Annotated in this window: 51 protein-coding genes and 2 pseudogenes; 27 read left to right on the forward strand and 26 right to left on the reverse strand. The window is 33.2% G+C overall.

Features of this window, described 5'->3' with window-relative positions; genetic code table 11:
• Positions 1 to 138: 138 nt before the first annotated feature.
• The 4 genes and pseudogenes from NU08_RS22565 to NU08_RS17345 form a co-directional block, all read left to right on the forward strand.
• Positions 139 to 351 (forward strand): annotated as a pseudogene (locus NU08_RS22565) (ATP-binding cassette domain-containing protein); the annotation flags it as partial.
• Positions 352 to 567: 216 nt separating this feature from the next.
• Positions 568 to 1,017, forward strand: a pseudogene (locus NU08_RS22570) (ABC transporter ATP-binding protein); the annotation flags it as partial.
• 14 nt (positions 1,018 to 1,031) lie between these two features.
• Positions 1,032 to 1,796 carry a TIGR02757 family protein gene (locus NU08_RS17340; RefSeq protein WP_129748371.1) on the forward strand — a complete coding sequence of 255 codons (765 nt, stop codon included), beginning with the start codon at positions 1,032 to 1,034 and terminating at the stop codon, positions 1,794 to 1,796.
• Positions 1,797 to 1,976: 180 nt separating this feature from the next.
• Positions 1,977 to 3,326 carry a DEAD/DEAH box helicase gene (locus tag NU08_RS17345; RefSeq protein WP_129748372.1) on the forward strand — a complete coding sequence of 450 codons (1,350 nt, stop codon included), beginning with the start codon at positions 1,977 to 1,979 and terminating at the stop codon, positions 3,324 to 3,326.
• A 107-nt stretch (positions 3,327 to 3,433) separates the two neighbouring features.
• Here NU08_RS17345 and NU08_RS17350 read toward each other — a convergent pair whose 3' ends face one another.
• Positions 3,434 to 4,546 carry a lactonase family protein gene (locus tag NU08_RS17350; RefSeq protein WP_129748373.1) on the reverse strand — a complete coding sequence of 371 codons (1,113 nt, stop codon included), beginning with the start codon at positions 4,544 to 4,546 and terminating at the stop codon, positions 3,434 to 3,436.
• A 247-nt stretch (positions 4,547 to 4,793) separates the two neighbouring features.
• Here NU08_RS17350 and NU08_RS17355 point away from each other — a divergent pair, with 247 nt between their 5' ends.
• From NU08_RS17355 to NU08_RS17375, 5 genes are all read left to right on the forward strand, one after another.
• Positions 4,794 to 6,722, forward strand: a complete 1,929-nt coding sequence (locus NU08_RS17355; protein WP_129748374.1) for a vWA domain-containing protein — start codon at positions 4,794 to 4,796, stop codon at positions 6,720 to 6,722.
• Between the two features lie 69 nt (positions 6,723 to 6,791).
• Positions 6,792 to 8,042: a dihydroorotase gene (locus NU08_RS17360; RefSeq protein ID WP_129748375.1), complete on the forward strand. Its 1,251-nt coding sequence runs from the start codon at positions 6,792 to 6,794 to the stop codon at positions 8,040 to 8,042.
• Between the two features lie 4 nt (positions 8,043 to 8,046).
• Positions 8,047 to 8,373, forward strand: a complete 327-nt coding sequence (locus tag NU08_RS17365) for a hypothetical protein (protein WP_129748376.1) — start codon at positions 8,047 to 8,049, stop codon at positions 8,371 to 8,373.
• Positions 8,374 to 8,481: 108 nt separating this feature from the next.
• A complete protein-coding gene (locus tag NU08_RS17370; protein WP_129748377.1) occupies positions 8,482 to 9,126 on the forward strand; it encodes an alpha/beta hydrolase in 645 nt (214 codons plus the stop codon).
• A 47-nt stretch (positions 9,127 to 9,173) separates the two neighbouring features.
• The gene (locus NU08_RS17375) at positions 9,174 to 9,743 is read left to right on the forward strand and encodes a cysteine hydrolase family protein (protein ID WP_129748378.1); all 570 of its coding nucleotides are present in this window, start codon (positions 9,174 to 9,176) and stop codon (positions 9,741 to 9,743) included.
• 87 nt (positions 9,744 to 9,830) lie between these two features.
• On the opposite strand, the gene NU08_RS17380 is transcribed toward NU08_RS17375, so the two are convergent.
• Genes NU08_RS17380 through NU08_RS17390 form a run of 3 tightly spaced genes read right to left on the reverse strand, consistent with a single transcriptional unit; the run spans position 9,831 to position 11,586 of the window.
• Positions 9,831 to 10,259 (reverse strand): hypothetical protein, encoded by a 429-nt coding sequence (locus tag NU08_RS17380; protein ID WP_242502586.1) that lies wholly within the window; start codon positions 10,257 to 10,259, stop codon positions 9,831 to 9,833.
• A 46-nt stretch (positions 10,260 to 10,305) separates the two neighbouring features.
• Complete coding sequence (locus NU08_RS17385; protein ID WP_129748379.1) at positions 10,306 to 10,809, reverse strand: hypothetical protein; 504 nt, start codon at positions 10,807 to 10,809, stop codon at positions 10,306 to 10,308.
• Between the two features lie 12 nt (positions 10,810 to 10,821).
• Positions 10,822 to 11,586 carry an MBL fold metallo-hydrolase gene (locus NU08_RS17390; protein ID WP_129748380.1) on the reverse strand — a complete coding sequence of 255 codons (765 nt, stop codon included), beginning with the start codon at positions 11,584 to 11,586 and terminating at the stop codon, positions 10,822 to 10,824.
• 89 nt (positions 11,587 to 11,675) lie between these two features.
• Between NU08_RS17390 and NU08_RS17395 the strand changes: the two genes are divergently transcribed.
• The gene (locus tag NU08_RS17395; RefSeq protein ID WP_129748381.1) at positions 11,676 to 13,136 is read left to right on the forward strand and encodes a TonB-dependent receptor; all 1,461 of its coding nucleotides are present in this window, start codon (positions 11,676 to 11,678) and stop codon (positions 13,134 to 13,136) included.
• Between the two features lie 267 nt (positions 13,137 to 13,403).
• On the opposite strand, the gene bcp is transcribed toward NU08_RS17395, so the two are convergent.
• Positions 13,404 to 13,856, reverse strand: a complete 453-nt coding sequence (gene bcp / locus NU08_RS17400; protein WP_129748382.1) for a thioredoxin-dependent thiol peroxidase — start codon at positions 13,854 to 13,856, stop codon at positions 13,404 to 13,406.
• Positions 13,857 to 14,147: 291 nt separating this feature from the next.
• Between bcp and NU08_RS17405 the strand changes: the two genes are divergently transcribed.
• Complete coding sequence (locus tag NU08_RS17405) at positions 14,148 to 14,810, forward strand: endonuclease III domain-containing protein (RefSeq protein WP_119789814.1); 663 nt, start codon at positions 14,148 to 14,150, stop codon at positions 14,808 to 14,810.
• A gap of 64 nt (positions 14,811 to 14,874) precedes the next feature.
• On the opposite strand, the gene NU08_RS17410 is transcribed toward NU08_RS17405, so the two are convergent.
• The gene (locus NU08_RS17410) at positions 14,875 to 15,939 is read right to left on the reverse strand and encodes a tetratricopeptide repeat protein (RefSeq protein WP_129748383.1); all 1,065 of its coding nucleotides are present in this window, start codon (positions 15,937 to 15,939) and stop codon (positions 14,875 to 14,877) included.
• 744 nt (positions 15,940 to 16,683) lie between these two features.
• On the reverse strand, positions 16,684 to 17,268 hold the full coding sequence (locus NU08_RS17415) for an RNA polymerase sigma factor (protein ID WP_129748384.1): 585 nt from the start codon (positions 17,266 to 17,268) through the stop codon (positions 16,684 to 16,686).
• Between the two features lie 516 nt (positions 17,269 to 17,784).
• Between NU08_RS17415 and uvrA the strand changes: the two genes are divergently transcribed.
• Positions 17,785 to 20,580 (forward strand): excinuclease ABC subunit UvrA, encoded by a 2,796-nt coding sequence (gene uvrA / locus NU08_RS17420; RefSeq protein WP_129748385.1) that lies wholly within the window; start codon positions 17,785 to 17,787, stop codon positions 20,578 to 20,580.
• A 90-nt stretch (positions 20,581 to 20,670) separates the two neighbouring features.
• On the opposite strand, the gene NU08_RS17425 is transcribed toward uvrA, so the two are convergent.
• The 6 genes from NU08_RS17425 to NU08_RS17450 form a co-directional block, all read right to left on the reverse strand.
• On the reverse strand, positions 20,671 to 20,919 hold the full coding sequence (locus tag NU08_RS17425) for a hypothetical protein (protein ID WP_242502587.1): 249 nt from the start codon (positions 20,917 to 20,919) through the stop codon (positions 20,671 to 20,673).
• A 280-nt stretch (positions 20,920 to 21,199) separates the two neighbouring features.
• Positions 21,200 to 22,852, reverse strand: a complete 1,653-nt coding sequence (locus tag NU08_RS17430; RefSeq protein WP_129748386.1) for a mechanosensitive ion channel family protein — start codon at positions 22,850 to 22,852, stop codon at positions 21,200 to 21,202.
• Between the two features lie 95 nt (positions 22,853 to 22,947).
• Positions 22,948 to 24,417, reverse strand: a complete 1,470-nt coding sequence (locus NU08_RS17435) for a polysaccharide biosynthesis C-terminal domain-containing protein (RefSeq protein ID WP_129748387.1) — start codon at positions 24,415 to 24,417, stop codon at positions 22,948 to 22,950.
• A 35-nt stretch (positions 24,418 to 24,452) separates the two neighbouring features.
• Positions 24,453 to 25,739 (reverse strand): glycosyltransferase family 4 protein, encoded by a 1,287-nt coding sequence (locus tag NU08_RS17440; RefSeq protein WP_129748388.1) that lies wholly within the window; start codon positions 25,737 to 25,739, stop codon positions 24,453 to 24,455.
• 292 nt (positions 25,740 to 26,031) lie between these two features.
• Positions 26,032 to 28,476 (reverse strand): YfhO family protein, encoded by a 2,445-nt coding sequence (locus NU08_RS17445; RefSeq protein WP_129748389.1) that lies wholly within the window; start codon positions 28,474 to 28,476, stop codon positions 26,032 to 26,034.
• Between the two features lie 49 nt (positions 28,477 to 28,525).
• Positions 28,526 to 28,819 carry a DUF4834 family protein gene (locus NU08_RS17450; RefSeq protein WP_129748390.1) on the reverse strand — a complete coding sequence of 98 codons (294 nt, stop codon included), beginning with the start codon at positions 28,817 to 28,819 and terminating at the stop codon, positions 28,526 to 28,528.
• A 124-nt stretch (positions 28,820 to 28,943) separates the two neighbouring features.
• Between NU08_RS17450 and NU08_RS17455 the strand changes: the two genes are divergently transcribed.
• Together NU08_RS17455 and NU08_RS17460 are read left to right on the forward strand one after the other, a co-directional pair.
• Positions 28,944 to 29,912, forward strand: a complete 969-nt coding sequence (locus tag NU08_RS17455; protein ID WP_129748391.1) for a transporter — start codon at positions 28,944 to 28,946, stop codon at positions 29,910 to 29,912.
• 44 nt (positions 29,913 to 29,956) lie between these two features.
• Entirely contained in the window at positions 29,957 to 31,075 is a 1,119-nt protein-coding gene (locus NU08_RS17460; protein WP_129748392.1) for a GTP cyclohydrolase, read from the forward strand.
• 81 nt (positions 31,076 to 31,156) lie between these two features.
• On the opposite strand, the gene NU08_RS17465 is transcribed toward NU08_RS17460, so the two are convergent.
• Together NU08_RS17465 and NU08_RS17470 are read right to left on the reverse strand one after the other, a co-directional pair.
• The gene (locus NU08_RS17465; protein ID WP_129748393.1) at positions 31,157 to 31,642 is read right to left on the reverse strand and encodes a hypothetical protein; all 486 of its coding nucleotides are present in this window, start codon (positions 31,640 to 31,642) and stop codon (positions 31,157 to 31,159) included.
• A gap of 124 nt (positions 31,643 to 31,766) precedes the next feature.
• On the reverse strand, positions 31,767 to 33,026 hold the full coding sequence (locus NU08_RS17470) for an aminotransferase class I/II-fold pyridoxal phosphate-dependent enzyme (protein WP_129748394.1): 1,260 nt from the start codon (positions 33,024 to 33,026) through the stop codon (positions 31,767 to 31,769).
• 289 nt (positions 33,027 to 33,315) lie between these two features.
• Here NU08_RS17470 and nirK point away from each other — a divergent pair, with 289 nt between their 5' ends.
• The 3 genes from nirK to NU08_RS17485 are packed head-to-tail and all read left to right on the forward strand — an operon-like array spanning position 33,316 to position 36,115.
• Positions 33,316 to 34,704, forward strand: a complete 1,389-nt coding sequence (gene nirK, locus NU08_RS17475; RefSeq protein ID WP_410501069.1) for a copper-containing nitrite reductase — start codon at positions 33,316 to 33,318, stop codon at positions 34,702 to 34,704.
• A gap of 16 nt (positions 34,705 to 34,720) precedes the next feature.
• Complete coding sequence (locus tag NU08_RS17480; RefSeq protein WP_129748396.1) at positions 34,721 to 35,503, forward strand: formylglycine-generating enzyme family protein; 783 nt, start codon at positions 34,721 to 34,723, stop codon at positions 35,501 to 35,503.
• Between the two features lie 15 nt (positions 35,504 to 35,518).
• Positions 35,519 to 36,115, forward strand: a complete 597-nt coding sequence (locus tag NU08_RS17485; protein ID WP_129748397.1) for an SCO family protein — start codon at positions 35,519 to 35,521, stop codon at positions 36,113 to 36,115.
• Between the two features lie 40 nt (positions 36,116 to 36,155).
• Here NU08_RS17485 and NU08_RS17490 read toward each other — a convergent pair whose 3' ends face one another.
• The 5 genes from NU08_RS17490 to NU08_RS17510 all read right to left on the reverse strand — a co-directional run bounded on the left by NU08_RS17490 (position 36,156) and on the right by NU08_RS17510 (position 41,641).
• Complete coding sequence (locus tag NU08_RS17490; protein ID WP_129748398.1) at positions 36,156 to 37,379, reverse strand: hypothetical protein; 1,224 nt, start codon at positions 37,377 to 37,379, stop codon at positions 36,156 to 36,158.
• A 169-nt stretch (positions 37,380 to 37,548) separates the two neighbouring features.
• The gene (ric, locus tag NU08_RS17495; protein ID WP_129748399.1) at positions 37,549 to 38,280 is read right to left on the reverse strand and encodes an iron-sulfur cluster repair di-iron protein; all 732 of its coding nucleotides are present in this window, start codon (positions 38,278 to 38,280) and stop codon (positions 37,549 to 37,551) included.
• Between the two features lie 24 nt (positions 38,281 to 38,304).
• Positions 38,305 to 40,542, reverse strand: coding sequence for a nitric-oxide reductase large subunit (locus tag NU08_RS17500; RefSeq protein ID WP_129748400.1), 2,238 nt, complete (start codon positions 40,540 to 40,542; stop codon positions 38,305 to 38,307).
• Between the two features lie 98 nt (positions 40,543 to 40,640).
• A complete protein-coding gene (gene azu, locus NU08_RS17505; protein ID WP_129748401.1) occupies positions 40,641 to 41,168 on the reverse strand; it encodes an azurin in 528 nt (175 codons plus the stop codon).
• Positions 41,169 to 41,191: 23 nt separating this feature from the next.
• A complete protein-coding gene (locus tag NU08_RS17510; protein ID WP_129748402.1) occupies positions 41,192 to 41,641 on the reverse strand; it encodes an RrF2 family transcriptional regulator in 450 nt (149 codons plus the stop codon).
• Positions 41,642 to 41,841: 200 nt separating this feature from the next.
• Here NU08_RS17510 and NU08_RS17515 point away from each other — a divergent pair, with 200 nt between their 5' ends.
• Both NU08_RS17515 and NU08_RS17520 read left to right on the forward strand, forming a co-directional pair.
• Complete coding sequence (locus tag NU08_RS17515) at positions 41,842 to 42,621, forward strand: NYN domain-containing protein (protein WP_129748403.1); 780 nt, start codon at positions 41,842 to 41,844, stop codon at positions 42,619 to 42,621.
• A 36-nt stretch (positions 42,622 to 42,657) separates the two neighbouring features.
• Positions 42,658 to 44,172 (forward strand): FMN-binding glutamate synthase family protein, encoded by a 1,515-nt coding sequence (locus tag NU08_RS17520; RefSeq protein WP_129748404.1) that lies wholly within the window; start codon positions 42,658 to 42,660, stop codon positions 44,170 to 44,172.
• 266 nt (positions 44,173 to 44,438) lie between these two features.
• Here NU08_RS17520 and NU08_RS17525 read toward each other — a convergent pair whose 3' ends face one another.
• The 3 genes from NU08_RS17525 to NU08_RS17535 form a co-directional block, all read right to left on the reverse strand.
• Positions 44,439 to 44,870: a hypothetical protein gene (locus NU08_RS17525; protein ID WP_129748405.1), complete on the reverse strand. Its 432-nt coding sequence runs from the start codon at positions 44,868 to 44,870 to the stop codon at positions 44,439 to 44,441.
• 260 nt (positions 44,871 to 45,130) lie between these two features.
• Positions 45,131 to 45,538, reverse strand: a complete 408-nt coding sequence (locus NU08_RS17530) for a hypothetical protein (RefSeq protein ID WP_129748406.1) — start codon at positions 45,536 to 45,538, stop codon at positions 45,131 to 45,133.
• Between the two features lie 7 nt (positions 45,539 to 45,545).
• Positions 45,546 to 46,724 (reverse strand): glycoside hydrolase family 88 protein, encoded by a 1,179-nt coding sequence (locus tag NU08_RS17535; protein ID WP_129748407.1) that lies wholly within the window; start codon positions 46,722 to 46,724, stop codon positions 45,546 to 45,548.
• A 294-nt stretch (positions 46,725 to 47,018) separates the two neighbouring features.
• On the opposite strand from NU08_RS17535, the gene NU08_RS17540 reads away from it, so the two are divergent.
• The 4 genes from NU08_RS17540 to NU08_RS17555 all read left to right on the forward strand — a co-directional run bounded on the left by NU08_RS17540 (position 47,019) and on the right by NU08_RS17555 (position 51,105).
• Positions 47,019 to 47,423 (forward strand): DUF2809 domain-containing protein, encoded by a 405-nt coding sequence (locus NU08_RS17540; RefSeq protein ID WP_129748408.1) that lies wholly within the window; start codon positions 47,019 to 47,021, stop codon positions 47,421 to 47,423.
• Positions 47,389 to 47,967 (forward strand): non-canonical purine NTP diphosphatase, encoded by a 579-nt coding sequence (locus tag NU08_RS17545; protein WP_129748409.1) that lies wholly within the window; start codon positions 47,389 to 47,391, stop codon positions 47,965 to 47,967. The genes NU08_RS17540 and NU08_RS17545 overlap by 35 nt, the downstream gene beginning before the upstream one ends.
• A gap of 203 nt (positions 47,968 to 48,170) precedes the next feature.
• Entirely contained in the window at positions 48,171 to 50,087 is a 1,917-nt protein-coding gene (locus tag NU08_RS17550; RefSeq protein WP_129748410.1) for a DEAD/DEAH box helicase, read from the forward strand.
• 241 nt (positions 50,088 to 50,328) lie between these two features.
• Complete coding sequence (locus NU08_RS17555; protein ID WP_129748411.1) at positions 50,329 to 51,105, forward strand: carboxypeptidase-like regulatory domain-containing protein; 777 nt, start codon at positions 50,329 to 50,331, stop codon at positions 51,103 to 51,105.
• Positions 51,106 to 51,220: 115 nt separating this feature from the next.
• Here the strand turns inward: NU08_RS17555 and NU08_RS17560 are convergent, their stop codons facing one another.
• Complete coding sequence (locus tag NU08_RS17560; protein WP_129748412.1) at positions 51,221 to 52,681, reverse strand: aminoacyl-histidine dipeptidase; 1,461 nt, start codon at positions 52,679 to 52,681, stop codon at positions 51,221 to 51,223.
• Positions 52,682 to 52,887: 206 nt separating this feature from the next.
• Here NU08_RS17560 and NU08_RS17565 point away from each other — a divergent pair, with 206 nt between their 5' ends.
• From NU08_RS17565 to NU08_RS17575, 3 genes are all read left to right on the forward strand, one after another.
• Positions 52,888 to 53,949: a DUF3810 domain-containing protein gene (locus tag NU08_RS17565; protein ID WP_129748413.1), complete on the forward strand. Its 1,062-nt coding sequence runs from the start codon at positions 52,888 to 52,890 to the stop codon at positions 53,947 to 53,949.
• Between the two features lie 153 nt (positions 53,950 to 54,102).
• A complete protein-coding gene (locus NU08_RS17570; RefSeq protein ID WP_008462500.1) occupies positions 54,103 to 54,597 on the forward strand; it encodes an RNA polymerase sigma factor in 495 nt (164 codons plus the stop codon).
• An 8-nt stretch (positions 54,598 to 54,605) separates the two neighbouring features.
• A complete protein-coding gene (locus tag NU08_RS17575) occupies positions 54,606 to 55,238 on the forward strand; it encodes a hypothetical protein (RefSeq protein WP_129748414.1) in 633 nt (210 codons plus the stop codon).
• A 253-nt stretch (positions 55,239 to 55,491) separates the two neighbouring features.
• On the opposite strand, the gene NU08_RS17580 is transcribed toward NU08_RS17575, so the two are convergent.
• Positions 55,492 to 56,301 (reverse strand): lysophospholipid acyltransferase family protein, encoded by an 810-nt coding sequence (locus NU08_RS17580; RefSeq protein WP_008462498.1) that lies wholly within the window; start codon positions 56,299 to 56,301, stop codon positions 55,492 to 55,494.
• Positions 56,302 to 56,433: 132 nt separating this feature from the next.
• A complete protein-coding gene (locus tag NU08_RS17585; protein ID WP_129748415.1) occupies positions 56,434 to 57,078 on the reverse strand; it encodes an NUDIX hydrolase in 645 nt (214 codons plus the stop codon).
• A gap of 92 nt (positions 57,079 to 57,170) precedes the next feature.
• Here NU08_RS17585 and NU08_RS17590 point away from each other — a divergent pair, with 92 nt between their 5' ends.
• The gene (locus NU08_RS17590) at positions 57,171 to 57,611 is read left to right on the forward strand and encodes a DUF4268 domain-containing protein (protein WP_129748416.1); all 441 of its coding nucleotides are present in this window, start codon (positions 57,171 to 57,173) and stop codon (positions 57,609 to 57,611) included.
• Positions 57,612 to 57,671 lie beyond the last annotated feature (60 nt).

The raw sequence follows: 57,671 nt of genomic DNA on the forward strand, positions 1-57,671 counted from the left end.
ATTTTAGATTTTAGATTTTAGATTTTAGATTTTAGATTTTCCAAAATCGCTTCGCTCTTTTGGAATTTGGAATTTAAAAAATATTGGAATTTGATTATAATGATAATCTTCGTTTCTTTGTAAAAACAGTTTCATTACATGATACACGCAAAAAACATACATAAATTCTACGACAAACTTGAAGTTCTAAAAGGAGTCGATCTACATATCAAAAAAGGTGAAATTGTTTCTATTGTTGGTGCTTCGGGCGCTGGTAAAACGACATTATTGCAGATTTTAGGGACTTTAGACAAACCAGACCATAATCCAGATTCATCTCTGACTATTAACGGCAAAAACGTTTTAGAGCTTCAAAATATAAAAAACGAAAGTTCGAATCAAGAAAAAGCTTTTAAAATCATTACTTGGTTGGGAGCACTTTATTTTGTTTTATTGGCAGTATTTGTATTGTTTTTTAGAAGTAAAGTAGAAAACGATATATTCGGTTATGGCACATGGGCAGTAATCCTCACACCAACTTTACTATTATTATTTTACTATAATCGCTACTTCAAAAAGAAAAGCAGACAAGACAAAGTTTTATCCGACTTTAGAAACCTAAATCTCGGATTCATTTTTCAATTTCACCAACTTTTGCCTGAATTTACAGCCTTAGAAAACGTTTGTATTCCGGCTCACATTGCAGGCAAAAAAACAGCCGAAACAGAAGAAGAAGCAAAAAAACTCCTTACTTATCTCGGACTTTCACATAGAATCAACCACAAACCTAACGAACTTTCGGGCGGTGAACAGCAGCGTGTTGCCGTTGCAAGAGCTTTAATCAATAAACCCGATGTAATTTTCGCAGATGAGCCTTCAGGAAATCTGGACACACATTCTGCAGAAAACTTACACCAATTATTTTTTCAGCTTCGAGACGAATTTGGGCAGACTTTTGTTATTGTAACTCATAACGAAGAATTAGCCAATATGGCTGATAGAAAATTAGTTATGGTTGACGGACAGATTAGTAATTAAGCATTCGCTTCAAAATGAACCAAAAAGAACTCAAAGAATTTCTAGACGAAAAAGTCATTCAATATAACAATCGGGATTTTATAGAAAGTGATCCCGTACAGATTCCGCATCTTTTTAGCCAAAAAGAAGATATCGAAATCGCTGGTTTTCTTAGCGCATCAATTGCTTGGGGAAACCGTAAAATGATTATCAAGAATTCGCATAAAATGATGGAACTAATGGGCAATACGCCTTACGATTTCGTCATGTCGCATTCTGATGAAGATTTGGCAAGACTGGAAACTTTTGCCCACAGAACCTTCAACGGACACGATTTTGCTGGTTTCATAAAAGGCTTAAAACATATCTACCAAAACCACAACGGACTAGAATCTGTTTTTGCTAAAAATCAAGAAAAAGACAGTTTACAGAAAAGCATCAGTGAATTCAAAAAAATATTTTTCGAAACAGATCATTTAGCAAGAACTCAGAAACACATTTCAGATCCGTTAAACAATTCGGCGGCGAAGAGAATCAACATGTATTTGAGATGGATGGTGCGCCAAGATGCAAAAGGAGTCGATTTAGGAATCTGGAAAAGCATTTCGCCATCTGTTTTATCTTGTCCGTTAGATGTTCATTCTGGAAATGTTGCCCGCAAACTTGGCATTCTTTCGCGAAAGCAAAATGATGCAAAAGCTTTGCTGGAATTAGATACAAAATTAAGAGAAATGGATGCTCAAGATCCTGTAAAATATGATTTTGCTTTGTTTGGATTGGGTGTTTTTGAAGGGTTTTAAATTTTTTAAGATCTAAAAACACATAACTGTCAGGCTGAGCGGAGTCGAAGCCCACTCTCCAATCGTTGCGCTCTTTGACATCTCTCAGAGTGACATTCAAAGCACCAATACGATATCAAAAATTACAAATTCAACAAAAAACCACGAATTTAACGTACATTTGCACAAAATTTAAAGCAAATGAGCACTTTCGAAAAATTTAATCTTCCAAAATCATTACAAAAAGCAGTTGACGAATTAGGATTTGTTACGCCTACTCCTATTCAAGAAAAATCTTTTTCTGTAATCATGTCTGGACGTGATATGATGGGAATTGCACAAACCGGAACCGGTAAAACATTTGCTTATTTATTGCCTCTTTTAAAGCTTTACAAATTTACTCATACCAACACACCAAAGATTGTAATTCTAGTTCCAACACGCGAATTAGTCGTTCAAGTGGTTGAAGAAGTAGAAAAACTGACTAAATATATGTCGGTTAAAACTTTAGGTATTTATGGAGGCGTAAACATCAATACACAGAAAAAAGCCGTTTACGAAGGTGTTGACATTCTAGTCGGAACGCCTGGACGTACAATGGATTTGGCTCTTGATGCTGTAGTTCGTTTTGACGAAACGCAAAAACTGGTTATCGACGAGTTTGACGAAATGCTGAATTTAGGTTTCAGACCACAGCTGACTTCGCTTTTTGCGATGATGAAAACCAAGCGTCAAAATATTCTATTCTCGGCAACGATGACAGACGAGGTTGATGATCTTTTAAATGATTATTTTGATTTCCCTGAAGAAGTGACATTAGCACCATCAGGAACTCCTCTTGAAAAAATTACACAGATTACTTATAATGTTCCAAATTTCAATACAAAAGTAAATCTTTTAAAACACTTGCTAGAAACCGACGAAAGCATGAGTCGTATTCTAGTTTTCGTAAACAACAAAAAGATTTCAGATATGCTTTTCAATCGTATCGATGAGCTTTTTGATGGACAATTTGGTGTTATTCACTCCAACAAATCTCAAAATTACCGTTTGAGTACGATGGCTGAGTTTCAAGAAGGAAATCTTCGCGGTTTAATTACGACCGACGTTATGGCTAGAGGTTTGGACATTTCTAACATTACACACGTAATAAACTTTGAACTTCCAGAAGAGCCAGAATTGTACATGCACAGAATTGGTCGTACAGGACGTGCAGACGCAACGGGAACAGCAATCAGTTTTGTTACTCCTAGAGAAGAAGAATTCAAAATTGCAACTGAACTTTTAATGGATCAGGAACTTGACATAGCTGATTTCCCAGAAGAAGTTGAAATTTCCGAAAAACTTATCGAAGCTGAAAAAGACAAATTGCCAAGAAAGTTTTTATTGAAAAAACCGAAACTGGAAGGTGAAGGTGCTTTTCACGAAAAATCCAAAAAGAACCAAAAAGTCAATCTTGGAGGTCCTTCAAAAACCAAAAAGAAAACACATGGTTCGGTTAATAGAAATATGTTGAAGACGAGAAACGAGAAGAAAAAGAAAAATAAATAATTTAGGGACAAAGGTTCAAAGGAACAAAGTTACAAAGCAAAAGGCTCAAAAGTACAGTTTTAAACCTCTGCACCTTTGAGCCTTTGCTTCTTTGAACCTTAAAAGAACTAAATTTTCGTAAACAAAAGTCCCACTGGCGAACACATCTGGATTCTTCTGCCAGTATCTGTCAATTTTCCTGTTGCGATATCTCTTTTAAAAATAACTATATCATTAGTATATTGATGACCTACTAAAAGGTAATTTCCTGTTGGATCAATTGCAAAATCACGTGGGCCTTTTCCTAATGTACTTTGCTGCTCTACCAATTCTAAACTTCCTGTTTTAGCAATTTTGTAAACTGAAATAGCATTTGCATCTACACGATCAGTAACATATAAAAAGTTTCCGTCTGGCGAAAGTTTAATTGCCGCTGCTCCTGTTCCGCCTTTAAAATCTTTTGGAAGAATGCTTGTCTCAGCAACTACTTTTAAACTTCCTGTTTTATCCCAGCTTAATGTTGTCAAAGTTCCATCTAACTCTTGAACTAAATACACAAATTTCCCATCTTTACTGAAAGTTAAGTGTCTTGGTCCGCTTCCAGGTTTTACATCAACACTTCCTTTTAAAGTCAGAATTTCATTTTTTGAAGTTGGGTTGTATTTGTAAATAAACACTTTATCCAAACCTAAATCATTTGACAAAACAAACTTTTTGTCTGGAGAAAACATAACCATGTGCACATGCGCTTTTTCCTGACGCGCCGCATTTGGCCCTTTTCCTTCATGCTGAATAAGCTGTTGTTTTTCTGTAATGCTTCCATCTGGATTTTTCTTAAAAACAACAATGCTTCCGCCAGAATAATTGGCAGCAATTACATTTTTATCATCATTAATTAAATGGCAAGGATCTGCTCCAAAAGAATCATTTTTATTTAAAAGATTGATTTTGCCCGTTTGCGAATCATATGAAAAAGAACTTACTGTACTTTGTGTTCCATTTTCGTTTACAGCATAAATAAATTTATTATCTGCAGAAACCGATAAATAACTCGGACTAACAACATTTTCCGAAGAACTCTTTAGTTTATAATCGCCTGTAGAAGCATCAAATTCATATACATAGATTCCGTTGCTTTGGCAAGTATTGGTGTAAGTTCCAACCAGTAAGTTAAATTTATTTTGAGCTTTAACCGTGGTTAATGATAAAGCTGAAAATAACACTAGATATATTTTTTTCATAGTTTGTTTTTTTGAATTAGCTAAAATAAGCAATAATATTTGTTCAAAATAAATTCTTTATCACAAAGAATTTACAAAAGTTTCATTTTTTGGTATTTTTTAAAACCCTATAAGTTATATAAGTCTGACTTTCGACTTTACTTATAATCTCTTACATGAACTTATATGGTTTAATAAATTTTTAATTCGTATTTTTGACCAGCATCTTCGCGAAAAACAAAACGTAGTGAAGTAAATCGAAGCCAGAATGCATTTTAAACATCCCGAAATTCTATACTTTCTGTTTTTATTGATCGTTCCAATTTTGGTTCACTTATTTCAATTAAGACGATTTAAAACTTCCTATTTTACCAATGTTCGCTTCTTAAAAGAACTTGCAATTCAGACTCGTAAGAGTTCTAAAATCAAAAAACGTCTTTTATTGGCTACTCGTTTGCTGTTGCTCACCTGCGCCATTATCGCCTTTGCACAGCCTTTTTTTGAAGCTGCCGACAGTAAGAACGCTTCAAACGAGATGTATATTGTGTTGGATAATTCTTTCAGTATGCAGGCAAAAGGCAAAAAAGGAGAATTACTAAAAAGAGCTGTACAGGAATTGCTTGAAAACACTCCAGAAAACACACAATTTTCACTTTTAACCAACACTGAAAATTTCTGGAATACGGATATAAAATCTTCTAGAAGCGCTTTACAAAACTTAAAATACAGCGCATCTCCTTTTGATCTTTCGGCAATTACAGCTAAAATAAAAGCCCATAAATCGGCTCATAAAAAAGATATTGTCATTATTACTGATGCTGTCGGTTTAAAGGAAGCAGCTATTGCAACTATAGATTTCGAAGAAAAACCATACTTTATTGTTCCAGAAGCGGAGCAAAAAAACAATGTTTCGATTGACAGCGTTTATATCAATCAGACTTTAGAAAACTTCTACGAAATTGGCATTGATTTATCGGCTTATGGCGAAGATTTTAAACCAGTTTCAACAGCGCTTTACAATCAAAATAAACTGATCGCCAAAACTATTGTCAATTTTGACACCAAGAAAAAGAAAATCAATTTTACTATTCCGAAAGAGGCTTTTCATGGATATGTAACAATTGAAGACAATGGATTGACTTATGACAACAAATTGTTTTTCAGCATTTCAAAAAATAAAAAAACAAACGTTCTCAGTATTGGTGAACCTGAAAAAAGCAATTTTTTATCCCGAATTTACACTTCTGCAGAATTCAATTACAACAATTATCCAATCGGTTCTTTAGATTATAATAGTTTAGAAAAACAAAATACTATTATTTTAAATGAACTGGTTGATATTCCGCAAGCATTACAAACCACTTTAAAGGCTTTTGTTTCTAAAGGAGGAAATTTAGTTGTGATTCCATCTGAAAAAACTTCTCTTTCGAGTTTAAATGCTTTATTGGGTAATTTTGGAAAAATTCAATTTGGAAATTTGGAAACGAATCCTAAATTGATCACTAAAATTAATTTTGACCATCCGTTATTTTCGGGCGTTTTTGAAAACAAAATAACCAATTTTCAATATCCGAAAGTAAACAGTTCGTTTGCCGTTTCGAGTTCGTATCCAGCTGTTCTTTCGTTTGAAGACCAAACTGCTTTTGTAACAGCCGTTCAAAATCAGGTTTCTGGAATAACGGTTTTTACAGCGCCAATAAATAGTGCAAATTCCAATTTTCAGCAATCGCCTTTAATTGTTCCGTTATTTTATAAAATTGCGCAAAACAATCAGAAAACTGGCGTGAATGCTTTGACAATTGGAAATAATCAGCCTTATTTTGTTGATGTTTTATTGACTAAAGATGCTATTTTGGAAGTAAAAGGAACAGAAGATTCGTTTATTCCTGTTCAGCAGATTTTAAATAATAAAGTCAAATTAACCTTTAATGATTTTCCTGAAACAGCTAGAAATTACAGTGTTTTTGACAAAAAAGAATGGGTAGAAAATATCAGTTTCAATTACAAAAGAACCGAAAGCGATTTAAGCCAAGTAAACACCAATGTGGTTTCTGATTTTAAAACTGCCGATACCATTTCAACTATTTTTAACACACTACAAACTGAGCGAACTGACAGCCAAATTTGGAAATGGTTTGTTATCTTTGCACTGTTATTTTTAGCATTAGAAATGGCAATTATAAAATTTGTGAAATAGAATTTGCGCTTCCTTTAAAGGCATTTTACTTTTTACAAAAATCATTTTACGACAAAAAAATATCTACATATGAAACTCATCATCAAAAGCGCCAAAATTATCGACTCAAAAAGTCCGTTTCACAACCAGACCGTTGATCTTTTAATTGCAGATGGTTTAATAGAAAAAATAGGCGTTTCGCTTCCAAACGATGACGCAGAAGTGGTACGATTTGACAATCTTCATGTTTCTCAAGGCTGGTTTGACAGCAGTGTCTCGCTAGGTGAGCCAGGTTACGAAGACAGAGAAACTATCGCAAACGGATTAAACGTTGCTGCAAAAAGTGGTTTTACTGCAATCGCATTACAGCCAAATTCATTGCCAATAATTGACAATCAATCTCAGGTAAATTTTGTAAAAAATAAAGCAAACGGTTCTGCAACAGAAATTTTTCCAATAGGCGCTTTAACCAAAGCTAGCGAAGGAAAAGACATGGCGGAGCTTTTTGATATGAAAAATTCTGGAGCAATCGCTTTTGGAGACTATAATAAAAGTATTGACAATGCCAACATCCTGAAAATCGCTTTACAATATGTTCAAGATTTTGACGGATTGGTAATCGCTTATTCGCAAGATCCAAACATTAAAGGAAATGGTGTTGCAAACGAAGGAATTGTTTCTACAAGATTAGGCTTAAAAGGAATTCCAAATTTGGCGGAAGAACTTCAAATTTCAAGAAATTTATTTTTATTGGAATATACAGGCGGAAAACTCCATATTCCGACCATTTCTACTGCGAAATCGGTTGAATTAATTAGAGAAGCTAAAGCAAAAGGTTTACACGTAACTTGCAGCGTATCTGTACATCATTTGGTTTTAACGGATGAAAAACTGGACGGATTTGACACTCGTTTTAAAGTTACGCCACCATTAAGAACTGAGGTTGATAGACAAGCTTTACTTAACGGAATTGCTGACGGAACTATCGATATGATTACTTCAGACCACAACCCAATTGATATCGAATTCAAAAAAATGGAATTTGATACTGCCAAAAACGGAACAATTGGTTTAGAAAGTGCTTTTGGAGCTTTACTGACGGTTTTACCAGTAGAAACAATTGTAACGAAATTAACTGCTACAAGAAATGTTTTTGGCCTTGAAGATCATACAATCAAAGAAGGTGCAAAAGCAAATTTAACTTTGTTTACCACAGAAGGAAAATCAACTTTTACGAAAGAAAACATCCTTTCAAAATCTAAAAATTCTGCTTTTTTAGGAACTGAACTTAAAGGTTCTGTTTACGGAATTTTAAATCAAAATCAATTAGTTACAAAATAATAAAATGAATAATTCAATCGAAGAAGGAAAACCAATTGCTATTACCAGTTACATTCTAATCATTGGCGTTTTAATTGCTATGAGCATGAATTCTGAGAACAAAAACAGTTTTGCTTCTTTTCATATCCGTCAATCTTTAGGATTATCTTTAACCTTTATTTCTTTGGGGGCAATCATCAGTAATTTTGATAGTTTCTTTATTACTTTCCCAATGTGGATTTGTATTTCAATTCTATGGACTTTCGGTATTTTCAATGCCATTCAAGGACAAATGAGACCAATTCCATTAGTTGGAAATTTATTCCAAAAATGGTTTAAAAAAATTGGATAGATTTTTAAATTCCAATTAAAAAAAATCCAAATTCCAAAACTGGATGCTCCAAAACTTTGACAAAGTTCAAACTGAATACTAAAAACCTGAACACTGAACACTAAAAAAATGAATCTATCTTTAGAATATAAAATAAGAGAACCAAAAGTAATTTTAGACAAAAATCCGTTATTGCTTTTATTGCACGGATACGGCAGCAACGAAGCCGATTTATTCTCTTTTGCTTCTGAACTTCCAGATAATTATTACATCATTTCTGCGAGAGCACCTTACGATTTACAATATGGTGCTTATGCATGGTATGCTATCAACTTTGATGCAGATCAAAATAAATTCTCAGACAACGAACAAGCAAAAACTTCAAGAGATTTAATTGCAAAGTTTGTTGATGAACTAGTAGCAAATTACCCAATTGATGCCAACAATGTTACTTTAATCGGATTCAGTCAAGGTTCAATTTTAAGTTATGCAACGGCACTTTCTTATCCAGAAAAAATTCAGCGAGTTGTGGCAATGAGTGGTTATTTTAACGAAGAAATCATCAAAGAAGGTTTTCAAAACAATGATTTCAAAAACTTAAAGTTTTTCGCGTCACACGGAACTGTCGATCAAGTTATTCCTATTGAATGGGCAAGAAAAACACCTGCCGCTTTAGAAAAATTAAATATTCCTCTTACTTACAGAGAATACCCTGTTGGACATGGAGTTGCACCTCAGAATTTCTTTGATTTTAAGAATTGGTTGCTTAGTTAATTTCAGTCGCAATTCTCAGTCGCAGTTTACACTAAATCCTTTATAAAATGAGCATTTCAAAACTTGATAATCCCGCTTTAATTTTAATTGATATCCAAAAAGGTTTTCACAATGTTGCCTATTGGGGTGGCGATCGTAATAATGTTACAGCAGAAGAAAAAGCTGGCGAACTTCTGGAAATTTGGAGAAACAAAAAACTGCCTATTTTTCACGTACAGCATTGCTCTTCAAATCCGAATTCAATTTTAAACGAGACAAACCCGGGAAATGAATTTCAAGATGTGGTAAAACCTCTTGAAGGAGAAATCATTATTAAAAAGAATGTCAACAGTGCTTTTATTGGAACTAATTTAAAAGAGCTTATTGATAATGCCGAAATCACTAATCTTGTTATTGTGGGTTTAACTACAGACCACTGTGTTTCTACTACCACAAGAATGGCAGGAAATTTCGGTTACAACATTTATCTGGTTTCTGATGCAACAGCAACTTTCAATAAAAAAGGCATAAACGGAGAAAATTTCTCTGCCGAATTAATACATCAGACTGCTTTAGCAAGTCTAAACAAAGAATTTGCTCAAGTCATAGATTCTGAGTTCATTAAAGAAATTGTTTAGTATTCAGTCGCAATCTCAGTTTTCAGTCTAACTATAAAAAAACTTTTACAAAGTTCTAACTGAAAACTGAGACTGCGACTGTAAACTTTATTCTCCCGTATAAAGAATCTTCCCTGCTTTTTTCAGAACATATCCTTTCCACGGAATCAACTGCCAATCGCCGTTAACCCAAGAATCACCTTCTGATTTTCTTTCTAGAATTATCGATTCTTTTTGAGTATCTAGGAAGAGTTCTGCTTTATTTCCGTCAAAAATCACATACGAAACTGTAGAATACGTTTTTCCATCTTCAGCGTGGTTTAGTCTTGTGCTGTTTTCAAAAACTCTGATGCATTCTGTTTTCAAAACTGACCAAGTATAGCCTGCTGAAGCTTTACATCCATGAGAATCGGAATCTCCTCCAACGACAGCTTCCTTTTTAGTTTCTTTTGGAGTTGTGCTTGTATTTTCTTGAGAAACTTTTTTTGAACAAGAAAATGTACTTGCAATAATCAAAAACAAAAACATCTTTTTCATAATCCTATATTTATTTAAAGGTCAAAAAAAATAGGATTATAAAATCCTATTTTTGATATAACCAAGTTTGATTTACTTCAAAGGTAATATTATCGTCGTTATCAACAAAGTATTTTAACAAGACTTCTCCCCATAATTCACCATTGCTGTAATCTGCAATAATCCAACGGTGGTTCAAGATTTTTACTTTATTAATGATAAATTTGTTTGGGCCAATTTGATCTTGTCCTGTGTAAGGATTCCCTTTTGGATTTGCATTGAAATCTAATAATTTTTCAGTTACAACTGGAATCAGTTTTTCGTATAAAATCACTTTTCCGCCAGAAGCACTGTTATCAAAGTAATTTTGCGCATTTTCATTATGTTCTAAAGAAAAATAATCAGCTTCTGCCAATTTATTTTTCATCAAACTAATGCTATCTCTTAGTTTCTTAGTTGTTTTATCATATCGCTCTTGTCCAAATTTTACTTCTCCACTATAAAATGAATACGTAAAAACATTCATCAAAATGGCAAGAATAAAAAGATAAAGCATTAAAGATTTTTTCATTGTGTGGTATAATTAAATTGTAATTTCTAAATTGTCGTAAGCCAAGAAAACATTTTCAGGAAGCTGTTTCTGTACTTCTTCATGAAAACCCAAAACGTGGCTAATATGCGTTAAATAAGCTCTTTCAGGTTTAACTAGATCAATAAAATCGAGAGCTTCTTTAAGATTAAAATGAGTATCATGAGGTTCAACACGCAAAGCATTAACCACTAGAACTTTTATTCCTTTCAGTTTCTCAACTTCAGCTTGTTCAATTGTTTTTACATCGGTCAAGTAAGCAAAATCTTCGATTCTGTACCCAAAAACTTGTAAATCGCCGTGCATAGCGTTTATTGGAATTGCCATTTTATCTCCAACAGCAAAAGGCGCATTATTCTGCACTTCGATTGTTTTTACGCTTGGAGCTCCTGGATATTTATTTACAGTTTCAAAAACATAATCAAAACGACGTCTTAAATTATCTAAAACGCGTTTATGTCCGTAAATCGGAATTTCTCCTTGTCTGAAATTAAACGGACGAATATCGTCTAAGCCAGCAGTGTGATCAGAATGTTCGTGGGTAAAAAGAATTGCGTCAAGTTTTCGGCATCCGCATGAAAGCATTTGCTGTCTGAAATCAGGACCGCAATCTATCACATACGAATGCTCGCCCCATGTTATCCAAATGGATACACGAAGCCTTTTATCCTTAGCATCAGTGCTTTTACAAACTGGATGATCGATTCCGATAATTGGAATGCCTTGAGAAGTGCCTGTACCTAAAAAATAAACCTTCAATTGAACTTAATTTTTTTACAAAAATAGATTATTTCTCTTTCATTAGACTGCTAATTTACTAACTTTGTAACAAATCTATTTAAAACAAAATGGGTACAGAAATAAAACTCAAAGGTGACAAGGTCATCGAACAGATTCCTTCTATAAAAGACAAAGCATTACGCATTAATTTAAACGAGAATATTTACGGAACGTTTGCTGAAATTGGCGCTGGACAAGAAACAGTTAGGCATTTTTTCAGATCCGGAGGTTCTTCAGGAACTATTGCAAAAGCGATGTCTGCCTACGATAAAGATTTTAGTGACGCCGTTTATGGCGCTGAAACTGATGGAAGATATGTTACCGAAGAGCGTTTAAAAAAAATGCTTACCCATGAAAGTCAGATCATTGAAGAGCGTTTAAGCAGAGAAAAACACCCAACAAAACTTTTCTTTAGTTACGCCAACACTGTAGCGACGATAGATTTTGCTAAACAATTTAAAGGTCACGGATGGGTTGGAATTCGATACCAAATCGAACCAGACGAAGCTTACAACGAAATCATCCTTCATATTCGTTTTAAAGAGACCGATGCAAGATTACAGCAAGAAACACTTGGAATTTTAGGAGTTAACTTAATTTACGGTGCTTTTTACAAATACAACGATCCAAAACGATTACTTCGTTACTTATACGATCACTTAGACAAAGATCAATTAGAGATCGACACCATTAACTTTTCTGGACCGCGTTTTGCCGATGTTGACAATCGTTTGATGAGTTTGCAATTGGTCAAAAACGGAATGACAGATGCCGTAATGTTTAATCCAGAAGGAAAAAACATTCTACCGGCAGCTATCTTATACAAGAAAAACCTTTTAGCTTTAAGAGGAAGTTTCCGTCCTGTTACGAAAGTAAATATGGATATGTATGAGAAATCATTAAAAATGTTCCTTGAAGAGAATAAGGTTGAAAAAAACAATACGCTTGTTATTTTTGAAATCACACTTTCGAATTTACGTTCTGATGGCGAAATTGACGAACGCGACTTTATGGACAGAGCTGAATTGCTTTGTTCGCTTGGACAAACGGTTATGATTTCGAATTTCCAAGAATATTATAAAGTGGTAGAATACTTCGCCAATTATACCAAAGCCCGTATGGGATTGGCAATGGGTGTAAACAACCTTGTCGATATTTTTGACGAGAAATATTATCGCCACTTAAGCGGAGGAATCTTAGAAGCTTTTGGAAAATTATTCTACCGAGACATGAAGGTATTCTTATACCCAATGTTGGACGAAGATGGTACTTTAATGAACTCGAATAACTTAAAAGTTCATCCTAGAATGAAAGAATTGTACAAATTCTTCAAATTCAATGGAAAAGTGGTTGATATTGAAGATTACGATCCAAACATCTTGGATGTTTTCTCTAGAGAAGTTTTAAAAATGATCAACCAAGGCAAAAAAGGTTGGGAACCAATGCTTCCGTCCGGTATCGCAGAATTAATAAAAGAACATCATCTTTTTGGATATCACCCACAGAAAGAATTAGAACAAAATACATAATAAAAAAAGTCCCTAATAAAGGGACTTTTTTTGTTTCAAGTTTTCTTTGTTTCAGGTTTCAGGTTATAGTTGGAGCGGATATTTTTTTACCGCAAAGCACGCTAAGTTTTCTTCTACCAGTTTACGCTAAAAATACAAAATTCGCAAAGCTTAGTCTATTTAAAGCTTTGCGAGCTTTGCGTATACCATAGCGTGCTTTGCGGTTAAAATATGAGTTCCAACAGGCAACTTGAAACTTGAAACCTGAAACTTGAACCAAAAAAGCCACTATTTCAAAATCTGAGATGCGTGTTCTTTTGTTTTTACTTTTTCGATTACTTCTTCGATAATTCCTTTTTCGTTGATTACAAAAGTTGTTCTATGAATTCCGTCATATTCTTTTCCCATAAATTTCTTTGGCCCCCAAACTCCAAAAGCATTGATAACCGATTTGTTTTCATCTGCGATTAACGGGAAAGGCAATTCGTATTTTTCTTTGAATTTAACTTGCGCTTTTGCACTGTCTGCACTTACACCCAAAAGCTCATAATTATTGGCTTGAAAACGGTGAAAATTATCTCTTAAATCACAAGCCTCTGCTGTGCATCCTGGCGTACTTGCTTTTGGATAAAAGAAAACTACTAGTTTTTTTCCAGCATAATCTGCTAGTTTATGTGTTTTTTCGTCTTGATCTATTCCCGAAAAGTTTGGCGCTTTATCTCCTGCCTTTAATGTTGTCATATATTTTATTTTAGATTGTTGATTTTAGATATTAGATTAAAAAACAAAGATAACTGATAACTATTTACCGAGCTAATAACTAATAACTCATAATTCATAACTTATTTGCCCCAGATTGAAGTGAAAACCCCGGAATTATGATAGCTTACATTTTTTGTATTTAAAAAGCGACCGAAGGAAGCTCTTTTAAATACTTAAAAATGTTGCTAGCATAATGAGGAGTTGAAACGGAAAGCTGGATTAGGCACATCATTAAAATTATATTATTTTTACAGCATTAAAAACACGGAAATGAATAAAGAAGCTCGCGTACAATTTGTTATCGACACCTTAAAAGAACTTTACCCTACTATACCTGTTCCGCTTGACCATAAAGATCCTTATACGCTTTTGATTGCAGTTTTGCTATCTGCTCAATGCACTGATGTTCGAGTGAACCAGATTACGCCTCTTTTGTTCGCAAAAGCCGATAATCCGTATGATATGGTTAAAATGTCGGTGGAGGAAATTAAGGAAATTATTCGTCCGTGCGGTTTATCTCCAATGAAATCAAAAGGGATTCATGGTTTATCTGAAATTTTGATTGAAAAACATAATGGTGAAGTTCCGCAAAGTTTTGAAGCCCTAGAAGCTTTACCTGCAGTTGGACATAAAACAGCGAGTGTGGTAATGTCGCAAGCCTTTGGCGTTCCTGCTTTTCCTGTAGATACACACATTCACAGATTAATGTACCGATGGAATTTATCTAATGGAAAAAATGTTGCGCAGACCGAAAAAGATGCGAAGAGATTATTTCCGAGAGAATTATGGAACGACTTGCATTTGCAGATTATTTGGTACGGCCGAGAATATTCTCCTGCGCGCGGATGGAATTTAGAGAAAGATATCATCACGAGAACTGTCGGAAAGAAATCTCTCATTGAAGAATTGCAAAAAACAGCATCAAAAAAATAAAGGCGCAAAGATAAAAATCTCTGCACCTTTGTTACTTTTCAACTTTGTACCTTTTAACAGGAAACTACATTCCCGCTTTCAAAGCATTATATTCTGCTGTCATATCAAGCGATCTGTAAACGCCTAGCAGCGTTTTTGTTGCATCTTGATTTTTTGGTTCAAGCGTAAGCACTTTTTTCAGATATGGAATTGCACTTCTTGTGATGTCGTCTTTTCTGGCATTCAGCTTATCGTACTTCTGCATCTCAGCTGGCGAAGTTCCCAGTGATGAAATTTCATCCGCTAAATCTTTCTTTATTTGCAATTTCAAATAAGCCAAATTGATATAAGCATCTACATAATTTGGATCTAATTCTAAAACATAATTATAAATGGATTCCGCTTTGGAATAATCCTTTTTCTCAAGATATGCATAAGCCAAATTGTTGTTCACTTCTATTTTTTTAGAAGGCACTGATTCTGTTCTTGGCTTTTCATAAAGACCTTGCTGTATAGCCGATTCTCGAGCTTTTGGCGAAATGAAAACATCTTCTTCTTTTGTTTTCTTATTTGTAGCGTAATACAAAACACCTTTTCCTGAATAATTAATCTTTTTTAGAAGTTCATAATAAGTTACAGCGGCATTGTAATCTTTTGCATTAATAGAGGAAGAGGCCGCATTGTACAAGTTTAAAGTATCTTTCTTGTCGAATAAATATACCTTATAACTTTTCTCGGCACTTTCTTTATATTTTCCAGCATTAAAATCTGCCATAGCTCCATTTACAAGACTGGCTTTCATGTCTTTTAAAGCCATATTAGCTTTAACGGTCCATTTAAATTTTCCTGATTCGTTCTCGTACAAAAATACATCTTGATATGATTGCGATGCCAATGTAAAATTATTTGCTGCATCTATATTTTTTACAGCCAAATCTTTTAAAACGTTCCCTTTTAAGAAGTAGTAATCAGATTTGTCTTCATCAGATGCGTTAAGAATAAGATATTCTGTCTTAGTTAAAATCGCTAAAGCTTCCTGGCTATTTCCTTTATCAAATAAAGACTGTGCTTCCTTAATTTTGTCTTTTTGGGCAAATGCGCCAATACTTATCATCAATAAGCATGACAACACTTTAATGTTCTCTTTCATTTTGCGGTTAAGTTTTGGTGATTAAATGATTTTCTTAGTTTGTTTTGAGGTACAGTAAGAAGAGATAATTAAACTGGATTGAAAATTACCTTTATTACTATTTTATGAGAAACATTTGCTGGTCCAAATTGTCACTCAATAATCAAATGGGCATCAAACTTAACAAAATAAAGCAGGGTAGTTTTTCTTCATAAACAATCTGTTTTGGGGTTAAATATTTAATTCTTAATATATTGTTTTTCTAATTTTTAACTTAAACTGAATTTTCAATGCGAATAATCCTTTACAAAAGCATTTATACCGAATAAAAAATTAGTTTTTTAACTAAAATAGAATTAAAAATCAAACAAACACATAAAATCCAATCAAAATATTAAATTTTAACAAATTAGAGAGAAAAATGCTGTAAAACCTTATACTTTTTTTACACAAAAAAATTTAAAACAAAAAACTCACTACTTGTATATAGAATATACAAACAGTGAGCTCTTAAACCAAAACGACCATTTGGTTTGTTTTTTATAAACATCCGACAGGAGCAGTGGGCTGTTTAATTAGCTATAATCTCAAAATTTTTATCGTCGATCTTAACAACAGTCAAGGCTTTCGAGTAATTCAATAAAAAAGAAACGACTTCTTTTTTAGGTTTAAGATTTTTAGAAGCTAGTGCTTTTTTTGAGTAAATTTTCCCCATACTATCAAAATGTTTTATACTAGTATAACGGGCTAATTATCAAAATAGTATTAGTTGGTTAAAATAATTTGATGTTTATCTATTATTTTTCTCAAATTCATCAGCGCATAACGCATTCTACCTAATGCTGTATTAATACTTACGCCAGTAACTTCTGAGATTTCTTTAAAACTCATGTCCTGATACATACGCATTACCAATACTTCTTTTTGATCTTCTGGAAGCTCTTGAATTAGTTTTTTCAAATCAAGCTCTACCTGATCTACAATCATTTTGCCTTCAATTGTAAGCGCATCATCTGACATAATAGAGAAGATAGAAAATTCTTCTGTTTCTCTGTACATCGGCATTTTTTTGGTTTTTCTGAAATGATCAACGATTAAGTTATGAGAAATACGCATAACCCAAGGCAAAAATTTACCTTCTTCGTTGTACGAATTGCTTTTTAAAGTTTTGATTACTTTAATGAATGTGTCTTGAAAAATATCATTTGAAATATCTCTATCAGCAATCTTAGAATATATAAAACCATATATCTTAGATTCGTGCCTCTTTATTAATGTTGCCAGTGCAGCTTCGCTACCGTCAACATAATTTTTTACTAATAGAGCGTCTGGAGTATGCAGATCAGCCATAATAACTACTTTTTTTAGTTTTATTTTAAAATTTGGAGTATTTTCTAAAAAGTAGTTTTCTTATATAGGCGTGTCTTTTTTTGAGTTATGTTAATATTGTGACCAAATTTAACAAATTTTAATTTTAAAAAGCAAATAAAATCATTAATTATTATTAGTAAAACTTTTATTAATGTACAATAAACATAATATTTACGCAAAAAGAGCTAAAAATCCGTAAAATAAAAGCTCTCAAAAAGTGTTAAAAAACAAACGTAAATACCTTACAATTAACAAGATAAAATATATTTATCACATAAAATCTAAATTTAAATTACAATTTTTCTTGAAATAAAACGACAATTCATCGATATTTTTCTAAAAAAGACTTTAAACTGCATGTTTTCACACTCTAAAAATAGATTTTTTCAGCCGAAAGAAGTCATTCGAATTATGATAAAATAGTTAAGATTTGGAACTAAATCCTTAACTAAATCCAATTCAAAATTGATTACTTTTGTAAAAATTGACTTTTTTATGCAAATTGACCTTTCTAAAATAGATCCAAAATCAAATATTATAATTAAAGGAGCGCAGGTACATAATTTAAAAAATGTAGATGTTGTTATTCCGAGAAATAAACTGGTTGTCATTACAGGTCTTTCAGGATCAGGGAAATCGAGTTTAGCTTTCGACACTTTATATGCCGAAGGACAAAGACGATACGTAGAGAGTTTATCTTCTTATGCTCGTCAGTTTTTAGGTCGTTTAGATAAACCTAAAGTAGAATACATTAAAGGTATTGCTCCTGCAATTGCTATAGAGCAAAAAGTAAATACGACCAATGCCCGTTCGACTGTTGGAACTTCTACTGAAATTTACGATTATATCAAACTTTTGTTTGCCAGAATTGGACGAACGTACTCTCCTATTTCTGGACAGGAAGTTAAAAAAAATACAGTTACAGATGTTATTTCTGATGTCAAAAGCCTTCCTCTAGACAGCAGATGGCTTCTCCTTGCTCCTATTCACTTAGAAGAAGGAAGACAGCTTGAAGATAAACTAAAAGTACTTTTGCAGCAAGGTTTTGCCCGTATTTTGGTTGATAACGAAATGATTCGTTTAGATGAATTTTCTGCCTCAGATTTACATCAATTCGATAATAAAGATATTTTATTGATTATTGATCGTATTGTTGTAAAGGAAGAAGAAGAATTTTACAATCGTCTGGCCGATGCTGTGCAAACTGCTTTTTTTGAAGGAAAAGGAATCTGTTTTCTTCAGGAATTAAATGGCGAAAAGAGGTTTTCTTATTCCAACAATTTTGAGCTTGACGGAATAACTTTTCTTGAGCCAAATGTTCATTTATTCAGTTTCAACAATCCGTATGGGGCTTGTCCTGTTTGTGAAGGTTACGGAAACATCATTGGAATTGATACTGATCTAGTTGTTCCAAATACTTCATTATCAGTTTACGAAAGTGCTATTTATCCGTGGCGTGGTGAAAGCATGAGCTGGTATAAAGATGAATTGGTAAAACATGCTTATAAATTTGATTTCCCAATTCATAAACCATATTTTCAATTAACAGAAGAACAAAAAGATTTAATTTGGACGGGAAATCAATATTTCCAAGGTCTGAATGATTTCTTTAGAGAATTAGAAGAAAAAAATTATAAGATTCAAAATCGTGTAATGCTGTCTCGTTATCGTGGTAAAACGAAATGTCACGCTTGTAAAGGCAAACGCTTGCGCGAAGAAGCCTCTTATGTAAAAATCAACGGAAAAACAGTTTCTGATCTGGTTGATTTACCAATCAAACATTTGGTTACTTTCTTCAAGAACATTGAATTAAACCAATACGAACAGCAAATTGCAAAACGATTAATGATTGAAATTAATAATCGTTTGTCTTTTTTATCTGAAGTTGGCTTAGATTACCTTACTCTAAATAGAAATTCTGCAACTCTTTCTGGAGGAGAATCTCAGCGAATTAACTTAGCTACTTCTCTTGGAAGCAGCTTGGTTGGCTCAATGTATATTCTCGACGAACCAAGTATTGGTCTGCATCCTAAAGATTCTGAAAGGTTAATTAAAGTATTGCTTTCTCTTCGTGATCTTGGCAATACGGTAATTGTGGTTGAGCATGATGAAGATATCATGAAAGCTGCCGATATGATTATTGACATTGGCCCAGAAGCTGGAACTTTTGGAGGAAAACTGGTTGCTCAGGGAACTTATGATGAAATTTTGAAATCAGATTCTCTGACAGCTAAATATTTAAATGGCGATTTAGAAATTACTGTTCCGAAGAAAAGAAGAAAATACAAAAATCATATTGATATAATCGGCGCACGCGAAAACAACTTAAAAAATATTAATGTTACTTTTCCTTTAGATGTTCTAACGGTTGTTACAGGTGTTTCTGGAAGCGGAAAAAGTACTTTAATTAAGAAAATTTTGTTTCCTGCTGTTCAGAAAAAACTAGAAAGCGCTGCCGAAAAAGCAGGACAATTTTCTGAGATTTCAGGATCATTTTCTCAAATTAAGCATATTGAATATGTAGACCAAAATCCGATTGGAAGAAGCTCTAGATCAAACCCTGTAACGTACATTAAAGCGTATGACGATATTCGTGATTTGTATGCCAAAGAAAAATTATCAAAAATAAGAGGTTATCAGGCCAAACATTTCTCTTTTAATGTTGACGGAGGTCGATGCGAAACTTGTAAAGGAGAAGGCTCTATAAATGTCGAAATGGTTTTCATGGCCGATGTTTCACTGCCTTGTGAAACTTGTGGAGGAAAACGATTTAAAAAAGAAATTTTAGAAGTTACTTTTGACAATCAAAATATCAATGATATTCTTACCATGACGATTGACGATGCAATTGCTTTTTTCGAAAAAAACAAGCAGTCTAAAATCACTCAAAAATTACAGCCATTACAAGATGTTGGTTTAGGATATGTTCAATTAGGGCAATCTTCTTCTACTCTTTCCGGTGGAGAAGCACAGCGTATTAAATTGGCTTCTTTTCTCGTAAAAGGCGCTACAAAAGACAAAGCTTTGTTTGTTTTTGACGAACCTACAACGGGTCTTCACTTTCATGATATTAAAAAACTTTTGGCTTCGTTTGATGCTTTAATAGAAAAAGGACATTCTATAATTGTAATCGAACATAATCTAGATTTAATTAAATGTGCCGATTGGATACTTGATTTAGGTCCTGAAGGTGGAGAAAATGGCGGTCATTTATTGGCATCTGGAACTCCAGAAGATATTGTTAAAGTAAAAGAATCTGTAACGGGAGTTTATTTAAAAGACAAATTATAAGCAATTGCCTCATTTTTTAATAACAAAGCCATAAATACAATTGATTAACTGTATTTATGGCTTTATATTTATTTTTCTTTTTTAAATGTTCTAAGCCACCAAACATCTTTCCTCAAATGGAAGACCGTCTTCGTCAATAGCTACTAAAATCTTTTTCTGTTTTGAAGCCTCAAAAGTTAGATATAGCCAAGCAAATGACCATAAACCTAGAGTTAAACAAAAAATCAAAAAATTTAAACTGTGGTTAACCACTTTTCCTCCTTTAGATAAAACTGCAAAAAGCAATTCATCGTTTCTTTCTTCTAAAGTAAATCCATTATGAACTTTGTTTGATATCATATTAGAAAATACTTGCATGCTTTGTTCATGGCTGAGATGATTGTACTTCATAATTACTAATCTACAATTAATTCTGGTTACACTTTTATTCGTAATTTCCTGCAAAAATAGTTAATTCTAAAAAATAAAAAAACACCTACATTTAATCGTTTTGTTAGAAAAAAAACTGCTATTTGAGCAAACAAATGCTAAACATTCATGATAAAGTTAATTTTTATTCAATTAATTACAAAGTATTCAAGTGTTAAAGTTTTAAATTTAATCACTCGTTATCAATTATTTAACCTTTGTTCTTAATATTAAAAACAGGAGATTCATAATCTTCTTTTAAGTAATTTGGCGGAATCGTTGTGGTGTTTCCATCTCGTAAAGCGCTGTAATGAGGCGACATGATCTCGATACCAGCAACATTAAAAGAATCTTGAATATTCTGATGCAGCGAGGAATAAATTCGTGGCTGTTTTGTCGGTTCTTTTGTATAAACATTGATTTGATACGAAACATAAAAATCGTCTAAACTGGTTTGAAGCACAAATGGTTTAGGCTCTTTTTCTGTCATATCTGTTTTTAAAGCTGCATCAATCAAAGCTGCGTGAATATCTTTCCAAGGAACATCATATCCAATTGTCACCGTAGTATGAATTAATAATCCGCTTGTAGAATGTTTTGTATTTGCAGAATAATTGGTAGAAGTACTTGATAATACTGTCGCATTTGGAATCGTAATGTCTTCGAACTTCGGAGTTCTAATTCTAGTTACCAAACCTGTTTTTTCGATGACTTCACCGCTAACATCTCCAATTTTTATATAATCGCCAATTTTAAACGGACGCATATACGTAATGACCAATCCAGCAACCATATTAGCAATAGCATTGGAAGATCCCAATGAAAACAGAACCCCGACAAACACTGAAACTCCTTTAAAAATAGGTGAATCCGAACCAGGCAGATATGGAAAAATAACCACTAGCATGAAGGCGTACATCAATAATCTTATTACATTGAATGTTGGCAGCGCCCAATCGCTGTAGAATCCGTCAATTTTTATATTTTCTGATTTTATTTCATCAAAGAAAAACTTAATTACTTTGAGTGAATATTTAAAAATGATAACAATTACAATGATAGTAAACAAGCTCGGCAAAAACCCAACAAATCCCATTAAAGCAGATTTAGCTGGCGTTAAAATCCATCTAAGCAACATTGTAGTGTAATCTTTAGTAGCCGGAAAGATGCTGAATAAAACTGGAAGCGATAAGTAAACTATTAAAACCAGCGTTATTATTTTTATGAAACCAAAAAAGCGAAGAAACAAAACCAATTGTTTTTCTGGAGATAATATTTTAATCGTATTGTAATTAAATCCTTTAAAGTATCTCGCTTTATTCTTGACAATGTAATTTTTAATGAGATTGAAAATCTTACCGACTAAAAATAAAACAAAACCGATTATAACAACTAATAAAGCGGTATAACCAATTCGTTTTGGCAATTGCGAGTAATTTTCATTCTGATATAGTATCGCGCTTTTAATTTTAGATAAATTACGATTAGCAATTGCGCTTACAGAACTATTTTCCGCCTTTGCATCAGCATCCAAAACAGACATGATAACAAAATCGTTTTGGTAAACAATATCCATTGAAACATCTGAAGGCACAATTTTAATAGAATCTTTTTCAAAAAAAGATTCATTATAAAGCCTTTTAATTTTATTGGCAATGTATTCTGCTCGTTCTTTTGCAGAAAAAGACCCCACATTGTGGTAAACTAAAAAAAGTGTGTCTTTAAAAGGAGCTACTGGATAACCTTTTATTTCTACATTTTTCTGTTCTTTATCAGAAGTCTTCAGATTCTTAGTCTGGGCGTTTACTGAAAAAGCAAATAAAACAAAAAATAAAGCTAATAACCTAAGTACTTTTATCCTCATATTCAATTAGAAATAAATTAGTTATCCTTTCTAGCAAATATAAAAACAAAAAAGCTACGATTTTAAATTATTTACATTTTTCCTACGACTCAGAATTAAATTTTAATCCCTATCTTTTTAAAAATAGAATCTATAACATTATTAATATCTGGAGATATCTTGAACTTATAATTCAGATACAGATATACAATAGTTACTAATATCGATTTCAGAGCAATGCTGATTAATTGAAAAAATGGAAATTCCCAGAAATAAAACAGTAAAAACAATGCAAATGTTAGAAGCATTGAATGGATCGTCTGTTTGGTAAAAGGATACAAATCGAGCTTCTTAACTACAAAAAGTAATTTTGCCAAACTGTATAACGTAATAGACAAAAGTGTTGCAAATGCTGAACCCATAATTCCAAAATCAGGAATAAACAGCATGTTTAAAATCACAGTTAAAACCACCAGCATCAATCCTAAATATAATACCATTCGGTAATATTTGGTATTAAAAATAATGGCATTGTTATTTCCTAAAATCAAGTCAAAATATTTAGAAAGCCCAATCATAAATACAACCGCAATTCCGCCACTGTATTCCTTTGGAACTAACTCATATAATTGTCTAATATTCACAAAAATACACAACATTACAAATCCGCCTACAATCTGCAAGTTAATAGACGTTTTCTTGTACAGCTGATTCAATTCATCATGTTTATTTTCGTGCATTAATTTGGCGGTAATTGGATACACGATTTGATGCATGGCACGGCTTGGAACCGAAATAACCAAAGCAATATAAGTCGCCACAGAATAATAAGCAATATTCTCAATCTTCATGTACTGATTCAGCATTAGTTTATCGCCATCCAGAAGCAAATTGGCAACACTTCCTGAAAGAATAATATAAAAAGTATATTCCATTACTGCTTTTACATTCTCAGGTATTGTAATCTGAAAATTTGGCTTTTTGATATAGAATGCATAAAACATCGTAATCAGAAATGCAAAAAAATAGATTCCTGCTGTTATGTACACAAATCCAACAAGTGAAATCCAATTGAAATACAGTCCAATTAAAGCAAATGTAGAAAGCAGTCTTAAACCAACTTCTTTGATAAAATTTCCGAAAACGGAATGCATATGCACTCGCGCCCATGCGTAAAAAATTTCAAAATAAGCCATACAGATTCCGATAAACGGAATAAGAAGCATAAATTCACGAACAACTGGGTTTTCTTTGGAAACAAAATCGGTTATATCGTCATAGAAGAAGATTCCGATAAGTCCTAACGGAATACACATTAAAATTGGAAACAGCGCTGTAAAGGACAAAAACTGCTCTCTTTCTTCCTCTGTTTTGTACTGCGAATAAAATTTTACGAGCGTATTTTGCATTCCGATTGCAAACAGAGGCATAATTACATTTGCAGCAGAAGTAATGTAATTGGTTAATGCGTAATAAGTTGCCCCAAGAAAAACGGGATAAAGATATAATGTATTAATGGCTCCGATACCAAAACCAATGTATGTAATTATAGTGTTTTTAAAAGACTGATTTAAGACAATACCCATTTTTTGAGTTTAGATTGTATGTGATTTTTAAATGATTATCCTTTAATCAGCTGTGCTAATTGTTTGGTTAGATTTTTTCTTGAATATTGCTGTAAACCAATCCCATGCGACTGCAATTTCCCTTCCAAAAACTGATTAAAAAAGTCCAAAATTACACTTTTTAATTTCGCTTTTTCAGAATAATCAAAAAATACTCCTGTATTGGTCTGTGTAACAATATCGGCAAAGTCAGAACCTTGAGGTCCAATGGCAATTATCGGACGGTTTGAGACCATATATTCGAATAATTTCCCTGGAATAATGCTTTTCGTATCTTCAGAATTAATCTCTATTAAAAGCAATACTTGAGATTTTCTTTGGTGCGCTACAGCTTCTTTATGAGAAACGTAACCCACTAAATTTAAATAGTCATTTAATTGATGTTCTTGAATAGCATCTAGAACTTCTTGACTTACAGCTCCAATTAATTTTATTTCTAAATGGGTTTTAAATTCTGGAACTTCTTGCAGCAATTCAACCAAAACTTCCCATAAAAACGGCGGATTTCTATCAGATAAAAAAGAACCAATATGAGCTAAAGTAAATTTAGTATCTAAAGTCTGTTTTTCGACAGTTTCAACATCATAACCATTTGTAATTACTGTAATTGGCTTATTGGTAATCGCCTCAAATTCAGTTTTAGTGGTTTTGCTGGTTACAATGATTTCGTCTGCTGAATTAAGAACTTTATGCTCTAAATTTTTATGTTTTTTTTCTGCGTAAGAAGACAAACGGAGTGCTTTATGATATCCGATCGTTGTCCAAGGATCACGGAAATCGGCAAACCATTTTACTTTTAATTTCTGCTGTAGTTCTAAACCAATTAAATGCAAACTGTGCGGCGGTCCAGAAGTTACAATTGTATCGATATTATTGTCTTGAATGTATTTTTCTAAATAAGAAACGGATGGTTTTACCCAAAATACACGAGCGTCTGGAATAAAAAGATTTCCACGCACCCAAAGGAATGTCTTATCCAAAAAGGTTTGTTTTTTCTTTTGCGGAAAAATTCCAGAACTGATTTTCTTGGTTTTATTTTTCGAAAAAACAGAAGCCAATTGATAAGGCTCCCAAATTTTATTCTTTAAAACAATTACTTTATCTGATATTTCGCTTACCAAACCTTCATCTACAATTGGATAAGTCGGATTTTCCGGAACGTAAACTATTGGCTGAACATCAAATTCAGGAAGATATTTTACAAATTTCAGCCAACGTTGTACCCCTGGCCCACCCGCAGGCGGAAAGTAATAGGTAATTATTAAAAGTTTTTTTTGTTCCAAGGAAAATGAGTTTAAAAGTGCAAAGGTAAATTTTATTTTAATGCTAATTTCCTATATATTTTATACATAATATAAAGTAAAAACACAGCATTTAGAACAATCCAAAAATTATAAAATCCCCAAACAATTTTGTGTTCCATTTTCATGCTTGAAAAACTAAAATAATCTCCTTGAGTCTCAGAATAAGAATCATCATAGCCCATCATGAAAGTACCACAAAAAATGAAAACGAATAAATCAAAAATAGCCAAGAAAACTATTGTAATAATTTTTGAGAATTTTATTTAAGAATTTAATCTTTCAGTTCACTTTTTGAATTATTTTTTCTGCTTTCAAAATAAATTCCTGCCCCTAAAAGCAACAACATTCCAATTGAACTTATTAAAGTAATTGTCCCTCCAGTTTTAATAATCTGAGGTTCAAATTTAAATTCAATAGTGTGTTTTCCAGCAGGAATTTCCATGGCTCTTAAGACATAATCAACTGGGAAATGATCTGTTAGTTTACCGTCAATATAAGCGTTCCAACCATTTTTGTAATACATTTCAGAAAAAACAGCTAAACCATCTCCTTTATTTTCTGACTTGTATTTGATATAATTTGGCTTATACGTAACCACCTTAATTGTACCTGTTGTATCAAATGCTTTCTTCAATCTTGCATTTTGGAACTTGCTTTCATGTTCGTGAACATTGAAAACCGCTACTTTTTTAGTATCCAAAGTGTTCAAAGCTTTCATTACATCGTCTGGTTTGTTTACCAGTTTTACAGATTCTACAAACCAAGCATTTCCATTAGCGTCAGGATTGACTGCAGGAATTTGATTTCCGTCTTTATCCACTTGAATAACATACTTAACATTCAACATATTAAGCACTTCAAGATTATTCTTAGCAATTTGATAATCGTATAATTGTTGCATTCTTCTTGGTCTTACCGCACTGTATCCTCCAATTGTTTTATGGAAATAAGAAGACCTTCCTTGCAATTGTCCTTGAAGATCAAATACACGGTAAATCGAAGTATCTTTTAAAATCTGAGCATCTGCCTGTGTTTCTTGGAAAGGTGCCGCAATCTGAACTGGACTGACAAAATCTTTAGCAGAAACATATTTTTTATCCACAAAAAACAAATCAAAAATCATTACGATTCCAATTACAATTAAAGTTGTAGTTTGAGAAAATTTGTTTTTGATAAACATCCATAGCACAACAAAAGTAATTACAATTAAGAATCCTGATCGTAATATATCAGCATAATACATGGTAATTCTGTCTTCTTTTAAAGCATCTACAAAACCTGGCCCGTAGCTTTCTAAGAAATATTGATCGCTTGTTCCTGTAAAATGGAAGAAGCTTTTCGCAATTAGTAAAATAACAAGTATTCCTAAACCAAAAACTCCTGTTTGCACTAATGTTTTCTGCTGTAATTTTGGCTCATCTTTAGCTTTAAAAAATGATTGCAATCCCATAACAGCTAAAACAGGAAAACATAATTCTAGAATAACCTGAATTGAAGATACAGCTCTAAACTTATCGTAAAGCGGAACATATTCAATAAAAAAGTTTGTCAATAATGAGAAGTTTTTTCCCCAAGAAAGCACTAAAGTGAAAAGCGCTCCAGTAAGAAAAACATATTTGATTTTTCTGTCGTCTATAAATAAAGCTAAAACTGCCAAAAAGAAAACTACAGCTCCAATATAAGCAGGCGCAGAAACTATTGGCTGATCTCCCCAATAAGTAGGCATTCCCGAAACAAAATCTTGAGCTTGAGAAGCTGGAACTCCCTGTTCAACCATAAATGCATACATACGGCTGTCTGTACCCACATTTTCATGGCTCGAACCTCCAAAAATTCTAGGAGCAATTAAATTTAAACTCTCTGCAATACCATAACTATATTCTGTAATATAGTCTGTAGTCATAGATGCAGTGGTTTCATTTTTAGATCCATCCGGATTAAAAGTCAACTCGCTTTTATCTCTAATACTATATTTAGCATATTCATTTGTTGCCATTAAATTACCAGCATTCGCTCCCAATGCAAAAATTCCAGCAACCAATAAAACTCCACAAGAAATTAGAAGTCCTTTAAAATCTTTTTCTTTGATATAATTAAAAGCATAGTAGCCTGAAAGTATCAATAAGAAAATCAATAAATAATAGGTCATCTGGAAGTGATTGGCACTAATTTCTAATGCCACCGCAAACATGGTGAGCAGACCTCCCTTAATATATTTCTTCTGAAAGACGAGTATAAATCCAGCAATTACCAAAGGCATATAAGCAATGGCGTGTGCTTTTGCATTATGTCCAACACCTAAAATAATGATCATATAGGTTGAAAAACCAAACGCAATTGAGCCAATAAAGGCTTTCAATGGATCTGTTTTTAAAACCAATAATAAACCGTAGAAACCAAGAAAATATAAGAATAAGTAATCTGCAGGACGCGGAAGAAAACGCAAAACGTCATCCACTTTACCAATAAAATCATTCGGATAATTTGCTCCAAGCTGATACGTTGGCATACCTCCAAAAGCAGAGTTTGTCCAATAAGGCTCAGCATTTTCCATAGCTCTAAAGTCATTTTGCTCTTTTGCCATTCCGGTGTATTGAGCAATATCAGACTGAAAAATCTGTTTTCCTTGAAGAACTGGATAAAAATAAATTAATGAAACAAGAATAAAGCCCAGAATAACTAGGGCATGCGGATAGAACTTATTTACTATTTTCAATTTTGGCTGGTTTGGGTTAAAATGAATCCTAAATTTTCAGGACACAAATCTAATCTATTTCTTCGTAATCAACATACTCCCCCACTTTTTTGGTTTCGCGCGGGTTTTTAGCATTGGCAGTATTAATAATTATTTCATCTTTATTAGTATTGGTGTTCTGCCAAGTATTACTTTGATTGTATTGTTGATATTGCTGCTGCTGTCTCTGAAAATTTTCGCTGGCGTTTTCTACTGCTTTTTTAACCAAGACTGGCAAAAAGATTCTAGCCAAAAATTTCATGATATAATAAAAGGCGATTAGCCCAATAATGAATCTTAAACCTGAAAATGATGCTTCTTGCATAACTCTATAATTTTTTTCCAAAATTAATAAATCCGTTGTTTAAAAATAAAATATGAATCTTAAATAAATAATAAAATATGTACATTTGAAATGCGTTATTATTTTTTAATCCAAAAAAAATTATATGTTCCAAATTAAAAACTTACTTGCCCCGGTACTTTTTTTTATTCCACAACTATTTTTTGCGCAATATACCGACGTTATTAATTCCAACCGCCCTGGCGAAACGATGTCAGCCTACGCTGTCGGAAAATCTGTAATTCAAGCCGAATTTGGCGTTTATGGCATTAAAGAAAAACACGACTTATTAGATTATGATGCCAGCGGATTTGGCACAGATTTAACTATTAGATTTGGTGCTTTTCTAGAACAATTAGAATTTATTGCTGATTTACAATATCAAGCAGAAAATTTTGATACTCCGTACACTAGCTACAAAAAGAACAATTTTAGACAAACAGTTTTAGGAGCTAAATATCTTATTTACGATCCGTATAAAAATTACAAAAGAGAAGTAAACATTTACAGTTACAAAGCCAATCGAAATTTTCAATGGCGAGAGCTGATTCCTGCAGTTTCGGTTTTTGCTGGAGCTAATTTTGTTGGTGCTGACAATCCTTATTATTTTTCTGCAGATGGAGCCATTTCTCCTAAGGTTTCGATTATTACCCAAAACCTTCTTGGAGGCGGATCTTGGGTTTTTGTCACAAATATTATTGCAGATTATATCGGTACAGACTATCCAAGTTACGGATATATATTAACTTTGACGCACGGATTTAATGACCGTTGGTCAGGTTTTCTTGAAAATCAAGGATATAAGAGCGACTTTTACAGCGATTCAATTCTTCGTACAGGTGCCGCTTACCTCCTTTCTTCTAACTTGCAGGTTGATGCTTCTATAAGCACTAACTTTAAGAATACGCCTTCTATTTTATATGGAGGAGTTGGAGTATCATGGCGTTATGATGGATGGTACAAAGAAAAACAAATAGAAGACAAAGCTGCAGCAAGAGCAAAAAAGAATCCAGACAATGAGAAACCAATAGATTATCAGGAAAGAGAAAGAAAACGTAAAGCAAAATACGAATAAACATAAATAACTAGATCCTTTTTAAGGACTCTTAATACCATCTAATGATTACAATTAAAGAAGCCAAAAGCAAGAAAGAATTAACCGAATATATCAAATTTCCTTTTTCATTGTATAAAGACAATCCATATTGGGTACCACCAATTATTTCAGATGAATTGGAATCTTTTGACAAAACAAAAAATCCTGCGTTTGATAATGCCGAAGCTTACTTTTATTTAGCATACAGAGACAATAAAATTGTTGGCCGCATAACTGCTATTATCAATTGGTCTGAAGTCAACAATCAGCATAAAAGAAAAGTGCGTTTCGGTTGGTTTGATGTAATTGATGATATTGAAGTTACGAAAGCACTGCTTGAAAAAGTGTATGAATTAGGAAGAAAACACAACTTAGAGCATGCTGAAGGACCAATGGGATTCTCAAACTTAGATAAAGTTGGAGTTCTTACTGAAGGTTTTGATCAGGTTGGAACCATGATTACTTGGTACAATCATGAATATTATGTTAGACATTTTGAAGAGTTGGGCTTCCAAGTTGAAAAACAATATATTGAAAGTATATTTCCTTTTTCTAATGTTAAACCAGAATTCTTCCAGAAAGCACAAGAGTTAATCAAGAAACGTTACGGACTAAAAGCACTTAATTTTACCAAAACAAAAGACATTATGCCTCACGTAGACAAAATGTTCGATTTGTTTAATGAATCTTATGAAAAACTAGCTTCGTTTGTAGCCATTTCTGATGTGCAAAAAGAATATTTTAAAAAGAAATACATCAGCTTCATTAATCCAGAATACATCAAATTTGTGGTTGATAAAGATGATAATCTGGTAGCTTTTAGTATTGTAATGCCAAGTTTTGTGGAAGCTTTGCAAAAAATAAGAGGTAAATTATTTCCATTTGGTTTTCTGCAATTATTAAAGGCTAAAAAACACAGTAAAGATGTTGTTTTTTACCTCATCGGAGTTCATCCTGAATATCAGAATAAAGGTGTAACCGCTATTATTTTTGACGAATATTACAAAACGTTTTCTGCCAAAGGAATTCAAACTTGCATTAGAACTCCAGAATTATTAGAAAATAATGCTATTCATTTACTTTGGAAAAATTTTGATCCCATTATTCACTGTCAGAGAAAAACTTATTTGAAGAATCTTTAAGTATTTTTCGATACAGTTATCACCATAAAAAAATCCATTCGCCCCCAAACGAATGGATTTTTCACTTTATAAAGCACATCATTACTCTACTTTACAATCTACTTTTGTTAAAGTATTTTTTGCATCAAATTTCAGTTTTCTTTTATCTTTAAAAGAAACTTTATTATTTGCATCTACAACATCGCCATATCCTTCAATAAAAGTTCCGTCTTTTTGCAGAAAAGCAACTTCCCTAACAGATGAAACGCCTTCAGAGTTAAACGTATAATCAGCAATTAAAGTATCGCCTTTCATGTTTCCTATTAAGGTTCCTTCATTTTTATCTTTTCCAACCAAATTATAGCTTAGTTTTCCGTTTACTTCTTGATGAGAATTAACATTAAAACTCATTTCGATAACACTTCCATTAGATCTCCAAACATAACATTGATCTCCAGCTGGCTCAACAATTTCTGCCTCTTTTGGCGGATTTGGCGTAATTTGCACTGGCTCAGTTGTAGTAGTTTCTTTTTTACAGGAAGTGAAAACTATTAGAATGATAGCTGTTATGGTAATAACTTTTTTCATACTTGTCTTTTTTTTATTTTGTTGATTATGAAATAAAATTACCTCAAATAAAAAAAAATCCATTCTTAAAAAGAATGGATTTTTTACATAATTCCCATGTGGGAAAGTTTATTTTTTCAAGTCCTTACGAAACGTCAACTGTAGTACGTTCAGCAATTTCTTTATAAATTCCATTAGTCAGTTTCTCGCGGATTGCTTCAAAAGCTGTTAACGTTTCGTTGATATCTTCTAATGTATGAGAAGCCGTTGGAATCATTCTTAATAAGATAATTCCTTTTGGAATAACTGGATAAACAACAATAGAAAGGAAAATGCCGTAATTTTCTCTTAAATCGTTCACCATTACCATCGCTTCAGGGATACTTCCTTCTAAGTAAACTGGTGTGATACAAGTATTTGTATCTCCAATATTAAATCCTTTTTCTTTAAGACCGTTTTGCAATGCATTTACGTTTTCCCAAAGTTTATCTTTAATTGCAGAAGATTTACGCAATAATTCTAAACGTTTCAAAGAACCAATTGTTTGAATCATTGGCAATGCTTTCGCAAACATTTGAGAACGTAAGTTGTATTTCAAATAATCGATAACCGTTTTATCAGCCGCTACGAAAGCTCCAATATTAGCCATGGATTTTGCAAAAGTAGAGAAGTAAACATCAATCTGATCTTGAACTCCCTGCTCTTCACCTGCTCCAGCACCAGTTTTACCTAAAGTACCAAAACCGTGAGCATCATCTACTAATAATCTAAAATTGTATTTTTTCTTTAATTCAGCAATTTCTTTTAATTTTCCTTGCTGTCCACGCATTCCAAAAACACCTTCAGTAATAAATAAAATACCTCCACCCGTTTCTTCAGCCATTTTAGTAGCACGTTGCAAGTTTTTCTCCATACTTTCCAAATCATTGTGTTTGTATGTGAAACGTTTACCCATGTGCAAACGAACACCATCAATGATACAAGCATGTGAATCAACATCATAAACAATAATGTCATTTTTAGTAACCAAAGCATCAATGATAGAAACCATTCCTTGGTAACCAAAATTCAATAAATAAGCAGATTCTTTCATTACGAAATCAGCCAATTCATTTTCTAATTGTTCGTGATACGTTGTGTGTCCAGACATCATACGAGCTCCCATTGGATATGCTGCACCAAACTGAATTGCTGCATCTGTATCTGCTTTACGAACTTCTGGATGATTTGCTAAACCTAAATAATCATTTAAACTCCAGTTTAAAATATTTTTTCCGTGAAATTGCATTCTAGGACCCAACTCTCCTTCTAACTTTGGGAAAACATAATAACCTTCTGCTTGAGAAGCCCACTTTCCTAAAGGTCCTTTATTGTCCTGAATTCTTTCGAATAAATCTTTTACCATAATATATGTAGTAATTTTTTTTACTTAATCAGCGAGCAAAAATAATCATTATTAATTTAAAATGAAGAGCCTCAATTATTTTTATTTAAAAATAATCATCTGATTTTATTCTGTAAGTTTTACCTTAAACAATTATTCAGAATTAGCAGCAAACATGATTTTTATCATAATAAAAGACAAAATAGTCCTTTAATTTTGATCCATATTTAAACGAAAACAAAACCAAGTAATTATGGAAAGAAATAACAAAATTTGGATTAAAATGAACGTGCTGATATGTTCATTTTTTATGATTCTTCTTTTAGGCAGTTGCAAAAAAGATGAAGCTAAAAATTACGCAGATATTATGACTGAGGGCGAAATGGAAGCCGAGCTTACTTCTCCTCCTCATGTACCAAAACCTGTTGGCGGCAGAACAGCTATGAAACTTAAATTAAACATGGAAATTAAGGAACAAGAAGGTACAATGACTGATGGTGTAAAATATACTTATTGGACATTTGGAGGTTCTGTTCCGGGAAGTTTTATTAGAACGCGAGTTGGCGATGAAGTTGAATTTCATCTAAAAAACCATCCTGACAACAAATTACCGCATAATATTGATTTACATGCCGTAACTGGTCCAGGTGGTGGAGCAACTTCATCTCTTGTAGCTCCTGGACATGAAAAAGTTTTCAGTTTTAAAGTTGTAAATCCTGGATTGTATGTATATCACTGTGCAACAGCTCCCGTGGGTATGCATATTGCAAATGGTATGTACGGATTGATTCTGGTTGAACCTGAAGGCGGACTTCCTCCTGTTGATAAAGAATACTACGTAATGCAAGGTGATTTTTACACTCAAGGTGAATATGGAGCAAAAGGCCTTCAGCCGTTTGACATGAATAAAGCGGTAAAAGAAACACCTGATTATGTTGTATTTAATGGAAAAGTGGGTTCGTTAACAAACGGAAATGAATTGACCGCAAAAGTAGGCGAAACAGTTCGTTTATTTGTTGGAAACGGTGGACCAAACTTAGTTTCTTCTTTTCACGTTATTGGAGAAATATTTGATAATGTTCATGTTGAAGGCGGAAGTGCAGTAAACAAAAATGTTCAAACGACTTTAATTCCAGCTGGTGGCGCTGCGATTGTAGATTTTAAAGTTGAAACTCCCGGAACTTTCATTTTAGTTGATCACTCTATTTTCAGAGCTTTTAATAAAGGTGCATTGGGAATGCTAAAAGTAGAAGGAAAAGAAAACAAAAACATTTATTCTGGAACAATTCAAGAAGGCATTTATTTACCTGAAGGAGGAACAATTCAGAAAATGCCAGGAACCTCAACTGTGAAAACTGAAACTCCAAAACGAACTATTGCCGAAAAAGTTAAAATTGGTAAAGAAATCTTCGGAACAACTTGTTTCGCTTGCCACCAATCTGAAGGACAAGGAATTCCAAACACTTTTCCTCCTTTGGCAAAATCAGATTATCTCAATGCCGATTCTAAACGTGCTATTAAAACAATACTTCATGGTTTAACTGGAGAAGTAACAGTAAACGGTAAAAAATACAACAACGTAATGCCTGCTCAGAATTTATCTGATGATGAAATAGCAAATGTGCTGACTTACATTTACAGCAGCTGGGGCAATAACAAAACAGAAATTACGCCAGAAATGGTAAAAGCGCTAAGATAACAGCAAAACCAATGGCATGAAAAAATACATTTTCATTCTTTTAATTGTCTTTTTCTCTGTGTTTACCAGTGTCATGAAAGCACAGGAAACGGGAATGGCTTTCATTAAAGAGGGATCTTTCGTCCCTCTTTATGGAGCCGTTTCTAAAAAACCTGTCGAAGTAAAATCGTTTTATATAGACATTTACCCTGTCACAAATCGTGAATTTTTAGATTTCGTCAAAAAGAATCCTTCTTACCAAAAATCAAAAATTAAAGGACTTTTCGCCGATAAAAGCTATCTCTCTTATTGGAAAAACGATTTTGATTTTGGAAATGCAAAACCAAATTCTCCTGTGACAAATGTTTCTTGGTTTGCCGCAAAAAAATACTGCGAATGCGAAGGAAAACGTTTAGCTACTATGGATGAATGGGAATATGTAGCAATGGCTGACACTAAAAGAGTTGACGCAAGAACCAAAAAAGAATTCAACGAATATATTTTGTCTTGGTATGAGAAATCGAGAACGTATGAAAATGAAATTGGAAAAACCTTCAAAAATTATTGGGGCGTTTACGACATGCACGGTTTGGTTTGGGAATGGACTTCTGATTTTAATAGCATCTTTTTATCGGGAGAATCCAGAAAAGACAAAAGCACCGACAAAAATCTCTTCTGCGGAAGCGGATCTGTAAACGCATCCGATTTAATGGATTATGCCGCTTTTATGCGTTACGCATTTCGTGGAAGCCTGAAAGCGCAATATTCAACACGAAATCTTGGATTTAGATGCGCCAGTACTACAAAACCGAAAATCTAATTTAAATTAGTTGAAATGAAAAAAACAGCAATTGCTTTTCTTCTTCTCTTCTCATTTTACAGTTGTAAAGAAGCAGATAAAAAAGAAGTTAAAGCAGAAATAAAAAAAGAAATCAGCGATTTATCAATTTACAATCTTCCTTCCAAATGGACAACGCAAGATGGAAAAGACATCGAATTAAAATCGCTTAGAGGAAATGTTCTCGTAATGGTAATGATTTACACCAGCTGCAAATCGGCTTGTCCGAGATTAGTTGCTGATATGCGTGATATTGAATCGAAACTAGATAAAAACACCAAACAACATGTCAAATTGATTTTAGTTAGTATAGATCCAAATACAGATACTCCTGAAAGATTAAAATCATTCGCAATTGAAAATAAAATGAATCAAGATCCTTGGATTTTCCTTCGTTCAACAGAAGAAAATACTAGAGAATTTGCAGCAGTTTTAGCGGTAAATTATAAAAAAATCTCTCCGATAGATTTTTCGCATTCGAACATTATTAGTGTTTTTAATCCAGAAGGAGAATTGGTTTTTCAGCAAGAAGGCTTAGGCGTAAATAATGATAAAACAATTGAAACAATAAATATGGAAGCAAGGAAAATATAGATATTTTAAGTAGGTTAATTAGTAAGAAACAAGAGCAGGTTCAACGCGAAATCGGCTCTTGTTTTTTATTTACTAGTGATGTCATTATTAAAACCAATCCCAAAACCAAAAGGATGCTAAAAATCAAAATGCTTTGAAAATATCCTGGAATACTTCCTTCTCCTAATAAGAAAAACCATCCTTGAAGAAACAACAAAACTTCTGTCAAAATATATCCTGAAATAAAACACTTCATTCCTATTTTCAATATTGAAGAATTGGCAGAAAGCATTTTATTCTGCAACAATATTCCAAACAAAAATCCTGTTATGATTCCCAAAGTCGTTAAATGAATAAATCCGATTACAAAATTTCGAATTTGATGTGAAACTTCTGCTAGATTAGGAAAAATTGTCAGCAATTGAATGCCGACTTTTAAAAATAAAGAACACAAAGCCAAACCGTAAACAGCTTTTGTAGTTTTATCTAAAGCATTTCTAAAATGATTGATTTGCGGCTGAAGCATTTTATAAAAATAAATAAAAGCTCCTAATTGAATCAAAACTCCTAAAACATTGATATAACTCAAAATTTGATTTTCCATATACCAACGTACAGGAAAAGCTAACGTTAATAGTGTAGAAATGATTATCAAAAAGTAAAACTTCTTAAATTTTGCCTCATCAATTTTACTTTGAAATTGTTTTAAAAACAAAGCTAAAATTGCCAATATAAACCAGCCATTAAACTGAAAATGAAGAAAAAACTGAATCGCAATCTGATAAAAAGCACTTTGTTTTCCTAACGTGCTAACAGCTGGTCCAAGACACCAAACTCCGAAGGTAGATAAAACCATAAACAAAATCGAAACCAACAAAAGTCTTTGTGACGGCGATTTACCTTTGGCGCAATCTTTCCAAACCAAACGACAAAAAACATAACTTAATAAAATATGCAGAGTGGAAAAAATAATTGAAAACAAAGCATAACCTTGAATTGGAAACGCAATCATCATTCCGATTACTGAAAATTCTGTAAGCCAAAATAAACGGTTGTAAATTGGTTTCTGACTTTTTTCTTTTGGAATAAAAAAATGAACGACCAAAACATAAACGATCAAATAAACCCAGCCCAACATCGCCACATGCGAATGCGCATGAAGTAGAAAACTATAGTTTAGAAAATCTATAGGAAAAAGATACATAAAACGCATTAATAATCCGAAAACACAGGCAATCAGAAAATTAAAGAAACAGCAAAGTATCCAAGCTTTTTGAGAATTCATATTGCAACTTTTAAAACCTATAAAATTATTAAACCATATAAGTAATATAAGAAATTATAAGTCTGTTTTAAATGAACTTATATTACTTATATGGTTTAAAATAAAAACACCGATAATTATCATGTTTAGATATTCTATCGGTGCTTTTTCCACTATTAAAATTAACCTTTTACTCTACTTCAACAAAGTCTTTTTCTAAAATCACAGCTTTTGGAAATAAAATATTGTTTTCCAAATGAATGTGTTTGTGCAAATCTGCTTCAAACTCTTTCAGCATGGCAAAAGTTACTCTGTAAGTCGTACAAGCATCTGCTGGCGGAGTATAATTATCTGTCAACGCGGCGATTTCTCTAAAGCGTTCGCCTTCATTATCGTGTTCGTGCATCATCATTGCAATTGGGTTTGAAACGGTTCCGAATGATGGCTGATGTAAAATTCCGTCTGATTCTTTCGTTTTCACCATTCGTTTTACAAAAGGAAACAATACCAATTCTTCTTTTTTCATGTGTTGAGATAATTCTCCTGCACAGCCAATAAACAATTCGTTTATTTTAAACAATTCAGGATGATTTGCTCCATGAACTTTGCATAATTTATCTAAAAACGGAAGCAAAACATTCGTTTTTTCTTCTACATAGCGGTGATGTGTTTTCTCAATATAGTCTGCCAATAAATCTAAAGGCCATGAATTAAAATCAATACTTCCATTATTTTCTGATTGTACGACCTGCAGCACATTCTCTAATAAAGCATCTGCATCAATATTTTGTTTTTCGCATACTTCGGTAACTGTTCTATTTCCTTTACAGCAAAAATCTATTCTATATTTTGAAAAAACTGCGGCTGTTCTAAAATCTTCAGCTACAAATGATCCTATAGTTTTGTTTTTCAAATTTTCCATGATAATCAATTTTAAATTTTGCGTTTAACTTTTTTTGTTTTTTAATGTCAGTTCAAATACAAACCAAGCCATTGTTATGAACCCGATTCCGAAGATTGAATCTCCAATGGCACGAAGCCATTTTAAAGTAATCATTGTTGGCTGTTGCATTAATTCTGATGAACGAGCATACCACATTCCGTGATTAATACTTTCAATTGCCTGCCAAACTCCGATTGGAAGAAGGCTTAATATTGCCATTAAGAATAATCCAATATTTAATGACCAAAAAGTAATTTTAAGCAGTTTGCTGTTCCAACTTACATTTCGGTACAAACTTCTTAGTACAAACAATACCAAACCAATCCCCAGCATTCCGTAAACTCCAAATAAAGCCGTATGTCCGTGTAAAGGCGTTGTATTTAAACCTTGTACATAATACAATGCAATTGGCGGATTAATAATGAATCCGAAGATTCCGGCTCCGAGGAAATTCCAAAAGGCTACAGAAATCATAAAATAAATTGGCCATTTATAATCTGCGATCCATTGTGTCGATTTTGAGATTTTATAGTTTTGATACGCTTCAAATCCGATTAAAGTTAAAGGCACAACTTCTAATGCACTAAACGTTGCTCCTAAAGCCATAATTGCCGTTGGTGTTCCTGAAAAATACAAGTGGTGAAATGTTCCTAAAATACCTCCAGACATGAAAATAATAGTTGCAAAAAGTACATTTAAAGTCGCTGTTTTCGTTTTTAATAATCCCAAGCGAACAAATAAAAACGCAATCACAACTGTTGCAAATACTTCAAAAAATCCTTCAACCCAAAGGTGCACTACCCACCATCTCCAATATTCGGCGATGGCTAAATTGGTTTGTCTTCCCCACATTAATCCCGCTCCGTAAAACATGGCAATTGCAGTACAAGAAACTAAGAACAAAATGATTAGGTTTTTCTCTTCTGTTTTTTTCTTTAAAACTGGAAGTAACGGACGAACCATTAAAGCCAGCCATAAAAACAGTCCAACTAAAAGGAAAATCTGCCAGAAACGGCCTAAATCAACATATTCGTAACCTTGATGACCAAACCAAAAGTTTTGAACTAAATTCAGTTTCTGCATTACACCAAACCATTGTCCAGCCATTGAACCTAAAACAATAATCAGCAAAGCAATAAACAAGAAATTAATTCCAAAACATTGAAATTTAGGATCTTTACCCGAAACTGCTGGAGCGATATACAATCCTGTTGCTAGCCAAGCCGTTGCAATCCAAAAAATTGCTAACTGCGTGTGCCATGTACGTGTTACGGCATAAGGCAGAATTTTATCAATCGGGATTCCATACAAACCATTTCCTTCCACTCCGTAGTGTGCCGTGATGATTCCGAAGACCATTTGTAAAACCATAAGCAAACTCACAATCCAGAAATATTTGGTTACCAATCCCATAGATTTGGTTTTTCCTTGCTTAATAAGCGGATCTTCTTTTGGCAATGGAAATTCTTCTTCTTCACTCGATTTTGCATGATAAAAAACTAAGATTCCAACGCTTAAAATCAATAAAATTATACTTACGCCAGACCAAGCTAAAAGTTCGGTTGTGGCAGTATTTCCAACCAATTCATCTGACGGCCAGTTGTGTGTGTATGAAATGGTATTATCAGGACGATTGGTAACTGTTGCCCATGTTGCCCAGAAGAAAAAGGCATTCATTTTATGCATTCTCTCTACATCTGTAATAGAATTTTTCGGAATTGCATATTCTTCTCTCAGTTTATCGAATTTTGGATCATTCGTAAAAAGACCTTTATAATATTCACTTAGATTTTCAATCGCTGCTAAACGGTTTTCTGAAATAGTAAGCACACCTGTTTCAGCATCGTAGCGATTTGTTCTTAAATCTTTCTGCAAACGAACTTTTAGAGCCGATTGTTTTTCGGCATCTAATTCCTCATACTTTTTATTAAAATCCTTTTGAGCATAAATATTCAATATAAAAATGGCTTCTCTGTGTAGCCAATCTGCGGTCCAATCTGGGGCCACATAGGCTCCGTGTCCCCAGATAGATCCCACTTCCTGACCTCCTATACTTTGCCAGATATTTTGTCCGTCTCTAATTTCGCTTTCGCTAAAAACAACTTTTCCAGAATCTGAAATAATCTCTTTCGGAACTGGCGGTGCCTGCTGATAAATTTCATATCCATAATAACCAAGCACGGCAAATGAAATACTCATTACCAATGCAAATACTATCCATAATTTTTTTTCTCTTTTCATTTCTTTGGGGGAAATTTTATAAATAAAAGACAATTTTATCTTTTATTGGTTTTAAAAAAAACTCCAAACCTCTTTTAAGCATTTGGAGTCTTAGCTATTTACTCAACAATTAATACACCTTTCATCATAGCCACGTGGCCAGGGAAAGAACAAATAAACGGATAAGATCCTTTTTTATCTATTGTAAACTCGATTGTATCTTCTTCTCCACCACCAATTAATTTAGTGTGGGCAATAATTGAAGCTTTTTCAGATTCTGGAATATAATCTGTTGCTTTGGCATCATTAGCTTTTAAAGCAAAAGCCGCTTGATCTGTTCCTTGTTGTAAAATCACTAAATTGTGTCCCATTGCTTCTTTCGGAATTTTTCCAACGTGTTTCAAAGTCAATTTGATTGGTTTTCCAGCAACAGCTTTTAATTCATTTACATTAAATTGCATTTGATCATTTCCTTCAATAACTAATACATTTTCCTCAGCAGCTGGCGTTACTGGAGCAGCTTCTCCTTCTGTAGATGGCTCAGTTGTTTCTGTTTGATCGGCAGGAACTGTTTCTTTTTTTCCGCAAGAAGTAACTGCTAAAAATCCCATAAGGATTAGTATCGAAATTTTGGTTTTTGTGTTCATTTTTAAGATAATTTATTAAAATATTATTCGTTTATGTTTAATGTTTTTAAGAAAAAATCGCCTGATTTTACATCTGTAGCCAATTGCTCTAAAGTCGTTTTGGTTAGCATTTCTAAAAGAAGTCCGCGTATTTTTTTAAACTCATGATGAACTGGACACGGATGCTCTTCTGAACATTCTTTTAATCCGATTCCACATCCGCTATAAATTTTATTTCCGTCGATGGCATCTACAATCTGAATTAACTTTATGTTTTTTACCGCTTCATTAGAAACTTCAAAACCACCTCCAACTCCTTTTGCAGAATGTATGATTCCGCTTTTAGTTAAAATCTGCATGATCTTGGCCGTAAATGGCTCGGGAGAATCTATTTCTTTCGCAACATCTTTTATTCCAACTCTTATTCCTTTAGAAGATTTTGTTGCAATAAATATTGAAGCTCTAATTCCGTATTCACACGCTTTTGAAAACATACATCCTTAATTAATTCTAGACAAAGATAGAAAGGTTTTAAATAAAAGACAAATTTATCTTTAATTATTTTTACAAAGACCAAATATTATTTATAATGAAACTAATTAGTGCCAATGATTACACATATTCATCACTCAATTCTTATAAAAACCAATTTTAATTTTAACTTTGAGAGTATTAAATTTTAAATATTTAACAAATGCCTTTAAGCAATTCAAAAGATTTAAAACTGGCAGTTCTTATTGATGCAGACAATGTGCCATATAGCAATGTAAAAGGCATGATGGAAGAAATTGCAAAATTAGGAACACCAACGACGAAAAGGATTTATGCCGATTGGACAAAGCCAAATGCAAATGGCTGGAAAGCTGTTTTATTAGAGCATGCCATTACTCCTATTCAGCAATACAGTTATACGGTTGGAAAAAATTCCTCAGATTCTGCTCTTATTATTGATGCAATGGATTTGCTTTATTCGGGCAAATTAGACGGCTTCTGTATTGTTTCCAGCGATAGTGATTTTACAAGACTTGCCGTAAGACTTCGTGAATCAGGAATGAAAGTAATTGGAATCGGAGAAAAGAAAACACCAAACTCCTTCATTGTAGCCTGCGACCGATTTATTTATATTGAAGTTTTGGATGGCGCAACGCAAAAGAAAAAGCCAAAAGCTGTAGCCGCAGATACCAAAAAACCGGTTGAAAAACCTGCTGAAAAAGCACTTCATAAAATTGATAAACAAACCATTGAACTTATCGAATCTACGATTGAAGATATTGAAGATGATGATGGCTGGGCATTTCTTGGGGATGTTGGAAATCTAATCGTGAAGAAAAAACCTGAATTTGACCCTCGAAATTATGGTTATTCAAAACTGACTCCAATGCTAAAATCACTTACCGATATTTTGGAAATTGACGAAAGAGAGTCGGACAAAAAAGGAATCAAACACGTTTATGTACGTTTAAGATTCAACTAATTACCGCATTTATTACCTATTTAATTTTTTAAAAACATGAGAAAAAAATTCTTTATTTACGGATTCTTATTGTTTCTAATTGTTCTCGCAATTTATTATTACACCGGTCGAGGCTATCTACTCGTTTTTATTATCCCTTTTTTACTAATTGTGGGAGTTTACAATGCATCTCAAGAAAAACATGCTATTTTAAGAAACTTTCCTGTTTTAGGATATTTCAGATATTTATTTGAAATGATTGCACCTGAGATTCAGCAGTATTTTATCGAAAGATCTACAGATGGAAAGCCTTTTTCTAGAAACCAACGTTCATTGGTATACCAAAGAGCCAAAAATATCGACTCGAGCACTCCATTCGGAACGCAATTAAATTTAAATACAGAAAATTATGAAGGAATAAAACATTCTATTTTTCCAGCAAAAGTAAACGAAGAATTGCCTCGTGTATTGGTTGGCGGAAAAGATTGCAAACAGCCTTATTCTGCTTCTTTATTTAATGTTTCTGCAATGAGTTTTGGTTCATTGAGCGAACACGCAGTTCGCGCTATTAATATTGGAGCAAAAAAAGGGAATTTCTACCAAAACACAGGAGAAGGTGGATTAACTGAATTTCATCTTGAAGGTGGCGGCGATATAACTTGGCAAATTGGAACTGGATATTTTGGGTGCCGTGATGCAGAAGGGAATTTCAGCCCAGAAAATTTCAAAGAAAAAGCCAATCTTCCAAATGTGAAAATGATTGAAATCAAGCTTTCTCAAGGAGCAAAACCAGGTCATGGTGGTGTTCTTCCTGCGAAAAAAAATACAGAGCAGATTGCTAAAATTAGAGGCGTTGTACCACATACAATGATTCTTTCTCCTCCTGGACATCATGCTTTTTCTGATGCTAAGGGATTAGTCCATTTTATTAAACAATTACGTGATTTATCTAACGGAAAACCAATCGGATTTAAATTGTGTATTGGAAATACTGCTGAATTTGAAGCCATCTGTCAGGAAATGATTAATGAAGATATCTATCCAGATTTCATTACCGTTGATGGTGCTGAAGGAGGAACTGGCGCTGCTCCGCTTGAATTTGCAGATGGAGTTGGAATGCCTTTTGAACCGGCATTAATTTTTGTCAATAAAACTTTGGTGCGTTTAGGTATTCGTGATAAAATGCGAATCATTGGAAGCGGAAAAATTATTTCTGGTTATTCTATTTTACATGCAATTGCATTGGGTGCGGATATGTGTAACAGCGCCCGTGGATTTATGTTTTCTCTTGGATGCATTCAAGCTTTACGTTGTCATAATAACGAATGCCCAACTGGAGTTGCAACTCAGAATAAAATGCTGATGAAAGGTTTGGTTGTTACCGATAAATCTGAAAGAGTTTACCATTTTCATAAAAATACGCTTCATGCTGCAAACGAACTTTTGGCTGCGGCTGGAAAAACCTCATTTGCAGATGTTGACATCAATATCTTTATGCGTGGTGATGAATTTACGAACTTATCGGAACTTTATTTTCCAGACAACTTGAAAAACGTTACTCAGTTCTCATAAATAGAAAAGCCTCTTCAAAATTGAAGAGGCTTTTTGTTTATTTGAAATAAGGCAATCAAACAACCGAAATTCATTCCGTAGGAATGTCTCATTGGTAGAATTAAATTTGAATTGTTGTTATGCGTACGTTCCGTAGGAACGTTTGATTAACAATACATATATTCAACATAAAAAACAGGTGTCCCTACAGGACACTATGCAAAACAATACCATTTTTTTTCTACCAATGAGATATTCCTAACGGAATATTAAGAATTTGTTTATGTTTATAATTTTGCAGTTTCTTTACCTGCATTTGCAGTTCCTTCTAAAACCGCTAATTCTTCTTGATCCACCAATTCCTGTGCCAAAATAGCATTATTATAAGCCAAGAAATACACATCAAACTTTACACCTTCAGCAATAAGAGAAGGAGAAATCTGATCGTTCTTGATCATCTCTTTTAATAAGTCTGGAAAAGATTCTTTGTAGGCTAGTTTATTCGCATCGTTTTCTTCTAAATTAGTTTCAATTCTGATTTCGATTTTATTGTCATTAAGAAAAGCTTTTGCTGATGTACTCGTAATTCCACTTCCTTTTATAGAAGATGAATTATTATAATTACTTACATGTTCTTGAATTTTCTGCTTGGTATTTTTACAGCTTACTAAAAATAATGCAAATGCAAACACAAATGCGATTTGGGTAATTTTTTTCATAAATTTTTGGTTTAATAGTTATTTTTTAACTCAAACATAATTAATTTATAACACAAAACCAACTCTCGATTACAAAAAACAAACCTCCAATTCTTTGTAAACAAACTGATTAGACTCCTTAAACCCATGCAATTTGTAAGAATAAAAATATTTCTTTTAAACTTAACTTTTAGCCTTAAACACAAAAAAGTCTCTTTAAATAAATTTTAAAGAGACTTTTAATATGTAAGAATCAAAATGATATGTTTTGTGCAAAAATATTATTTCAGAAAATCTTTAAGTGATTCACCTGTTAAGGTTTCTTTGTCTAAAACCGTGTTGTCGTCTGCTAGAAAATAAACGTCAAACTTCACTCCTTCCTCAATCAATTGTCTCGGAATTTCGTCCTTATCGATCATTACTTTTATCAATTTTGGAAAAGAAATAACAGATGCCGATTTATTAGCTTCATTTTGCTCTAAATCAGTCTCAAATCGCAATTCTATTTTATCATCGTTAATATAACCTCTTGCTGTGGTAAGCGTTACATTATCGGCTCTAAAACTCGGGGCAATAGTTTTATTATAGGTAACAACATACTCTTGAAGTTTCTGCTTGGTATTTTTACAGCTTACAAGCATCAATACCATCATTATTGCAAAGGCAATCTGGTTTATTTTCTTTAGCATAATTTTTTTATTTTAATTTTTGAAGTCTTAATAATGCCTCAAGATAGTAATAATCTGCGTAATTTATAGAACAATCTATCTCACTATTTGCAGGTTTATGACCTGTTGAATGCAATAAAAATGCTGAATTTACATCGTGACTCTGATAGTTGTCAGAAAGTGAAACAATCATCTTTTTAGCTTTTGCCAAATATTCCGCTTTCAAATTCTTGTCTTTTGTGTACGAACTTAATTCTAAAAGTGCAGAAGAAACAATAGCAGCCGCCGAAGCATCTCGAGGTTCATTAGGAATATTTGGCGCATTAAAATCCCAATACGGAACTAGATCTTCTGTGGTTAATTTATCCAAATAAACACGCGCTAATTTATGGGCGAAATCTAAAAACTTAACATCTTTTGTTTCTCTATACGTCATTGTGAAACCATAAATAGCCCAAGCCTGACCGCGCGCCCACATACTATCATCGCTATATCCTTGAGCGGTTCTTCCTTTTATCTTTTTTCCTGTTTCGTAATCGTAAATAATAACGTGATACGAAGTATTATCTGGTCTAAAATGATTTGCCATCGTGGTTTCGGCATGTTTTACAGCAATATCATAAAGTTTCTTATTTCCGCCATTTTTTGAAGCCCAAAACAAAAGCTCCAAATTCATCATATTATCAATAATGGTATTATGTCCTCCCATTTTGTTGTGAGGCCAAGATTGGATTGTTCCCACTTTCGGATTAAAAAGTGTCGCCAATGTATCTGCAGTTCTTAAAATAATCTGTTTGTATTCCGGATTTTTAGTCAACCTGTATCCGTTTCCGAAACTATTAAAAACCTGAAAACCTAAATCATGATCGCCTGCTTTGCTGGTAGAAAGTGGCGTTAAAAAGCGACTGAATTTATCAGCTTCTTTTTCCCATTTTTTATCTTTAGTCGCTTCATACAAAAACCACAATTCTCCAGGCCAGAACCCGCTTGTCCAATCTTTATAGCCAACAAATTTCCATTCATTGCTTCCATTTGGAACTGTTCTGGGAGAAGTTCCGTCATTCGGAATCACTTTTAAAGTTTTAGAAGCTTGTTCTGCGCAATAATCCAATTGCTTTTTAATATTAAACGAATTGTCTTTTTGAGAATAGCCTTGATTTCCTAATAGAAATAAAGCTGCAATCAGGGTAAAAAATTTTGCCTTCATGTGGTTATTTTGATAGATAATTAATTAACTCATAAATGTATAAAATAAAGTAACGTTATTCAGGTTTTGTATTTTTTGTTACCTAAAAATGGATTATTGATACACTATTTTAAGACATAAGATTTAGTTTGTCATTCCGAGGAACGAGGAATCACACGAGAAATTCCGCAAAGTAATTCGCCAATCTTTGTCGATCTGCGAGTGCGATTCCTCGTTCCTCGGAATGACAAACGAGGCTTAATTTCTTTTAAAAATTTAGCCTAAATTTGCTTTAACCAAAAACCCATTCTCAACTTGAACAAAACAAGAATTAACTATTTCCTAATCTTCCTAAGCATAATTGTTTTCGGAATACTTTCAAGAAAAATTCCTTTTATTCCTTTATGGATTGGCGATTTTCTTTACGCTGTAATGATTTACTTTTTAGTTAGAATTTTCTTTCCGTCAAAAAAGTTTTGGTTTGTAATACTACTTTCTCTTTTTATTTGTTATTGTATTGAGTCTTTACAACTTTATCAAAGCAGATGGATTATAGATCTTAGAAAAACCCTTTTTGGCAGATATGTTTTAGGTCAAGGATTTTTATGGTCGGATATTCTTGCTTATACGTTTGGAATTTCACTTACCTTTATTATTGAAAAATCATTTTTAAAATACTATAACAATGAATCTCGTTTTCGCATCAAACAACAAAAATAAAATTGCAGAAATTCAAAGTATGCTTCCAGAAAGCATTAAAATATTAAGTTTAGAAGATATTAATTGTTTTGAAGACATTCCTGAAACAGCTGACACCATAGAAGGAAATGCCATTTTAAAAGCCGATTATGTAACTCAAAAATATGGTTACGATTGTTTTGCAGATGATACAGGTCTAGAAGTAAATGCTTTAAATGGCGAACCTGGAGTTTATTCTGCACGTTATGCGGGCGAGCAAAAAAATGCAGATGATAACATGAACAAGCTTTTGGAGGCTTTAAAAAATAAGGAAAATCGCAGCGCCCAGTTCAAGACCGTTATTACTTTAAACTTAAAAGGAAAACAATTTTTGTTTACCGGAATTGCAAAAGGAGAAATTACACAAACAAAAACAGGAACAAATGGTTTTGGCTACGATCCTATTTTTAAACCAGAAAATTTTAATGAAACCTTTGCCGAACTGCCTTTAGCAACTAAAAACACTATAGGTCACCGCGGAAAAGCCGTTAAGCAACTCATTGATTTTCTGAGCACCACAAAATAATTGTTTAAAATACAACATTTTAGAGGCTAAATTTTACATTTCACGACGTGTTTTTTGGCGATTTTCTGCATTTCTTGCAAAAAATTATTTTAATCAAATTGTAACTTTTTGATAATCAATTCTTAACAAATACATAATTCTTAAAACTGCATTAGTTTATCTGAATAATTAACAGTAATTTTGCACCCTATTTTAAAACACATATGAATAAATTTGAACAATTAGGATTGAATGAATCGTTACTGAAGGCGATTTTAGATCTAGGATTTGAAAATCCGTCAGAGGTACAGGAAAAGGCGATTCCCCTATTATTGGAAAAAGACACGGATATGGTTGCGTTGGCTCAAACAGGGACAGGGAAAACGGCAGCTTTCGGTTTTCCGCTAATTCAAAAAATTGATGCCGACAACAGAAATACACAAGCATTAGTTTTATCGCCAACACGCGAGTTATGTTTACAGATTACTAACGAACTTAAAAACTACTCAAAATACGAAAAAGGTATTAATGTGGTAGCAGTTTACGGAGGAGCTAGTATAACAGAACAAGCAAGAGAAATAAAGAGAGGTGCACAAATCATTGTGGCGACTCCAGGAAGAATGCAAGACATGATTAACAGAGGTTTAGTAAACATTAAAAACATAGATTACTGTGTTTTGGATGAGGCTGACGAAATGTTAAACATGGGATTCTATGATGATATCGTATCTATTTTATCAGATACTCCAGACGAAAAAAGCACATGGTTGTTCTCTGCAACTATGCCGCAAGAGGTTGCTAGAATTGCAAAACAATTCATGAGCGATCCATTAGAAATTACTGTAGGAACTAAAAACTCAGGTTCATCTACAGTTTCTCACGAATTTTATTTAGTTAATGCTCGTGATCGTTACGAAGCATTAAAACGTTTAGCTGATGCTAATCCAGACATTTTCTCTGTAGTTTTCTGTCGTACAAAAAGAGACACGCAAGCTATTGCAGAGAAGTTAATTGAAGATGGTTATAGCGCCGCTGCGTTACACGGAGATTTATCTCAAGCGCAACGTGATGGTGTAATGAAATCGTTCCGTGGAAGACAAATTCAGATGCTTGTAGCTACTGACGTTGCTGCACGTGGTATTGATGTTGACAATGTAACTCACGTTGTAAACTACCAATTGCCTGACGAGATTGAAACTTACAACCACCGTTCTGGACGTACAGGTAGAGCTGGAAAATTAGGTACTTCTATTGTAATTGTTACAAAAAGCGAGTTACGTAAAATTTCTTCTATCGAAAGAATCATCAAACAAAAGTTTGTTGAAAAAACTATTCCATCTGGAATTGAAATCTGCGAAATTCAATTGCTGCACTTAGCAAACAAAATTAAAGATACTGAGGTTGATCACGAAATTGACAACTATTTGCCAGCAATCAACAATGTTCTTGAAGATTTATCTAAAGAAGAGTTGATCAAGAAAATGGTTTCAGTAGAATTCAACCGTTTCATCACTTACTACAAAAAGAATAGAGATATCTCTGTTTCTGGTGGTGAAAGACGCGAAAGAGGTGATTCTGAACCAAGAGAATTCAGTAATAATGGAGCAGTTCGTTATTTCGTAAATATTGGTTCTAGAGACAATTTCGATTGGATGTCATTAAAAGATTACTTGAAAGAAACATTAGACTTAGGTCGTGATGATATCTTTAAAGTAGATGTAAAAGAAGGTTTCTCTTTCTTTAACACTGATCCACAGCATACAGACAAAGTAATGGATGTTTTAAACAACGTTCAATTAGAAGGTCGTCGTATCAATGTTGAGATTTCTAAAAATGATGGTGGAGGAAGACGCGATCATAACAACCGTGGCGGAAGACGTGATTCTGGAAGAAGAGAAGGAAACTTCGCTCCAAGACGTGAAGGCGGTTTTAGAAGTGACAGAAGTTCTTCTAGAGACGGAGGTTCACGCGAAGGCGGATCTCGTGATGGAGGCTTCAGAGGCGACAGAAACTCATCTTCAAGAAGAGAAGGCGGTTTCAGAAGCTCTGCTCCAAGAAGTGAGGGTGGTTCAGAAAGAGCTCCAAGACGTTCTGAAAACTTTGGAGATAGCTCAAGACCAAGAAGATCAAGAAGAGATTAATTTTTCAATTTCTTAAAATACAAAATCCCGAATTCCAAACATACATGGAATTTGGGATTTTTTTATTCCCAGAATTTAACTCACTATATGACTTTTGTAATCCAATATAACCTCCTCTGCCTTTTTTTATTTAACATTAAAAAGGCAATACTGCAGCCTTTGTTAATTTTCTTATAATTAAATTCTAAGACTGCGAGATATTTAATCCCTATTTACTACTTTTAGAGCTTTAAATCAGGATATGAAATATTTCGCAATTTTCTTTTTTACACTTCTCGCTAACATTGGTTTTGCACAAGATACGCAGCAGCCAACAGTTCCACAAAGAGTTTCAGGTTATGTTATTAATGACGACAGCAAACAACCGCTTGCTGGCGTAAACATCATTAACACCAATAAAGTACGTGGTGCAAAATCTGACGAAAAAGGGTATTTTGAAATTGACGTGCAAGTCAATGATACGCTTCACTTTTCTATTCTAGGATTTCAATCATTGAGAATCAGAGTTACAAACGACTGGATCAAGAATAAAGTAACTAGAATTCAGCTGACAGAAAAAGCAATTGCTCTAGAAGAGGTGGTTATTGCTCCATTTTCTTTGACAGGATATCTTGAAATCGATTCAAAATTAATTCCAACAAAAGAAAACTATCGTTATAGCATTTCTGGACTTACGCAAGGTTATGAAGCTGGAGAATATGCTCCAAATGCTTTTGGAAAAGTTCTAGGATCGATTTTTAATCCCGCCGATATGCTCTATAATTTCTTCGGAAAAAATGGTAAAGAGCTCAAGAAACTTAAAGAGATGAAAAAAGACGATACCGTACGAACGCTCTTGGAGTCCAAATATGATCGTGAAACGGTCGCTGTACTATTAGGAGTGAGCAAGGATGAAATCCCTGAAATCATGCACCGCTGCAACTATTCTGATTCTTTCATACAAACCGCAAATGATCTTCAGATTATGGATGCAATTAGCGCTTGTTACGAACAGTATAAAGTTTTGAAAAGAAATTAATATTTTACTATAAAAAAATCCCCAATTTTTCAATTGGGGATTTTTTTTGTCTAAGTTTTCAGTCTCAGTTTCCAGTTCTTACCAAACTGAATACTGAGACTGCGACCGAAAACTATTATTTAACGGGAATATTAGAAAGGATTTCCAATACAAATTTCCAATATTTCTGTGCAGAAGAAATACTTGCTCTTTCATCTGGAGAGTGTGCTCCGTGAATTGTCGGTCCAAAAGAAATCATATCCATATCAGGATAATTTGTTCCTAAAATTCCGCATTCTAAACCTGCGTGACAAGCTACTACTTTTGGCTGTTCACCATTTTGTTTTTCGTAAATCTCTTTTAAAACTTCTAAGATTTCAGAGTTTACATTTGGAGTCCAACCTGGATAAGAACCAGTAAGTTCTACCTCGCATCCCACCAATTCGAACGCAGAACGTAACGAATTTGCCAAATCAAATTTTGAAGATTCAACAGAAGAACGTGTTAAACAACCTACTAAGATTTCTCCATCTTTAATAACAACACGAGCAATATTATTTGAAGTTTCAACTAAGTCAGCCATATCAGCACTCATTTTATAAACTCCATTCTGAGCCGCATAAATCGCTCTGATAATTCCTTCTTGAACTCCTAAATCCATCACTTTTTCAGGCAAATCACCTTTTACGATTTCAATAGATAAGTTTGGTTCGGTTGTTTTATATTCAGCTTTAATATCAGAAATAATTTCCTGCATATCGTAAACGTAAGCTTCATCAAACATTTGAGAAATAATTACTTTCGCAACACTTTCTCTTGGAATTGCATTTCTAAGACTTCCTCCGTTAATTTCAGCAATCTGCAAACCAAAGTTTTCAAATGCGTCAAATAATAGACGATTCATGATTTTATTTGCATTTCCTAAACCTTTATGAATATCCATTCCTGAATGTCCACCATTCAAACCTTTTACTGTAATGGTATACCCAACAGAACCTTCTGGAACTTCTTCTTCGTGGTAGGTTCTCGTTGCTGTTACGTCAATTCCACCAGCACATCCGATATCAATTTCATCATCTTCTTCTGTATCTAAGTTCAATAAAATCTTCCCTTGAAGAATCCCACCTTTTAAGTTTAACGCGCCAGTCATTCCTGTTTCTTCGTCAACAGTAAACAAAGCTTCAATTGCAGGATGCGGAATATCTTTGCTTTCTAGAATAGCCATGATAGTCGCCACTCCTAACCCATTATCAGCTCCAAGTGTTGTACCGCGTGCGCGAACCCAGTCACCGTCAACATACATATCGATTCCTTGTGTATCGAAATCAAAAACTGTATCTGCATTTTTTTGGTGCACCATATCCAAATGCCCTTGCATTACAATTGGCTTGCGGTTTTCCATTCCTGGAGTTGCTGGTTTTCTGATGATTACGTTTCTAATTTCATCTTCGAAAGTTTCTAAACCTAAGCTTTTTCCAAAGTTTTTCATAAACTCAATGACACGCTCTTCTTTCTTCGATGGACGAGGAACTGCGTTTAAATCTGCGAATTTATTCCAAAGTGCTTTTGGTTCCAGATTTCTTACTTCTTGACTCATATATTTTGTTTGATGTTTAACAATTAAGAGCTTCAAAGTTACAAAGTTTAATTGCTTTTTTTGTCACGAATTGCACGAATTAGCACAAATTAAAACGTCTTTAAAATTAGACAAATCAATAATTACCGAAAATTCGTAGAATTCATGATGAACTTTTTTCAATCATTCAATATTGTATTTATATTTACGTATCTAAAAATTACGCTGTGAGATCAAAATACGTTTTACCTTTATTTCTTTTAGTTCAAATTATTTTTTATAAAATCCTTGTTTACTTTCCAGATTTTGTTGAAGGCTTTTACAGCAAAAATTTATTCGTTAGAATTTCTCATTTTTCCAGAACGCTTTTAGGCAAAGTTCCATTTTCTGTTGGAGACATTATTTATGCTCTTTTATTAATTTCTATAATTAGCTGGTTTTGGAAAATCAGAAAAACTTGGAGAACAGATTGGAAAGATCACCTTTTAACAATGTTGGGTAAGATTTCTGTTTTTTACTTTTTCTTTCACCTTCTTTGGGCTTTCAATTATTACAGAAAACCTCTTTTTGAGAAAATGGAAATCAAGAGAGAATATACAGACGCTGATCTTTTGGCTTTTACTAAAAGATTAATTGCAAAGACAAATGAGGTCCAATTTCAAATCACGAAAAATAAAAGCTCTAAAATTGTATTTCCGTATTCACAGAAAGAGTCATTTAATATGATTTTAGACGGTTACGACAATTTAGCAAAAGAACACCCTTATTTTGAATACAAAACATTAAGCGTAAAAAAATCATTATTCAGCGTTCCTTTAACTTACATGGGGTTTGGCGGTTATTTAAACCCATTTACAAACGAAGCGCAAATTAACGACTTATTGCCAATGTACACTTTTCCACTAACTACAGCTCACGAAATGGCACATCAGATTGGTTTTGCAAGTGAAAGCGAATGCAATTTTATTGGTCTTTTGGCTTCTGTAAAAAATGGCAATTTATATTATCAGTATGCAGGGTATAGTTTTGCATTACGCTATTGTCTCGGAATCTGGAAGTTTAAAAATGAGAAAGTTTTTGAAGTATTAAAAAAACAAGTTAATACTGGAATTTTAAAAAACTATCAAGAAGATCAGGATTTCTGGAAAAAATATGACACATTTATAGACGAAGGTTTTCATTTTCTCTGGGATAATTTTTTAAAAACAAACAATCAGAAAGACGGAATGAAAAGCTATAGCAAGTTCATCGATTTAACGATTAATTATTATAAAACAAGAGAACTATAAAGTTTGCCACGAATTACACAAATTAACACAAATTTTAAAAAACTCAACTTTAATCTATTCTGTTTGAAAAGTAATTCGGGAAACTTGTGAAATTCGTGGCAAAAAATGAAACATCAACTGTAACAAAAATGATTTCATAACTACTAATACATTATGAGCGAAAATCTAGAACAGTCATTTGTTGCGCAGCTGCAGGCAAATCAGAATATAATCCACAAGATTTGTAGATTATATACTGCTGGAGAAGACGCTCATAAAGACCTGTTTCAAGAGATTACCATTCAGCTTTGGAAAGCTTATCCAAAATTTAGAGGCGACAGTAAATTTTCGACTTGGACATATCGTGTTGCCTTAAACACAGCAATTACCTTATACCGCAAAACCAAAAGAACTATTTCGACCGTAGATTATGAAAACCATCAGCATTTTGTAAAAGATGTTGACTACAATTATGAGGAAGAGGAACAGATTAAACTGATGTACAAAGCAGTTTATCAATTGAATGACATTGAAAAGGCATTAGTTTTTATGTATTTAGAAGACAAAGATTATCAAGAAATAGCTGAAACCTTAGGAATCAGCGAAGTGAATGCGCGCGTGAAAATGAACAGAATTAAAGGGAAACTTAAAAAAATACTAAATCCTTAAAAATTATTATGAAAGAACTGGATTTATTAAAAAAAGATTGGCAAAAGAACTCTGATTCTTTTCAACAAATTTCTGAAAACGAAATCTATAAGATGATTCACAGAAAGTCATCTTCCATTGTAAAATGGATTTTGATTATCAGTATTTTGGAAATTTCGTTTTGGACATTTTCAAATTTATTCATCAATACAGACGACGTATTGCATAAAATGAATCACCCTGAAATTGTAACTACTTTAGAATTTCTAACCTATTTCAATTATGTGGTTGTTTTAATTTTTGTTTATATCTTCTATAAAAATTACAAAACAATTTCGACTACAATAGCCACAAAATCTTTGATGAGCGCTATTTTAAGAACTCGTAAAACAGTTCAATATTATGTTTGGTATAATCTGGGAATGATTGTAATTACTGCTATTTTGAGTTTCTTCATTGCTTTTGTCTACAATCCAGACATGGAATTTCTTAGAGAAAAATTAGCCATGAACGGAAAAGCGATGTTTGTTACAATCGGAATATTATTCCTAGTAATTTTAGGCTTCTTCGGATTGTTCTGGTGTTTCTACAGAATTATTTACGGAACACTTTTAAGACGATTGTACGCAAATTATAAAGAGTTGAAGAAGATTGACTTTTAAAGTTGCTAAGGTTCTGAGATGCTAAGTTTCTAAGTTTTTTTTAAAGTTACAAAGTAACAGAGTTACAAAGGGACAAAGTTTCTCTAACTTTAAACTGAAACTTGAAACATTTTTTTTTTCACATTAAAAGTTCCGAAACTTAGGAAAAGGATACAAAGTTGAAGCGGCTTCGACTTCGCTCAGCCAGACAAAGCAAGCTAAATCAAAAGAAAATCTATAAGATCTAAAATCAGCAATCTAAAATCTAAAATTTCTAGTAATCCCATTGTCTCATTTTGTTCAGTTCTTCTTGCGCTTTAATTTCTTCGGCTGGAATAACTTTTAAAAATGATGGATGTTGTTCGATTGCGTATTCTACTTTTTCTACGATTTGTTCGATAGTATCATTTTCATAATCAATATCAAGAGGTTCTTTGATAATGAAAGATTGTAGAATTCCTTTTTTCTTCATTCGAAGTCCTTTCTTATCGAATGATCTACGGAAACCATCAATTACAATTGGAATAACGATTGGTTTATGCTGTTTAATGATATGAGCGGTTCCTTTACGAACTGGTTTAAATGATTTTGTCGTTCCTTGCGGGAAAGTAATAACCCAACCATCTTCAAGCGCAATTCTGATGTTTTCAGTATCATTCGGATTCACTTCTCTTTTTTCGGTCACGTCAACTCCTTTAGAACGCCAAGTTCGTTCTACTGTAATCGCACCAACATAAGCTAGAATTCTCGGCAATAATCCAGCTTGCATCGTTTCTTTGGCTGCCACATAATAGATATTCATTTTTGGTTGCCACAAATAACCAATGTTCTTAATCGTGTCTTGACGTCCAGACAAACTGGCATTAAAGACATGAAACATCGCTACAACGTCTGCAAAGTAAGTTTGGTGGTTGGAAATAAACAAAACATTAGTATCTGGAAGTGTCTTAATAATTTCAGATCCTTCAATCTGCAATTCATTAAAACCTCTATATCTCTTATGAGTCATGGCACCTAGAACTCGGATCAACCATTTCTTGATGAATAATATATGCCCAAAAGGATTTCGTTTAAACAATCCCATAACTAATCTATCTTATTTTTTTGTTAGGTCGCAAACATACAAAAATTATTCTTTTAGCAACAGTATAAAACAATTTCTCGAATTAAGAAGTATTTAAATGAATATCAAATCGTTAAATAAACTTTATCAAATTTATTTTCCCATCGCTTCTTTTAAGACATCCCTCAATTCGCTCAAAATCATTGCCGTGGCTCCCCAAACAACATGATTCTGGATATTAAAAGCAGGAACTAAAATATTTGCTCCGTAAGAAGTTGATAATCTGGCTTCGATAATAATATCATCATTTAAAAAAACAGATAAAGGCAGTTCGATAATTCCGGCAACTTCTCTTATATCGGGATAAAAAGAAAGTTCTTCTTTGGCAATTCCTAAAAACGGATGCACCAAAAAGTTGCTTGGCGGAATATACATTGGTGAGAAATGTTTAACAATGTCTATTTTATCACTCGTAATTCCAACCTCTTCATGGGTTTCTCTAAGAGCTGTAGTTTCAAAATTTAAATCTTCCTTTTCATACTTCCCGCCTGGAAATGCAATCTGAGCTGAATGAACTCCGTCATAAGCATTTCTAACAATCAAAACCAGATGTGTTTTTTCCTGTTTGGGATAAAACAGCATCATTACCCCCGCCATTCTAGCGTTTAGTGCATCAATATCAAGATTTTTTAATCCCTCTATACGCTCTTTTGGAGCCATTTTTAAGTGTGAAGTTACTGCTGGCAGCTCTATTGGAATTATATTGGGAACATATTTCAAAAAATCTTGAAAATTCATAATCAAAGCTTATTTTTGTATTTTCAAATAAAACATAAATATACTTCAGAAAACGCAGTGTCACAAGTTTTCTATTATTAAAGCCTAAAAAAATGTACAGCAAAGAAGAATCGCAAAGAATAAAAAGAGAATTTTGGGTAGCATTTGCCGAAAAATATCCTCGTAAATGGGTGCTTTATGATACGAAAATTAAAGATTTCTCTTTTAAGTTTTATGTTGACAATAAAAAGGCTCAGGTTTTAATTGACATCGAACAGCGAAGCGATGAAAAACGCATTGCTTATTTTGAAAAACTAGAAGCTTTAAAAAACATTCTAGAAGAAGAATTCATCAAAGATTTGGTTTTTGAAAAAAATTATACTCTTGAAAGTGGCAAAACCATAAGCAGAATTTGGGTCGAAAAAACAGGGGTTGGTTTCAGCAATAAGAATACTTGGGATGCTATTTTCGATTTTTTTAACGAAAACATGCACGCTCTAGAAATGTTCTATTTAGAATATGATGAGTTTATTAAGGATGTGGAGTCTTTATAGATTCTAAGTTTCTAAGATACTAAGACACTGAGTTTTTTTTTCATATAGCAAACCCGACAG

It is taken from the genome of Flavobacterium anhuiense, assembly GCF_004151235.1.
Taxonomy (GTDB): Bacteria; Bacteroidota; Bacteroidia; order Flavobacteriales; family Flavobacteriaceae; genus Flavobacterium; species Flavobacterium anhuiense_A.

What these genes read in the sequence shown, in the direction of transcription:
- NU08_RS17385 (WP_129748379.1), bottom strand. Translation starts at nt 10,809, where the DNA reads ATGAAAAAATCTTTAATGCTTTATCTTTTTATTCTTGCCATTTTGATG.
- NU08_RS17410 (WP_129748383.1), bottom strand. Translation starts at nt 15,939, where the DNA reads ATGAAAGAGAACATTAAAGTGTTGTCATGCTTATTGATGATAAGTATT.
- NU08_RS17485 (WP_129748397.1), top strand. Translation starts at nt 35,519, where the DNA reads ATGAAAAAAACAGCAATTGCTTTTCTTCTTCTCTTCTCATTTTACAGT.
- NU08_RS17570 (WP_008462500.1), top strand. Translation starts at nt 54,103, where the DNA reads ATGAGCGAAAATCTAGAACAGTCATTTGTTGCGCAGCTGCAGGCAAAT.
- NU08_RS17525 (WP_129748405.1), bottom strand. Translation starts at nt 44,870, where the DNA reads ATGAAAAAAATTACCCAAATCGCATTTGTGTTTGCATTTGCATTATTT.
- NU08_RS17405 (WP_119789814.1), top strand. Translation starts at nt 14,148, where the DNA reads ATGAATAAAGAAGCTCGCGTACAATTTGTTATCGACACCTTAAAAGAA.
- NU08_RS17480 (WP_129748396.1), top strand. Translation starts at nt 34,721, where the DNA reads ATGAAAAAATACATTTTCATTCTTTTAATTGTCTTTTTCTCTGTGTTT.
- NU08_RS17430 (WP_129748386.1), bottom strand. Translation starts at nt 22,852, where the DNA reads ATGAGGATAAAAGTACTTAGGTTATTAGCTTTATTTTTTGTTTTATTT.
- NU08_RS17535 (WP_129748407.1), bottom strand. Translation starts at nt 46,724, where the DNA reads ATGAAGGCAAAATTTTTTACCCTGATTGCAGCTTTATTTCTATTAGGA.
- NU08_RS17365 (WP_129748376.1), top strand. Translation starts at nt 8,047, where the DNA reads ATGAATAATTCAATCGAAGAAGGAAAACCAATTGCTATTACCAGTTAC.
- NU08_RS17455 (WP_129748391.1), top strand. Translation starts at nt 28,944, where the DNA reads ATGTTCCAAATTAAAAACTTACTTGCCCCGGTACTTTTTTTTATTCCA.
- NU08_RS17435 (WP_129748387.1), bottom strand. Translation starts at nt 24,417, where the DNA reads ATGGGTATTGTCTTAAATCAGTCTTTTAAAAACACTATAATTACATAC.
- NU08_RS17465 (WP_129748393.1), bottom strand. Translation starts at nt 31,642, where the DNA reads ATGAAAAAAGTTATTACCATAACAGCTATCATTCTAATAGTTTTCACT.
- NU08_RS17510 (WP_129748402.1), bottom strand. Translation starts at nt 41,641, where the DNA reads ATGTTTTCAAAAGCGTGTGAATACGGAATTAGAGCTTCAATATTTATT.
- NU08_RS17585 (WP_129748415.1), bottom strand. Translation starts at nt 57,078, where the DNA reads ATGAATTTTCAAGATTTTTTGAAATATGTTCCCAATATAATTCCAATA.
- nirK (WP_410501069.1), top strand. Translation starts at nt 33,316, where the DNA reads ATGATTCTTCTTTTAGGCAGTTGCAAAAAAGATGAAGCTAAAAATTAC.
- azu (WP_129748401.1), bottom strand. Translation starts at nt 41,168, where the DNA reads ATGAACACAAAAACCAAAATTTCGATACTAATCCTTATGGGATTTTTA.
- NU08_RS17550 (WP_129748410.1), top strand. Translation starts at nt 48,171, where the DNA reads ATGAATAAATTTGAACAATTAGGATTGAATGAATCGTTACTGAAGGCG.
- NU08_RS17515 (WP_129748403.1), top strand. Translation starts at nt 41,842, where the DNA reads ATGCCTTTAAGCAATTCAAAAGATTTAAAACTGGCAGTTCTTATTGAT.
- bcp (WP_129748382.1), bottom strand. Translation starts at nt 13,856, where the DNA reads ATGACAACATTAAAGGCAGGAGATAAAGCGCCAAACTTTTCGGGAATA.
- NU08_RS17545 (WP_129748409.1), top strand. Translation starts at nt 47,389, where the DNA reads ATGAATCTCGTTTTCGCATCAAACAACAAAAATAAAATTGCAGAAATT.
- NU08_RS17450 (WP_129748390.1), bottom strand. Translation starts at nt 28,819, where the DNA reads ATGCAAGAAGCATCATTTTCAGGTTTAAGATTCATTATTGGGCTAATC.
- NU08_RS17345 (WP_129748372.1), top strand. Translation starts at nt 1,977, where the DNA reads ATGAGCACTTTCGAAAAATTTAATCTTCCAAAATCATTACAAAAAGCA.
- NU08_RS17555 (WP_129748411.1), top strand. Translation starts at nt 50,329, where the DNA reads ATGAAATATTTCGCAATTTTCTTTTTTACACTTCTCGCTAACATTGGT.
- NU08_RS17415 (WP_129748384.1), bottom strand. Translation starts at nt 17,268, where the DNA reads ATGGCTGATCTGCATACTCCAGACGCTCTATTAGTAAAAAATTATGTT.
- ric (WP_129748399.1), bottom strand. Translation starts at nt 38,280, where the DNA reads ATGGAAAATTTGAAAAACAAAACTATAGGATCATTTGTAGCTGAAGAT.
- NU08_RS17575 (WP_129748414.1), top strand. Translation starts at nt 54,606, where the DNA reads ATGAAAGAACTGGATTTATTAAAAAAAGATTGGCAAAAGAACTCTGAT.
- NU08_RS17490 (WP_129748398.1), bottom strand. Translation starts at nt 37,379, where the DNA reads ATGAATTCTCAAAAAGCTTGGATACTTTGCTGTTTCTTTAATTTTCTG.
- NU08_RS17380 (WP_242502586.1), bottom strand. Translation starts at nt 10,259, where the DNA reads ATGAAAAAGATGTTTTTGTTTTTGATTATTGCAAGTACATTTTCTTGT.
- NU08_RS17530 (WP_129748406.1), bottom strand. Translation starts at nt 45,538, where the DNA reads ATGCTAAAGAAAATAAACCAGATTGCCTTTGCAATAATGATGGTATTG.
- NU08_RS17355 (WP_129748374.1), top strand. Translation starts at nt 4,794, where the DNA reads ATGCATTTTAAACATCCCGAAATTCTATACTTTCTGTTTTTATTGATC.
- NU08_RS17460 (WP_129748392.1), top strand. Translation starts at nt 29,957, where the DNA reads ATGATTACAATTAAAGAAGCCAAAAGCAAGAAAGAATTAACCGAATAT.
- NU08_RS17395 (WP_129748381.1), top strand. Translation starts at nt 11,676, where the DNA reads ATGGGTACAGAAATAAAACTCAAAGGTGACAAGGTCATCGAACAGATT.
- NU08_RS17370 (WP_129748377.1), top strand. Translation starts at nt 8,482, where the DNA reads ATGAATCTATCTTTAGAATATAAAATAAGAGAACCAAAAGTAATTTTA.
- NU08_RS17500 (WP_129748400.1), bottom strand. Translation starts at nt 40,542, where the DNA reads ATGAAAAGAGAAAAAAAATTATGGATAGTATTTGCATTGGTAATGAGT.
- NU08_RS17425 (WP_242502587.1), bottom strand. Translation starts at nt 20,919, where the DNA reads ATGATATCAAACAAAGTTCATAATGGATTTACTTTAGAAGAAAGAAAC.
- NU08_RS17470 (WP_129748394.1), bottom strand. Translation starts at nt 33,026, where the DNA reads ATGGTAAAAGATTTATTCGAAAGAATTCAGGACAATAAAGGACCTTTA.
- NU08_RS17520 (WP_129748404.1), top strand. Translation starts at nt 42,658, where the DNA reads ATGAGAAAAAAATTCTTTATTTACGGATTCTTATTGTTTCTAATTGTT.
- NU08_RS17350 (WP_129748373.1), bottom strand. Translation starts at nt 4,546, where the DNA reads ATGAAAAAAATATATCTAGTGTTATTTTCAGCTTTATCATTAACCACG.
- NU08_RS17360 (WP_129748375.1), top strand. Translation starts at nt 6,792, where the DNA reads ATGAAACTCATCATCAAAAGCGCCAAAATTATCGACTCAAAAAGTCCG.
- NU08_RS17560 (WP_129748412.1), bottom strand. Translation starts at nt 52,681, where the DNA reads ATGAGTCAAGAAGTAAGAAATCTGGAACCAAAAGCACTTTGGAATAAA.
- NU08_RS17590 (WP_129748416.1), top strand. Translation starts at nt 57,171, where the DNA reads ATGTACAGCAAAGAAGAATCGCAAAGAATAAAAAGAGAATTTTGGGTA.
- NU08_RS17375 (WP_129748378.1), top strand. Translation starts at nt 9,174, where the DNA reads ATGAGCATTTCAAAACTTGATAATCCCGCTTTAATTTTAATTGATATC.
- uvrA (WP_129748385.1), top strand. Translation starts at nt 17,785, where the DNA reads ATGCAAATTGACCTTTCTAAAATAGATCCAAAATCAAATATTATAATT.
- NU08_RS17580 (WP_008462498.1), bottom strand. Translation starts at nt 56,301, where the DNA reads ATGGGATTGTTTAAACGAAATCCTTTTGGGCATATATTATTCATCAAG.
- NU08_RS17340 (WP_129748371.1), top strand. Translation starts at nt 1,032, where the DNA reads ATGAACCAAAAAGAACTCAAAGAATTTCTAGACGAAAAAGTCATTCAA.